At 70.1% G+C, this 48,081-nt stretch carries 44 protein-coding genes and 1 tRNA gene; 24 read left to right on the forward strand and 21 right to left on the reverse strand.

The features are described from left to right. Window positions 1-269 precede the first annotated feature (269 nt). Window positions 270-1,058, forward strand: coding sequence for an IclR family transcriptional regulator (locus tag AB0I53_RS03070; RefSeq protein WP_358595536.1), 789 nt, complete (start codon window positions 270-272; stop codon window positions 1,056-1,058). A 45-nt stretch (window positions 1,059-1,103) separates the two neighbouring features. Here AB0I53_RS03070 and AB0I53_RS03075 read toward each other — a convergent pair whose 3' ends face one another. Beyond that, complete coding sequence (locus AB0I53_RS03075) at window positions 1,104-1,886, reverse strand: class III extradiol ring-cleavage dioxygenase (protein WP_358595539.1); 783 nt, start codon at window positions 1,884-1,886, stop codon at window positions 1,104-1,106. Between the two features lie 80 nt (window positions 1,887-1,966). Here AB0I53_RS03075 and AB0I53_RS03080 point away from each other — a divergent pair, with 80 nt between their 5' ends. Together AB0I53_RS03080 and AB0I53_RS03085 are read left to right on the forward strand one after the other, a co-directional pair. Further along, window positions 1,967-2,434, forward strand: coding sequence for a MarR family transcriptional regulator (locus tag AB0I53_RS03080; RefSeq protein ID WP_358595542.1), 468 nt, complete (start codon window positions 1,967-1,969; stop codon window positions 2,432-2,434). Window positions 2,435-2,698: 264 nt separating this feature from the next. Further along, entirely contained in the window at window positions 2,699-3,562 is an 864-nt protein-coding gene (locus AB0I53_RS03085) for a fumarylacetoacetate hydrolase family protein (protein ID WP_358595545.1), read from the forward strand. A gap of 349 nt (window positions 3,563-3,911) precedes the next feature. Here the strand turns inward: AB0I53_RS03085 and AB0I53_RS03090 are convergent, their stop codons facing one another. Further along, window positions 3,912-4,499 (reverse strand): hypothetical protein, encoded by a 588-nt coding sequence (locus AB0I53_RS03090; protein ID WP_358595547.1) that lies wholly within the window; start codon window positions 4,497-4,499, stop codon window positions 3,912-3,914. Between the two features lie 544 nt (window positions 4,500-5,043). Between AB0I53_RS03090 and AB0I53_RS03095 the strand changes: the two genes are divergently transcribed. From AB0I53_RS03095 to AB0I53_RS03105, 3 genes are all read left to right on the forward strand, one after another. Beyond that, complete coding sequence (locus tag AB0I53_RS03095) at window positions 5,044-6,117, forward strand: LysR family transcriptional regulator (RefSeq protein WP_358595550.1); 1,074 nt, start codon at window positions 5,044-5,046, stop codon at window positions 6,115-6,117. Window positions 6,118-6,273: 156 nt separating this feature from the next. Further along, window positions 6,274-9,111 carry a penicillin acylase family protein gene (locus tag AB0I53_RS03100; protein WP_358595553.1) on the forward strand — a complete coding sequence of 946 codons (2,838 nt, stop codon included), beginning with the start codon at window positions 6,274-6,276 and terminating at the stop codon, window positions 9,109-9,111. A gap of 355 nt (window positions 9,112-9,466) precedes the next feature. Beyond that, the gene (locus AB0I53_RS03105; protein ID WP_358595556.1) at window positions 9,467-10,711 is read left to right on the forward strand and encodes a M20 family metallopeptidase; all 1,245 of its coding nucleotides are present in this window, start codon (window positions 9,467-9,469) and stop codon (window positions 10,709-10,711) included. Window positions 10,712-10,760: 49 nt separating this feature from the next. Here AB0I53_RS03105 and AB0I53_RS03110 read toward each other — a convergent pair whose 3' ends face one another. Both AB0I53_RS03110 and AB0I53_RS03115 read right to left on the reverse strand, forming a co-directional pair. Next, window positions 10,761-11,240 carry a DinB family protein gene (locus AB0I53_RS03110; RefSeq protein ID WP_358595688.1) on the reverse strand — a complete coding sequence of 160 codons (480 nt, stop codon included), beginning with the start codon at window positions 11,238-11,240 and terminating at the stop codon, window positions 10,761-10,763. Between the two features lie 185 nt (window positions 11,241-11,425). After that, window positions 11,426-12,007: a helix-turn-helix domain-containing protein gene (locus AB0I53_RS03115; protein WP_358595559.1), complete on the reverse strand. Its 582-nt coding sequence runs from the start codon at window positions 12,005-12,007 to the stop codon at window positions 11,426-11,428. Window positions 12,008-12,090: 83 nt separating this feature from the next. On the opposite strand from AB0I53_RS03115, the gene AB0I53_RS03120 reads away from it, so the two are divergent. Further along, entirely contained in the window at window positions 12,091-12,720 is a 630-nt protein-coding gene (locus AB0I53_RS03120; RefSeq protein WP_358595562.1) for an SDR family oxidoreductase, read from the forward strand. Between the two features lie 6 nt (window positions 12,721-12,726). Here AB0I53_RS03120 and AB0I53_RS03125 read toward each other — a convergent pair whose 3' ends face one another. Together AB0I53_RS03125 and AB0I53_RS03130 are read right to left on the reverse strand one after the other, a co-directional pair. Then, window positions 12,727-13,431 carry an SdrD B-like domain-containing protein gene (locus AB0I53_RS03125; RefSeq protein ID WP_358595565.1) on the reverse strand — a complete coding sequence of 235 codons (705 nt, stop codon included), beginning with the start codon at window positions 13,429-13,431 and terminating at the stop codon, window positions 12,727-12,729. 137 nt (window positions 13,432-13,568) lie between these two features. Then, a complete protein-coding gene (locus tag AB0I53_RS03130) occupies window positions 13,569-14,165 on the reverse strand; it encodes a dihydrofolate reductase family protein (protein ID WP_358595568.1) in 597 nt (198 codons plus the stop codon). A gap of 110 nt (window positions 14,166-14,275) precedes the next feature. On the opposite strand from AB0I53_RS03130, the gene AB0I53_RS03135 reads away from it, so the two are divergent. From AB0I53_RS03135 to AB0I53_RS03160, 6 genes are all read left to right on the forward strand, one after another. Beyond that, window positions 14,276-14,770: a helix-turn-helix domain-containing protein gene (locus AB0I53_RS03135; RefSeq protein ID WP_358595571.1), complete on the forward strand. Its 495-nt coding sequence runs from the start codon at window positions 14,276-14,278 to the stop codon at window positions 14,768-14,770. Window positions 14,771-15,027: 257 nt separating this feature from the next. Next, window positions 15,028-15,948 (forward strand): CoA-transferase, encoded by a 921-nt coding sequence (locus tag AB0I53_RS03140; protein WP_358595574.1) that lies wholly within the window; start codon window positions 15,028-15,030, stop codon window positions 15,946-15,948. Further along, window positions 15,945-16,712, forward strand: a complete 768-nt coding sequence (locus AB0I53_RS03145; RefSeq protein ID WP_358595577.1) for a CoA-transferase — start codon at window positions 15,945-15,947, stop codon at window positions 16,710-16,712. Before AB0I53_RS03140 ends, AB0I53_RS03145 begins: the two co-directional genes overlap by 4 nt. 103 nt (window positions 16,713-16,815) lie before the next feature. Then, window positions 16,816-17,703: a LysR family transcriptional regulator gene (locus AB0I53_RS03150; RefSeq protein WP_358595580.1), complete on the forward strand. Its 888-nt coding sequence runs from the start codon at window positions 16,816-16,818 to the stop codon at window positions 17,701-17,703. Between the two features lie 198 nt (window positions 17,704-17,901). Continuing rightward, window positions 17,902-19,254, forward strand: a complete 1,353-nt coding sequence (locus tag AB0I53_RS03155) for an MFS transporter (protein ID WP_358595691.1) — start codon at window positions 17,902-17,904, stop codon at window positions 19,252-19,254. Window positions 19,255-19,361: 107 nt separating this feature from the next. After that, on the forward strand, window positions 19,362-20,540 hold the full coding sequence (locus tag AB0I53_RS03160; protein WP_358595583.1) for a helix-turn-helix domain-containing protein: 1,179 nt from the start codon (window positions 19,362-19,364) through the stop codon (window positions 20,538-20,540). A gap of 7 nt (window positions 20,541-20,547) precedes the next feature. On the opposite strand, the gene AB0I53_RS03165 is transcribed toward AB0I53_RS03160, so the two are convergent. Continuing rightward, window positions 20,548-21,936: an FAD-dependent oxidoreductase gene (locus AB0I53_RS03165; RefSeq protein WP_358595586.1), complete on the reverse strand. Its 1,389-nt coding sequence runs from the start codon at window positions 21,934-21,936 to the stop codon at window positions 20,548-20,550. Window positions 21,937-22,112: 176 nt separating this feature from the next. Between AB0I53_RS03165 and AB0I53_RS03170 the strand changes: the two genes are divergently transcribed. Continuing rightward, window positions 22,113-23,267: an epoxide hydrolase family protein gene (locus AB0I53_RS03170; RefSeq protein ID WP_358595589.1), complete on the forward strand. Its 1,155-nt coding sequence runs from the start codon at window positions 22,113-22,115 to the stop codon at window positions 23,265-23,267. 11 nt (window positions 23,268-23,278) lie between these two features. Here AB0I53_RS03170 and AB0I53_RS03175 read toward each other — a convergent pair whose 3' ends face one another. Further along, window positions 23,279-24,100, reverse strand: a complete 822-nt coding sequence (locus AB0I53_RS03175; protein WP_358595591.1) for an endonuclease/exonuclease/phosphatase family protein — start codon at window positions 24,098-24,100, stop codon at window positions 23,279-23,281. Between the two features lie 114 nt (window positions 24,101-24,214). Between AB0I53_RS03175 and AB0I53_RS03180 the strand changes: the two genes are divergently transcribed. Continuing rightward, window positions 24,215-24,679 (forward strand): MarR family transcriptional regulator, encoded by a 465-nt coding sequence (locus AB0I53_RS03180; protein WP_358595593.1) that lies wholly within the window; start codon window positions 24,215-24,217, stop codon window positions 24,677-24,679. Between the two features lie 233 nt (window positions 24,680-24,912). Here the strand turns inward: AB0I53_RS03180 and AB0I53_RS03185 are convergent. Both AB0I53_RS03185 and AB0I53_RS03190 read right to left on the reverse strand, forming a co-directional pair. After that, window positions 24,913-24,986, reverse strand: a tRNA-Leu gene (locus tag AB0I53_RS03185). An 80-nt stretch (window positions 24,987-25,066) separates the two neighbouring features. Continuing rightward, a complete protein-coding gene (locus AB0I53_RS03190) occupies window positions 25,067-25,861 on the reverse strand; it encodes an FAD-dependent monooxygenase (RefSeq protein ID WP_358595596.1) in 795 nt (264 codons plus the stop codon). Window positions 25,862-26,214: 353 nt separating this feature from the next. On the opposite strand from AB0I53_RS03190, the gene AB0I53_RS03195 reads away from it, so the two are divergent. Next, window positions 26,215-27,177, forward strand: a complete 963-nt coding sequence (locus AB0I53_RS03195; protein WP_358595599.1) for a GntR family transcriptional regulator — start codon at window positions 26,215-26,217, stop codon at window positions 27,175-27,177. 31 nt (window positions 27,178-27,208) lie between these two features. Here AB0I53_RS03195 and AB0I53_RS03200 read toward each other — a convergent pair whose 3' ends face one another. After that, complete coding sequence (locus AB0I53_RS03200) at window positions 27,209-27,847, reverse strand: TetR family transcriptional regulator (RefSeq protein WP_358595602.1); 639 nt, start codon at window positions 27,845-27,847, stop codon at window positions 27,209-27,211. A 104-nt stretch (window positions 27,848-27,951) separates the two neighbouring features. Here AB0I53_RS03200 and AB0I53_RS03205 point away from each other — a divergent pair, with 104 nt between their 5' ends. The 4 genes from AB0I53_RS03205 (at window position 27,952) to AB0I53_RS03220 (ending at window position 32,437) form a co-directional block, all read left to right on the forward strand. After that, a complete protein-coding gene (locus AB0I53_RS03205) occupies window positions 27,952-29,214 on the forward strand; it encodes an FAD-dependent oxidoreductase (RefSeq protein WP_358595605.1) in 1,263 nt (420 codons plus the stop codon). After that, on the forward strand, window positions 29,211-30,737 hold the full coding sequence (locus AB0I53_RS03210; protein WP_358595608.1) for an FAD-dependent monooxygenase: 1,527 nt from the start codon (window positions 29,211-29,213) through the stop codon (window positions 30,735-30,737). The genes AB0I53_RS03205 and AB0I53_RS03210 overlap by 4 nt, the downstream gene beginning before the upstream one ends. Before the next feature lie 56 nt (window positions 30,738-30,793). Next, entirely contained in the window at window positions 30,794-31,996 is a 1,203-nt protein-coding gene (locus AB0I53_RS03215; RefSeq protein ID WP_358595611.1) for an FAD-dependent monooxygenase, read from the forward strand. A 219-nt stretch (window positions 31,997-32,215) separates the two neighbouring features. Then, a complete protein-coding gene (locus AB0I53_RS03220) occupies window positions 32,216-32,437 on the forward strand; it encodes a DUF3618 domain-containing protein (RefSeq protein WP_132482584.1) in 222 nt (73 codons plus the stop codon). Window positions 32,438-32,478: 41 nt separating this feature from the next. Here AB0I53_RS03220 and AB0I53_RS03225 read toward each other — a convergent pair whose 3' ends face one another. From AB0I53_RS03225 to AB0I53_RS03270, 10 genes are all read right to left on the reverse strand, one after another. Further along, window positions 32,479-33,183: an MOSC N-terminal beta barrel domain-containing protein gene (locus AB0I53_RS03225; RefSeq protein ID WP_358595614.1), complete on the reverse strand. Its 705-nt coding sequence runs from the start codon at window positions 33,181-33,183 to the stop codon at window positions 32,479-32,481. A gap of 87 nt (window positions 33,184-33,270) precedes the next feature. Further along, entirely contained in the window at window positions 33,271-33,936 is a 666-nt protein-coding gene (locus tag AB0I53_RS03230; protein ID WP_358595616.1) for a TetR/AcrR family transcriptional regulator, read from the reverse strand. A 56-nt stretch (window positions 33,937-33,992) separates the two neighbouring features. Then, a complete protein-coding gene (locus AB0I53_RS03235) occupies window positions 33,993-34,295 on the reverse strand; it encodes a hypothetical protein (RefSeq protein ID WP_358595618.1) in 303 nt (100 codons plus the stop codon). Between the two features lie 125 nt (window positions 34,296-34,420). Then, window positions 34,421-34,996 (reverse strand): nucleotidyltransferase family protein, encoded by a 576-nt coding sequence (locus AB0I53_RS03240; protein WP_358595621.1) that lies wholly within the window; start codon window positions 34,994-34,996, stop codon window positions 34,421-34,423. Between the two features lie 86 nt (window positions 34,997-35,082). Beyond that, window positions 35,083-36,528, reverse strand: a complete 1,446-nt coding sequence (locus tag AB0I53_RS03245; protein WP_358595623.1) for an NCS2 family permease — start codon at window positions 36,526-36,528, stop codon at window positions 35,083-35,085. A gap of 381 nt (window positions 36,529-36,909) precedes the next feature. Further along, window positions 36,910-37,398, reverse strand: coding sequence for a nucleoside deaminase (locus tag AB0I53_RS03250; RefSeq protein ID WP_358595626.1), 489 nt, complete (start codon window positions 37,396-37,398; stop codon window positions 36,910-36,912). 166 nt (window positions 37,399-37,564) lie between these two features. Continuing rightward, complete coding sequence (pucD, locus tag AB0I53_RS03255; protein ID WP_358595629.1) at window positions 37,565-39,868, reverse strand: xanthine dehydrogenase subunit D; 2,304 nt, start codon at window positions 39,866-39,868, stop codon at window positions 37,565-37,567. A 50-nt stretch (window positions 39,869-39,918) separates the two neighbouring features. Next, the gene (locus tag AB0I53_RS03260; protein WP_358595632.1) at window positions 39,919-41,280 is read right to left on the reverse strand and encodes an 8-oxoguanine deaminase; all 1,362 of its coding nucleotides are present in this window, start codon (window positions 41,278-41,280) and stop codon (window positions 39,919-39,921) included. Window positions 41,281-41,416: 136 nt separating this feature from the next. Then, complete coding sequence (locus AB0I53_RS03265; protein ID WP_358595634.1) at window positions 41,417-41,893, reverse strand: (2Fe-2S)-binding protein; 477 nt, start codon at window positions 41,891-41,893, stop codon at window positions 41,417-41,419. After that, window positions 41,884-42,753 carry a xanthine dehydrogenase family protein subunit M gene (locus AB0I53_RS03270; RefSeq protein ID WP_358595637.1) on the reverse strand — a complete coding sequence of 290 codons (870 nt, stop codon included), beginning with the start codon at window positions 42,751-42,753 and terminating at the stop codon, window positions 41,884-41,886. The genes AB0I53_RS03265 and AB0I53_RS03270 overlap by 10 nt, the downstream gene beginning before the upstream one ends. Window positions 42,754-42,994: 241 nt before the next feature. Here AB0I53_RS03270 and AB0I53_RS03275 point away from each other — a divergent pair, with 241 nt between their 5' ends. The 4 genes from AB0I53_RS03275 (at window position 42,995) to AB0I53_RS03290 (ending at window position 47,958) form a co-directional block, all read left to right on the forward strand. Next, window positions 42,995-44,500, forward strand: a complete 1,506-nt coding sequence (locus AB0I53_RS03275) for a PucR family transcriptional regulator ligand-binding domain-containing protein (protein ID WP_358595640.1) — start codon at window positions 42,995-42,997, stop codon at window positions 44,498-44,500. Window positions 44,501-44,891: 391 nt separating this feature from the next. Next, window positions 44,892-46,109: a type III PLP-dependent enzyme gene (locus tag AB0I53_RS03280; protein ID WP_358595643.1), complete on the forward strand. Its 1,218-nt coding sequence runs from the start codon at window positions 44,892-44,894 to the stop codon at window positions 46,107-46,109. A 345-nt stretch (window positions 46,110-46,454) separates the two neighbouring features. Continuing rightward, the gene (gene speD / locus AB0I53_RS03285) at window positions 46,455-46,850 is read left to right on the forward strand and encodes an adenosylmethionine decarboxylase (protein ID WP_358595645.1); all 396 of its coding nucleotides are present in this window, start codon (window positions 46,455-46,457) and stop codon (window positions 46,848-46,850) included. Window positions 46,851-47,085: 235 nt separating this feature from the next. Beyond that, complete coding sequence (locus AB0I53_RS03290; RefSeq protein WP_358595647.1) at window positions 47,086-47,958, forward strand: spermidine synthase; 873 nt, start codon at window positions 47,086-47,088, stop codon at window positions 47,956-47,958. Window positions 47,959-48,081 lie beyond the last annotated feature (123 nt).

Genomic DNA, 48,081 nt, shown 5'->3' on the forward strand with positions numbered 1-48,081 from the left:
CTTCCGCCGCAGTTCCGCTTCGTGTCCGGTGTCCTCGGCCGGCACCCAAAAGACTCACGGCCCCGTCGCTGCCAGAACGTTGCTCCGAAGCCGGCCGACGCCGATCGCCGGGCTGGGCTGTGGAACGCCGGGGCGCGAGGGCTGTGGGGGCGGGCGGAGCAGCGGTTTTGGGTCGCTTGGACGAGCTGCGCGGTCCCGGCTCGCCCGCTGTACTGTTCAGTAGGTCGTGCGGGGGTGCGCGGCGGCAACGGGGCAGGAGGAAACTCGGCGTGAAGGCGGAATCGGCCACCGCTGAACAGGCGGGCAGCGGGCAGAACGTGGTCAAATCCGCCGACCGCGCGCTGGTGATCCTGGAGCTGCTCTCCCGCGGCCGACACCGGCTCAGCGACATCTCCGAAATCCTCCGGCTGCCGCTGTCCAGCGTGCACGGCCTGCTCGGCACCCTGGTGCACCGCGGCTTCGCCGAGTTCGACCAGACCACCCGCACCTACGGGCTGGGGCTGAAGGCCTGGACCGTCGGCCAGGGTTACACCGGGCACCGCGACATCGTCGGCTTGGCGCTGCCGCTGATGGAGCAGCTCGCGCGCGAGACGGGCGAGACCGTGCAGCTGTCCCGGCTGGACGGCACGGAGAACGTCTACATCGCCATCGCCGAGTCGCCGCAGCCGATGAAGCTGGTGTCCGCGGTGGGCATGCGGCTGCCCGCGCACGCCGTCGGGCTGGGCAAGGCGCTGCTGGCCGGGCTGCCGGGCGACGAGCTGGCGCGCCGGTACCACGACGTGAAGCTGGAGCGCTTCACGGAGAACACCGTCACCGAGCCGTCCGAGCTGCTGGCCGAGGTGGAGCAGGCCCGCGTCCGCGGCTACGCCGTCGACGACGAGGAGTACATCATCGGCTGCCGCTGCGTCGCGATGCCGATCCACGACCACTCCGGTGCGGTCGTGGCGGCCCTGTCGGTCTCCGCGCCGACGCCGCGCTGCGGGCCGGACTGGACCGACGAGACCCGCGCCCCGCTGTCCACTGTGGTCTCCTCCGTCGAGCAACAGCTCCGCCGCTGATCAGGACTCGTGAGTGAAAAAGCCGGTAAGAACCGGTTTTTTCACTCACGAGCCGAACTGGACGGAGCGCTTGGCCAGGCCCCACCAGAAGCCGTCGACGGCGATCTTCTGCCGGTCGAGGTCCGAGCCGGCCGCGCCCAGCGTCACGAACAGCGGGGCGAAGTGCTCGGTGCGCGGATGCGCCAGGCGTCCCGCCGGGGCCTTGCGCTCGAAGTCGAGCAGCGCATCGACGTCGCGAGCCTCCAGCGCCTGCTTGCCCCAGTCGTCGAACTCCGCCGACCAGCTCGGGGTGGTTTCGGCGCGCAGCGCTGCGAGGTTGTGGGTGAAGAAGCCGCTGCCCACGATGAGCACGCCCTCGTCGCGCAGCGGTTCGAGCGCCTGGCCGATGCGCATCAGGCGCTCCGGCTCCAGCGTCGGCATGGAGATCTGCAGCACCGGCACGTCGGCGGCGGGGTACATCTCCTTCAGCGGCACGTAGGCGCCGTGGTCGAGCCCGCGTTCCGGGAAGTCCTGCACCGGGGTGTCCGGGCCGCGCAGCAGCGAGCGCACTCGCGCGGCGAGTTCCGGGGCGCCGGGCGCGGCGTAGCGGACCGAGTAGTAGTGCTCGGGGAAGCCCCAGAAGTCGTACACCAGCGGCACGGTCGTGGTGGCTCCGATCGCCAGCGGCGCCTCTTCCCAGTGCGCCGAGATGATCAGGATCGCCTTCGGCTTGGGCAGCTCCTGCGACCAGGCGGCGAGCTGGCCGGGCCACAGCGGGTCGTCGGCCAGCGGCGGGGCGCCGTGGCTGAGGTAGAGGGCGGGCATCCGGCCCGTCGCCGGAGCGGTCATGGCGAACCTCCTGGTTCGAATTTGAACTACAACCCGAAGGTACGCTGTCGTTCGAATTTGAACAAGATAGGCTGGGCGGCATGACGGAACCGCGCTGGCTGGACGCCGAGGAGATGGCCGCCTGGAACGCCTTCCTGGAGGCGAGCAACCTGGTCGCCCGGCGGGTCGAGCAGCAGCTGCGCGAGCAGGCCGGGCTGTCGCATCCGCAGTACGAGATCCTGGTCCGGCTCGCCGCCGAGCCCGACGGCGAGATGCGCATGACCGAGCTCGCCCAGCGCGTGGTGACCTCCAAGAGTGGCCTGACCTACCAGGTCACCCAGCTGGAGAAGGCGGGCCTGGTGTGCCGCCGGACCTGCGACACCGACGACCGCGGCGTCATCGCCGGGCTCACCGACGCCGGCCGGGAGAAGCTGCGCGAGGCCGCGCCCGGGCACGTCGAGCTGGTCCGCGCGAACCTCATCGACGTGCTCAGTCGTGACCAGCTGCGCGCCATCGCGGCGGGACTGGGCGAAGTGACCCGCACGCTCCGCGGGCGGCCTCGGCCTTGACGGCGTGCGCGAACTCCTGATCAAATTTCAGCTGATCGAAGCTCTTTCTGATATGTGAAAAACTCGCATTGGCCTGCCTGTGGGGTATTGCCTTCTGGACCGGTTCCGTGGAAAGTCTGAGGGCTGCCGTGCCGACTGGGCTCGGGGCGCACCGCGCCCCACCCGGCCGTCCAGTCGCCGCGGCAGGACCGAAGGAAGTTGCGTGGTCCGGGGCGGCGCAGCGCGAGCCCGACCGCACCGCCACGCGCATTTCGAAGGAGAGAAATGAAGTTTCTGAGGTTGGGTCCGGTGGGGGCCGAGCGTCCGCACGTGGCAGACGACCAGGGCCGGGTGTTCGAGCTGAGCCCGATCACCGACGACATCGACGGGGACTTCCTGGCCGGCGACGGCATCCAGCGGGCCCGCGCGGCGCTGGCCGCCGGCGAGCTCCCGGCGGTGGACGACGCCGGCGACGGCACCGGCCTGCGGGTCGGCGCGCCGATCGCGCGGCCGATGGCGGTGCTGTGCATCGGCCAGAACTACGCCGCGCACGCCGCCGAGTCCGGCTCGGCCCCGCCGGAGGTGCCGATCCTGTTCTTCAAGCACCCGAACACGGTCGTCGGGCCGTACGACGAGGTGCTGATCCCGCGTGGCGCCGAGCAGACCGACTGGGAAGTGGAGCTGGGCGTCGTGATCGGCCGCCGGGCCCGCTACCTCGACAGCGCGGAGGAGGCCCTCGCCAGCATCGCCGGGTTCGTGGTGTCCAACGACGTGTCCGAGCGGGCGTTCCAGAAGGACCACTCCGGCGGGCAGTGGTCCAAGGGCAAGTGCTGCGAGACGTTCAACCCGGTCGGCCCGTGGCTGGTCCCGGCCGACGAGATCGCCGATCCGCAGGCGCTGCGGCTGCGGACGTTCGTCAACGGCGAGGCGCGGCAGGACTCCAGCACGTCGGACATGATCTTCAACGTGGCGGAGATCATCAGGCACCTCTCGCAGTACCTGACGCTGGAGCCGGGCGACCTGGTCAACACCGGCACGCCAGAAGGCGTGGCGCTGTCCGGGAAGTTCCCGTACCTGGCGGCGGGCGACGTGATGGAGCTGGAGATCGAAGGCCTCGGCCGCCAACGCCAGCAACTCAAGTCGGCCTGAGGCTCAGCCTCCAGGCTCGTTCTGCGCGGCGGTGCTGGTGGCGGCCCCCCTGCGGGAATTACGGTCGCCTTCTCGCTGTGGGATCTCCGACATCATGAATGCCAAGTCGGGGCTGTCCTCGCCGAGAACCCCGGCGGGGTGGGCACAGCCTGAGAACCCGCGGCGGTGCGAGTCGCGTAGGTGGGCTAAGCGGCTGCGCCGCTTCAAAGACAAGACCAGAGCCGACTGCGCCAGCGGGTTCTGACGCAAGAAAGACGGCGGCCCGGCACCGAACCCCCTCGGTGCCGGGCCGCCGTCTGTGTGGAAATCCGCTGCGCCGACCCCCAGGCGCGACGCTGCCGATTCCAGATCAGGCGGCCAGCTTGCGGGCCTTCGCGTAGCGGTTGTTCGCCGGTAGCCAGCACAGCACGACCGCGATGACCGCGGTCGCCAGGCCGACGTAGCCCGTGACGTTCAGCAGCGCCGGGCCGACGTCGAACGCCGTCGCCAGGCCGCCGATCAGCGACAGGAGCGCGAAGATGGTGATCAGCACGCGCGACCAGGTCGAACCCTTGATGGCGAACAGGGTGAACAGCAGCAGCGGCGCGGCGAAGATGATCAGCAGGAACGCCTTGAAGATCAGCCCGGCGTGCGCGAGCGAGACCATGGTGTCCCATTCGTCAACGGACTTGGCGAGGTCGATGGCCTCCTGGGGGTTGTTGGTGCCCATGGTCTCCATGACCACGTCGAGGCCGACCAGCGAGGGGTTGTTGATCGCGAGGTCGGTCGCGTAGCCGTCCGCGACGTCGCGGCCGCCTGCGAACAGGTAGATCGCGCCGATCAGGCCGGATAACGCGGAGATCGCGGAGATGACCACGAGCGCCAGCAGCGTGGCGGGCTTCTTCAGCGCCGTCGCGGCAGGGCCGGCTGCCGAGGAAGCGGTCTGGGGGTAGGTCACGGCTGGTTTCTCCTTGCCAGGGTTCATGAACGGGGGGGGATCGGTCGGGGAATCCGCGGCGCGCGGTCACCTCGGCCGGCGGCTGCGGTGCCGCCGGGTGGTCGTGATCCGTTTCCGGGCGGTGCATCCGTCTGGGGAGCCGGTAGCCGTGTCGACCGCCGTGCGCCGCTCCCGTGGTCCGACGCGATGCCGCGCAGCGCGGGCCCAGGCGCTGCTGAAACGGGCCTCGTCCGACGCTGTGCCCACGCAGGGCGCAGCGGTAGTGATGCGCATCGTGCTTCGCGAATCCTCTCCATGCGGGTTTGCGGTGCTCACGCCACCGCAGGCCCGCGTCCGTGCGAATTGCCCCGAGTCGACCGGTCGGTGCGAACCGAACCGGGCGGTCGGCGATGGACCGCTGTTGGGGCGAGGCAGATCATTACACCGCACCGCAACGGTTTCCAGCACTTTTCGGAAAAATTCCGCAGATCATTAGTTCTGGCACATAGATCAGTTCGGCGCACTACACTCCGGCGCGGGAAAGGGATAGAGAGGGACGCATGCCGTGCCGTTAGCCGGAACCGCCAGCCTTCCAGCGACCGACCTGCGCAGCCGCCTGCTGCAATCACCGGCCGCATTGCTGGACACCACAATGGACCAGATGCGGACGTTGGTGCTGGTACACGAGTTGGGAACCGCGCTGGCCGCGGCGCGATCGCTCGGACGCGAGCAGTCCAGCGTGCAGAAGCAGTTGGACACCTTGAACCGGAACTTCAAACAGTTGTGCGGAGAACCGCTAGTCGTCAAGCAGGGGCGCGGAAAGCGGGTGCTGTTCACCGCTTCCGGAGACGCCTTCGTGGAGATCGCGCGGGACACGTTGGGCGATTGGCTCGACGGCGTGCGCGAATCGAGACGACTCCGAGGCGAAACGGTTACTGTCGGCACCACTCGCTTCACTCTCGGTTTCCTCGCCAATGCGGGCGAACACGTCGCCGAGGAATTCTCCGAACGTGGAATCGATTTGCGCGTCACGCACTTGCGGACCCGCGAGTTGCTGGATGCGTTGCGGACCAAGCAGGCGGACCTGGTCTGCGGCAGCGTGCTGATGTCCGAGGACGACGCCGTGCTGGCCGAATTCGACGTGATGGAGTGGCGGCGCAGCGGGCTGAGCCTGGTCACGAACTTTTCCGGCGAACAGTTGCCGAACCGCGCGTTGCGCGCGAGTGAACTCCACGCGGTGCCGCTGGTGGTTCCGGCGAGCGGACTGATCTCCGGATTCCTGCACGGCTGGTTCGGCACCGATTTCCGGGACAAGCTCGACATCGCCGCCGAGATCGACGACGTCCGCTACGGGTTCGACCTGCTGCGCTCGGAGCTGCTGCACGGCTGCATGATCGTCACGCAGGGCGTGGGCGAGGCGGCCGGCGACGGGCGGCTGCCGGAGGGGCAGGGCCTGCGCACCATCGAGCTGGTCAACGACGTCGGCCCGAAGATGCAGGTGCTGGTGGGTGCCTTCACGCGCCGCGGGGAGCGGCAGGGCTACTACGCCGAGCACCCGCTCAACCTGCTGTGGACGGCGCTGGAGCTGGAGAACGCCAAGTGGAAGCGCGGGGAGGCGTCCGCCGCCAAGGCGTCCTGACCGGCGCGGGTTTTCGGCCGGTCGTGCCGGTTGTCGTTGGTTGGCTTGAGGTTTCGCGTTGGGCCGTTCGGGTCAAGGCGAACATGAAAGCCTTTCGGTTTTACTTCCGGGTAGCTAGCGTCCGGATTCGGCGACGACCGACCGAGAGGACCTGGCATGTCGCGACGTTCGCGCACCCTTGCCGCGCTCAGCGCCGCGGCAGTCGTCGGTTCACTGGTGCTCGCACCGGCTTCGACCGCCGAACCGATCCCGGAACCCGCCCCGGACTACTGCCGAGAGCAGTGCCACCACATCCTGCCGCCCGGCCAGAACGGCAACGCGACCTTCGCCGAGCTCGTCGCGCACATGCTGCTGGGCACCCGGCCGCCGCACTCCGACGACCAGCTCGCCAAGTACGACAGCCTCGCCGGCGGCTACCGCGAGCTGACCACCGGAACCATCGACGACTTCTTCAACGACAACTCCTTCGGCGTCCGGCCCGACGACGTCGAGCGGACCTACCGGCCGCGCGAAGACGTCACCATCGTCCGGGACAAGACTGCCGGAATCCCGCACATCTACGGCACCACCCGGTCCGGCACCGCCTACGGCGCGGGCTACGCGACCGCCGAGGACAAGCTGTTCCTGATGGACGCGATGCGCCGCGCCGGCCGCGGCGAGGTGACCCCGTTCGCCGGCGGCGCGCCGGCCAACCGCCAGCTGGAACAGCAGTTCTTCGCCGTCTCGCCGTACACTGAGCAGGAGTTGCAGCAGCAGATCGACACCGTCGCGCGGTACGGGGAGCGCGGGCGCCAGGCGCTCGAAGACGCCAAGTCCTATGTGGACGGAATCAACCGGTACATCGAGAAGTCCTACAGCGGTCGCTACTTCCCCGGCGAGTACGTCGCCACCGGGCACGTCGACCCGATCACCAACGCGGGGCGGATCGAGCCGTTCAGGCTCACCGACCTGGTCGTGCTGGCGTCGCTGGTCGGCGCCCAGTTCGGCGGTGGCGGCGGCAACGAGGTGCAGAACGCCGTCGCGCGGATGTCGCTGCACGAGCGGTTCGGCCCGGAGCGCGGCGAGCAGATCTGGGCGGCCTTCCGCGCCGAGAACGATCCAGAAGCCATCAGCACCATCCACGATGGACAGTCGTTCCCGTACGGCGGCACGCCGGCGGATCCGCAGGGCGTCGTGCTGCCGGATCCCGGCTCGGTGACGGCGCAGCAGCTGATCTTCGACCCGACCGGTTCGGCCGCCGAAGCCGCCGAACCGGCCACCAGGGCGGAATCGAGCAACCCACCGCCGACCACCGACGACCCGGTGGAAAGCCTGCGCGGCATCTTCGACGACGGAGTGGTGCCCGGTGGCATGGGGCAGGCCCGCGGCATGTCCAACGCGCTCGTCGTCTCCGGCGCGCACACCGAGAGCGGCCACCCGGTGGCCGTCTTCGGGCCGCAGACCGGCTACTTCTCGCCGCAGCTGCTGACCCTGCAGGAACTCCAGGGGCCCGGGATCTCGTCGAAGGGCGCGTCCTTCGCCGGGCTGAGCTTCTACACACTGCTCGGCCGCGGCCAGGACTACGCCTGGAGCGCCACCACCGCCTCGCAGGACATGATCGACTCCTACACCGTCGAGCTGTGCGAACCCGACGGCCGCCCGGCCACGAAGGACTCGAATTTCTACCGTTTCCGCGGCGAATGCCTGCCGATGCAGACCGTCGAGCGCAAGAACGCCTGGCAGCCGAACCTCGGTGACGACACCCCGCAGGGCTCCTACCGGCTGGTGTCCTTCCGCACCCGCTACGGCCCGGTGACGCACCGGGCGACGGTCGACGGGCAGCCGGTGGCGTTCGCCCGGGCCCGCTCGACGTTCCTGCACGAGGTCGACTCGATCATCGGCTTCCAGAAGTTCAACGACCCGGGCGCCATCACGTCGGCGGCGGACTTCCAGCGCGCCGCCCACGACGTCAACTACACGTTCAACTGGTTCTACGCGGACGCCACCGACACGGCCTACTTCAACTCCGGGGCGAACGTGGTGCGCAAGCCGGACGTCGACCCGAGCATGCCGATCGCCGGCGACCCGGCGTTCGAGTGGCAGGACTGGAACCCGGCGGACAACACCGCGGCTTACGCCCCGTTCCGCGAACACCCGAACTCGATCAACCAGGACTACTACGTCAGCTGGAACAACAAGCAGGCGCCCGGCACCGCGGGCGACAAGGCGGAGAAGACCGCGGTGCAGCGCGGCGACCTGCTCGACCGCCGCGTCGCCGAGCACATCGCGTCGGGCGGCAAGTTCAACCGCGTCACGTTGACGCAGGCGATGGCCGACGCGGGCGTCACCGACCTGCGCGCCGAACGGGTGCTCCCGGACCTGCTGCGGCTCATCGACGGCCAGCCGATCACCGATCCGGAGGCGGCGGCGCTGGTCGACGAGCTGCGCGCGTGGCTCGCCGACGGCGGCAAGCGGGTGGAAACCTCGCCGGGCAGCAAGGAGTACGCCCACGCCGAGGCGATCGAGCTGCTGGACGCGTGGTGGCCGCTGCTGGTGCGCGGCGAGTTCGAGCCGACCGTGGGCGCCGACGCCTACCGGGCGATGACGGACATGATGCAGATCAACGAGTCGCCGTCGGGCTGGCAGAACGGCGAACCCGGCCTGCACGTCGGCCAGGGCCACCAGGGCTCGGCGTTCCAGTTCGGCTGGTTCGGGCAGGTGTCCAAGGACATCCGCGCGGTGCAGGGCGAGCCGGTGCCCGGCGGATTCGGCGAGCCGCTGTGCGGCGGCGGTGACGCCGGGGCGTGCCGGCAGATGCTGCTGGACACCCTGCGGCAGGCCGCGGCGACCCCGGCGACCGACACCTATCCCGGCGACGCGGACTGCGAGGCCGGCGACCAGTGGTGCGCGGACGCGATCCTGCAGACCAAGATCGGCGGCATCGGCCAGCAGAAGATCAACTGGCAGAACCGTCCGACGTACCAACAGGTCGTCGAGTTCCCCGCCCACAGATGAGGTTGTCCAGGCTCGTTTTGCGTTGCGGTGCGGGTGGCGGCCCCCTGCGGGAGTCACCGCGGTCTTCTCGCTGTGGGATCCCCGACATCATGAATGCCAATTCACTACGTCGGGGCTGTCCTCGCTGGGAGAACCCCGGAGGGGTGGGCATCGTGAACCCGCGGCGGTGCGGGTTGCGTGGGTGGGCTAAGCGGCTGCGCCGCTTCAAAGACAAAGCCCGTGTAACCAGAGCCCGCGTCGCCAATTCCGAGGTCGCCTCGAGGTGTCTGTTCAACGGTCGGGTGTGGTGCGCGCGGATGATCGCGCATACCGTGAGGTCCGACGAACGGAGGGCGTTGTGGGCGATCTTGGGGCCGTGTTGGGCCGACTCGACGACATCCGGGGTGATCTCACCGAGCTGTACAAGGACCTGCACGCGAACCCGGAGCTGTCCTTCGCCGAGCACCGGACCGCCGCCGAGGTCGCGCGCCGGCTGGAAAAGCTGGGCCTGGAGGTCACCACCGAGGTGGGGCGCACCGGCGTGGTCGGCGTGCTCCGCAACGGCGACGGGCCGACGGTGCTGCTGCGCGCGGACTTCGACGCGCTGCCCGTCCTGGAGCAGACCGGCCTCGACTACGCCAGCACCCGGCGCGGCACGGACCCGGACGGCCACGACGTCCCGGTGATGCACGCCTGCGGCCACGACATGCACGTCACCTGCCAGCTCGGCGCGCTGGACCTGTTGGTCGCGGCCCGCGACCGGTGGGCGGGCACGATCGTCGCGGTCTTCCAGCCCGCGGAGGAGATCGGGTCCGGCGCGCAGGCGATGATCGACGACGGTTTCCTCGACCGGTTCCCGAAGCCGGACGTGTGCCTTGGCCAGCACGTCTTCCCGTTCGAGTCCGGGACGGTCGGCATGATCAGCGGCCGCCCCAGCATGTCCGCCGCCGACGGCCTGAAGGTCACCATGTTCGGGCGCGGCGCGCACGGTTCCCAGCCGCAGAACGCCATTGACCCGGTCGTGATGGCCTCGGCGACCGTGATGCGCCTGCAGACCGTCGTGTCCCGCGAGGTCGCCCCGAGCGACACCGCGGTGGTTACCGTCGGCGCGATCAAGGCGGGCACGAAGGACAACATCATCCCCGACCAGGCCGAACTGCGGGTCAACATCCGCTCCTTCGACGAGCGGGTCCGGGAACACGTGATCGCGGCCGTGCAGCGCATCGTGCGCGCCGAGGCGATCGCCGCCGGAGCCGAGCGCGAGCCGGAGTTCGAGCGGCTCACCGATTTCCCGGTGCTGGTGAACGATCCCGAGGTCACCGGCCGGACGACGGCGGCCCTGCGCGGGCAGCTCGGCGACGGCCGGGTGCACGAGATGGCGCCGGTGGTCGGCAGCGAGGACGTCGGCCTCTTCGGCACCGCGGCGGGCGTGCCGACCTGCTACTGGTTCTTCGGCGGCACCGACCGGGAGAAGTTCCTGGCAGCGAAGGAGGCGGGCACCCTCAACCGGGACATCCCGTCTAACCACTCGCCGTTCTTCGCCCCGGTCGTCGAGCCGACCCTGACGACCGGCGTGACGGCGATGACCACGGCGGCCCTGGAGTGGCTGGCGAAGAGCTGACCGTTCGGCGCGGTTTCCGCGGCAACCGCGCCGAATTCGTCCACTGCGGTCACGTGCCGGTGTTGCCGTCGATGCGTTCGCGCAGCAGGTCGGCGTGGCCGTTGTGGCGGGCGTACTCGGCCAGCAGGTTGAACATGACCCAGCGCAGCGAGATCGGCTCGCCGGTGGAGCGGCGGATGCCGGTCTCGTCCAGCGAGGCGGCCGAGGCGACGATCTCGCGGGACCTCGCGCACTCCGCCCGCCAGGTCTCCAGCGCGGCCGCGAAATCGCCGCCCAGATCGTCGAAGTCCTGGTTCGGATCGTCGTCGGAGTAGTACAGCAGCGGCACGTCCTCCTGCGCGAACTGGATGCGGAACCACCACCGCTCGACCCCGGCGAGGTGCCGCACCAAGCCGTGCAGCGAAAGCCCGGACGGCTCGACGAGCCGGGCGGAAAGCTGCGCGGCCGGCACGTCGGCGCACTTGAGCGCCAAGGTCTCCCGATGCCAATCCAGAAAAGCGCTGAGCGTCTCGAGTTCGCTCCCGGTCAGCGGCGGCTCGGCTCGGGAGCCGCCGTTGCCCCAGCGAGGAGAAGTACTGATTCCGGATTCCGTCACAAGGCCCTCCGATCGAAGAACCCGAACCATCCCACCAACCTCCGACAGGCCGCGGAACAGCTCGATCGGCGTCGGGTCAGCTGTCGATTCGCGGGACGGGTCGCGCGGGGTTCGGCCGGCTACTGCTGCGCTGTCGCGTCGGTGAGGAGGGCCTTGACCAGGTCGGCCGGGGGAGGGCTGGGCTGGTCGGTGAAGTGGGCGAAGAACGCGGCCTGGAGGCAGGCTCCGAGGAGGAGCGCCGACATCGCTTCCGGGTTCGCTTCCTGGTTGATCGCTCCCGCTCGCTGCTCGGCCGCGAGGTAGGCCGCGAGCTTCTCGCGCACCACGTTGGGCCCCATGTTCCGCTGCTGCAGCGCGGTTCGGTGGGCCGCTAGCAGGGCGGGCTCGGAGAACAGGGACGCCGCGATCGGGAACGTGTCGGTGTAGAAGTCGATCGCTTCGGCCGCGACCTCCTCCAATGTTTCCCGCATGGTCCCGCTTCCCGCGCGCTCGTTCAGCGCGGCGAACAACTTGTGGATGTTGCTGGGCACGCGTTCCATCAGCACGCCGAGGAACAGATCGGTCTTGTCGCGGAAGTGCTTGTACAGCGCGGCTTCCGAGTAGCCGGCCTCCTTGGCGATCTCCTTGGTGGTGGCGCGGGCGAGGCCTCGGGTGCGCATCACGTGCGCTGCGGCGTCGAGCATCCGGTCGCGAGTTCCCACGGCGCACCTCTCGTTGACAAGTTGGTGAGTGTTCACTGACCATAATGGTTAGTGAACACTCACCAACCAGATGGGGCGGGAACATGCGGATCACGATCTTCGGCGCGACCGGCGGCACCGGGAAGCACCTGCTCGAACAGGCCTGCGCGGCCGGGCACCAGGTCACCGCGGTGGTGCGGGACCCGGCGCGGCTCACCTGCACCCACCCGGAGCTGACCGTGGTGACCGCCGACGTGCTGGATTCCGCCGCGATCGAGCCGCACGTGGCCGGCCGGGACGCGGTGATCTCGGCGATAGGCTCGCGCGACCTGAAGCCGACCACCATCCAGACCGACAGCACGACCAGCATCCTCAAGGCGATGACCGCCGCCGGTGCGCGCCGGTTCCTCGTGGTCAGCAACTGCGGCATGCTCGCCGACGGCGACGGGCCGGTGACCAAGCACGTGGTGAAGCCGATCCTGTGGCGCGTCCTCAGGAACCCGTGGACGGACATGGGCCGCATGGAGGAGGTCGTCCGGGCCAGCGGGCTGGACTGGACGATCATCCGGCCGCCGCAGCTCACCAACGGCCCGCGCACCGGCCGCTACCGGACGGCGGTCGACCGGAACGTGCGCGGCGCCAAGCGGATTTCGCGGGCGAACGTCGCCGACTGCCTGCTGCGCGAGCTCGCCGATCCGGGCTCGGTGGGCAAGGCGATCGCGGTCGCCAACTGAACCCGCCTACTTCGTGACCAGCCCGATGTCGAGGTTCGGGAGCTGGTTGATCCTGCCGTCGGTCAGCGCGACGACGGCGGTCGCCGTGCCTTCGGCCGGATCGGCGTCGGAGTCGGTCTCCGGCGCGCCGACGTGCTGCGGCGAGAACCCCATGCCCTCGGGCGGGACGAAGCGCAGGACGTAGGTGCTGGTTCCCTGGTTCGGCATCGCGTAGTGCCCGGTGCCGTCGGTGCCGCTGCCCCACCTGCCGATCCAGAACCGGATGTCGGGCAGCAGCGGCTCGTCCGCCTGGCGTTGCCCGTCGGCGTTCACGTCGTGCCAGGTGACACCCGTGATGTCGCTGCCGAGCTTGCCGAAGTCGGCGTGGCTGGTGCCGCCGGGGCTCACCTCGACGATGACCTCGTCGGGAGTGGTCAGCTGGTAGCTGATCGGGTTGATGCCGACCCGGTACCGGCCGGGCGGCACATCGGGAATCTCGTACGTGGCATCGGGATTCGTCCCGACCGTCGCCACCCAGCTGCCGTCCAGGTGGTACAGCCCGACCGCGCTGCCGCCGCCCGGTTCGCCGGGCTGCCAAGCGCCGTCGGCGTTGCGGTCGAAGTAGTGCAGCCCTTGCACGGTCCCGGTCGCCGGTTGGGCCGCCGCCGGCATCGCCGTTCCCAGCAGCGCCAACGCGCCCGCCGCCACGAAAACCGCGCATTTCCCAGTCATCACGTCTCCTGATCGCAGCCTAAACCCCTTCTGCGGCGTAGACGCTCGCTCGCGGGCCGAGGTTGCCCTGGCCCGCGGGTCGTGAGTGCTTTGGATCGCTATGGCAGACCAAAACGCTCACGACACGTGCTCCCGGTTCAGCGGCGGACCCGGTAGGTGATGTGCGTGACGAGGGAGGCGGGACGTGCCGAAACCAGTTCCAGGTCCAGCGAGGGAACGCCGTCGAACAGCCGCTCTCCGGCGCCGAGCGTGACCGGGGCGATGTGGGTGCGCAGCTCGTCGATGAGCCCGGCGCCGAGGTACTGGTTGACCGTGGCCACGCCGCCGGCGATCGCGACGTTGCGGTCGCCCGCAGCCTTCTTCGCCTGCTCGAGCGCGGATTCGATGCCGTCGGTGACGAAGGTGAAGGTGGTGCCGCCCGCCATGACCAGGGGCTCGCGAGGGTGGTGGGTGAGCACGAAGACCTGGGCGTGGTACGGGGGTTCGTCGCCCCACCAGCCCGTCCAGTCCAGGTCCCATTCGCCGCGGATCGGCCCGAACATGTTGCGCCCCATCACGTAGGCGCCGGGTTCGCCGATCGCGTCCAGCTCGGCCTTGTTCTCGTCCGCGGTCTTGAACATCCAGGCGTGCAGCCGGTCGACCGGGCCTTCGCCGAAGGGCTTGTCGTGGCTCTGGCCGGGCCCGGCGGCGTATCCGTCGGCCGAAACGGCGATGTCGCAAACAACCTTGGACATGGGTTCCCCCCGTGTTCGTCGTCGCATCCGATTGCGTTTTGCAACCGGCAATGGGACCATATGCGGAACCGGATGCAAAGTGCAAGCGGTTGTTGATCGATGGAGGGCCAGTGAAGGACGAGCGCCGTTCCGGATGCCCGATCAACCTCGCCGTCGAGGTGCTCGGGGACAAGTGGTCGCTGGTCGTCATCCGGGACATGATGTTCGGCAACCGCCGGCACTTCCGCGAGCTGCTGCACAACTCCGAGGAAGGCATCGCCTCGAACATCCTCGCGTCCCGGCTCCAGCGCCTCGCCGAGAACGAGCTGGTGTCGAAGGCCGCCGACCCGACCCACAAGCAGAAGGTGATCTACAGCCTCACCGAGCCCGCCATCCAGCTCGTCCCGGTCATGGCCCACCTCGGCGCCTGGGGGCGCCGTCACCTGCCGGTGACGCGCGAGCTGTCCATCCGCGCCGAACTGCTCGAACGCGGCGGCCCCGAGCTGTGGGACGAGTTCATGGACGAGCTGCGGGAGCAGCACCTGGGGATTCCGCGGCCGGAAGGCACCGAATCGGTCTTCGCCCGCCTGCAAGCCGCTTATGAGGCGGAACTCGCGCGGGAGTGAAGCAGCGGCGTGCACTTCGCGACGTCGGCGTCGGCCGGTGCGGCCGATGGCCGTGTGTACTTTGTGTCGCTATGGCAGCACAAAGTACGCACGGCCCGGGGTTCCTGGAACAGCCGCTTCCCTGGGCGTAGCGATGGGGCTCCGCCGCGTTGATGCCGGTTGCGCATCTATTCCCCACCAAATCGGTATTAGCCCGGTCGACCGCGAATGTGTAAGGCTCGCAACGTGATTCGGCCAGCTGCAACGGAGGGGCCAACGTGCCGACGGACAAGACTCTGAGCCTCGCGGAGGCGATAACCCGGTACGTCCGCGACGGGCAGACGGTGGCGCTGGAGGGATTCGGCCACCTGGTTCCGGCCGCCGCCGCGCACGAGATCATCCGGCAGGGCGTCACCGGCCTGACCCTGGCGCGGATGACCGGCGACACGCTCGTGGACCAGATGCTGGCGGCGGGCTGCGTGACGAAGCTGATCTCGTCCTTCGTCGGCAACAGCTCCGCCGGGTCGCTGCACGAGCTGCGCCGGCGCATCGAGCACCACGATCCGGAACCGCTGGAGTTCGAGGAGTACAGCCACGGCGGCATGGTCGCCCGCTACGCCGCCGGCGCGGCCAAGCTGCCGTTCGCGCCGATCCGCTCCTACACCGGCAGCGATCTGGTCGCGCTGAACCCGATGATCAAGAGCGTCACCGATCCGTACGGCGGCGGCGAGATCCACGTGGTGCCCGCGCTGAACCCGGACGTCTCGATCATCCACGCGCAGCGCGCCGACCGGGCCGGCAACGTCCAGGCCTGGGGCATGCTCGGCGTCCAGCAGGAGGTGGCGTTCGCCGGCGGGTCAGTGATCGTGACCGTCGAAGAGGTCGTCGACGACGACGTGGTCCGCTCCGACCCCAACCGCACCATCGTGCCGTCGCACGTGGTCGACGCCGTGGTGGTGTGCCCGCGCGGCGCGCATCCGGCGCCGGTGCAGGGCTACTACGACCGCGACGACCGGTTCCAGCGCGAGTGGTCGGAACGGGCCCGCGACGCGGCCGCGCTGCGGGCGTGGATCGACCGGCACATCCGAGCCACCGCGAACCACTCCGAGTTCATCGACAGCCTCGGCGAGGGCTACTGGGACCGGCTGGAGATCGACGAGCAGCTGTCCACGCCGGTCAACTACGGGAGGCGGCGATGACCGACATCACCAGCAGCGAACTCCTCGCGGTGACCGCGGCGCGCGAGCTGGCCCGCCGCCGCGTGGTCTTCGCCGGGCACGGCCTGCCGACCCTGGCGGTCTCGCTGGCCCAGCGCACGGTGTCGCCGGAGATCGAGATCGTCTACGAGTCGGGCGTGACCGGCGCGCACCCGGTGGACCTGCCGCAGAGCATCGCCGACTCGATGCTCGTCACCGGCGCCGAGTGCGTGCTGGGCATGCCGCAGCTGTTCAGCTACATCCTGCAGGGGCAGCGGATCGACGTCGGGTTCCTCGGCGCCGCGCAGGTCGACAGGTACGGCGGCCTCAACTCGTCGATCATCGGGGACTGGACGAAACCGCAGGCGCGGCTGCCCGGTTCGGGCGGCGCGATCGAGGTGATGGCCAACGCCGGCGAGATCTTCGTGGTGATGCGCCGGCACACCACGCGCACGTTCGTCGAGGAGCTGGACTTCTGCACCTCGCCGAGCCCGCGCCGGGCCCGCGAGGCCGGCGGTGGCGTGCAGCCGCACGGCAAGGGCGTCACGCGGGTGATCACCGAGCTGGGGATCATGGCGCGGGACGGCGTGGACGACGAGCTGAAGCTGGTCGCGGTGCACCCGGGCGTGACGGCCGAGCAGGCCCGCGCCGCCACCGGCTGGGACCTGAAGGTCGCCGACGACCTGGTGGAGATCGCGCCGCCGACCGGCGACGAGCTGCGGCTGCTGCGCGAGGAACTCGACCCGAACCGCATTTACCTGCGCTGACCAGCAGCGATGCTTGCGCCGGGCCTCGCGGTGAGGCCCGGCGCAAGCGCGTCGGTGCTACAACTACCGGTGCTCGATCCGCACTCGCACCAGGTAGGTACTCATGGATCTTCGGCACATCGAGGCGTTCATCGCGGTGGCCGAGGAGCTGCACTTCGGCCGGGCCGCCGAACGCCTGCACACCACGCAGCCGCCGCTGAGCCGCCAGATCCGCCAGCTGGAGCGGTCGCTGGGCGCGTCGTTGCTGGCCCGCACCACGCGCCGGGTCACGCTCACCCCGGTCGGCGAGGCGTTCCTGCCCGCGGCTTACAAGGTCGTGAAGTCCGTCGAGGAGGCGGCCGCGGTGGCGGCGTCGGCGGCGCACGGCGAGATCGGGACCGTGCGCATCGGCGTCGGCGGCGTCGGGCCGCTGGCGTGCCTGCCGGGCCTCGTGAAGCGGCTCAACGCGGAGAAGCCCGGGATCGAGCTCGTCGTCGTCGGCCAGGTGTACTCGCAGGCGGGGTTCGACATGGTCGCCGACGGCAGCCTCGACCTCGCCTTCGTCCGGCTGCCCGCGGTCCGCGAGGGCGTGTCGACGCGGGTGGTGTTCGACGAGCGGCTCATCCTCGCGGTGGCGCCCGACCACCCGTTGGCCGGGGCCGAGTCCGCGGCGCTGGCCGACCTGGCCGAGGAGCGGTTCATCGCCTACCCGCCCGGCGGCGTGTCCAGCCTCCGCGACCTGATGGTGCACGCCTGCGTGGACGCCGGTTTCACGCCCCGGATCGTCCAGTACGGACCGGAGACGAGCACCATCATGGCGATGGTGGCCGCCGGGCTCGGGGTGACGCTGACCGTCACCTCGGTGATCGACGTGATCAGCAACGTCGCCTTCGTGCCGCTGGCCGGTCGGTCGTACAAGACGCAGGAAGCCATCGCGTGGAGCCAGGAGCACCTCTCCCCGGCGGCAGCGGCGGTTCTGGCGATCGCCGAGGAGGTGCTCCCGACTCCGTGACCGGCCGGAATTGATGCCGGCGGCGTATCAGTCCGCGACAAATCTTGTATTGGACGAAACAAAGTTCCGCCTGCGAGGCTTCTCCTCCAGTGGCAGCAGTCACATCGGCTGCCGACCTGTCCTGAACCGCCTCCGGGCGGAGAACCCCTGTGACGAACGGGGATTCCTCAGCGTGGAGGAGCGCACCTCTTGAGCACCGTGATTCCCCCGGCCGCGCCCCGCGCGGACGGCGACGAGCTCGTCGTCCCACCGGCCGACCTGCGCCGCGCGGCAGTCTCCTCGTGGCTCGGTTCCGCCTTGGAGTACATGGATTTCACGCTGTACACCCTGGCGGCGGCGCTGGTGTTCGGCCCGCTGTTCTTCCCCGATCAGTCCCCGGCGGTGGCGCTGATCGCGAGCTTCGGCGTCTACGGCTCGGGCTTCCTGATCCGCCCGGTGGGCGGGCTGTTCTTCGGCCGGGTCGGTGACCGGCACGGCCGCAAGGTCGTGCTCATCGCCACGCTGGCGATGATGGGGCTGGCCACCGCGGGCATCGGCCTGCTGCCGACCTACGCGCAGATCGGTGTCTGGGCGCCGCTGCTGCTGACCGTGCTGCGCCTGGTCCAGGGCTTCGGCGCGGGCGCCGAGCTCGCCGGTGCGTCGCTGCTGATGGTCGAGTCAGCCCCGAAGCACCGGCGCGGTTTCTTCGGTTCGGTCGTCGCGATGGGCACCAACTCCGGCATCTTCCTGGCGACGGTGCTGTGGTTGTCGCTGTCGCAGATGCCCAAGGCGGAGTTCATGAGCTGGGGCTGGCGGGTGCCGTTCCTGCTGAGCCTGATCACCACGTTCGTCGCGCTGTACTTGCGGACGTCGGTGAAGGAGTCGCCGGTGTTCGAGGAACTGCGCCGTCGCCGCGAGGCGCAGAAGCACGAGGCCAAGCGCGGCGGGGTGTGGCGGGACGTCGCGAAGGCGAAGAAGCCGTTCCTGCTGTCGCTGGCCATCCGGGTCTCCGAGAACGGCGCGGTCTACCTGGTCAAGGGCTTCCTGGTCGGCTACACGGCCTCGACCCTCGGCCTGGCGGGCAGCGTCGCGACGACCGGCGTGATGATCGGCACGGTGATCGGTTTCGCGACGGTGCCGCTGGTCGGCAAGCTCAGCGACCGGTACGGCCGCCGGCCGGTCTTCCTGGTGTTCGCGGTGTTCCAGCTGCTGTTCGCGGTGCCGGCGCTGCTGCTGATCCACACGGAGAACCCGGTGATCATCGCGATCGTGTTCGCGGTCTTCGTGGGCGGGCCGCTGCCGAACCTCTACGGCGTGGAATCCCCTTGGCTGGTCGAGATGTTCGGTGCCAAGCACCGCTACACGTTCATGTCGACGGTCAAGGAGATCGGCGCGGTCCTGTCGGGCGGCCTGGCGCCGATCCTCACGGCGGGAGTGATGGCGGCGACGGCACCGGCCTGGTGGCCGATCGCGGTGATCATGCTCGCCTACGCGGCGATCGGCGTCCTCGGAGCCTGGCTGGCCCCGGAGACGAAGGACCGCGACCTGGCCGCGGAAACCGACGCCTGCTGACCAGAACCCCACCAGACCGCTAAGAACCTCATCAGCCGTGAGCCGGTCGGGACGCGCGTCACAGCGCAGCCCGGCCGGCTCGTCCGCGTGAGCGGGATAATCGCCGGGTGGAAGTCGGGACGACACGGCTGGAAGAGTCGTTGGGCGAGTTCGCCGACCGCCTCGGCGAGGTGGTCGGCGAACTCGTCGACGAGATCATGCGGGCGGCTTACGAGCACATCCCTACGCTGGACGAGCCGTCCCGGCTACAACTGGATGAGTCGATGCGCCGCAGCGCCTCCGGCAACGTCCGCGCGGCGCTGGACGCACTCCGACACCGCAGGCACGGGCCGGTCGAGGCGCCCACCGATGCCCTCGACGAGGCGCGGGCCGCCGCGAGGATGGGTTTCCGGCTGCCGGATCTGCTTGCCATGTACCGGCTCGGCCAGCAGGTGTGCTTCGACAGGTGCCTGCAGATCGCGCCATCGATCTGCGCCGACCCCGCGCAGCGCACGGAGGCGTTGCGCATCGCGTCGCGGTTCATGTTCGCCCATACCGAAGGCGTCATCACCGACGTGGCGGCGGTATTCGAGCGCGAGCGGGAGCAGTACCTGCGCAGCCGCACGCAACGCAAGGTCCAGATGATCCGCGACGTTCTCGGCGGCAGCCACTTCGACGCGGGCGAGCTGGGCTATGACCTGCTCCGCACCCATGTCGGTGTGGTCGCCTCGGGGACAGGGGCGAATTCGGTGCTGCAGCGGCTGATCCGGCAGCTCGGAGTCCGCTCGCTGTCCGTGGCCGCCAGCGGCGACCTGCTGTGGGCCTGGTTGGCGACGGACGAGGTGTCCGTGCCGCCCGAACTCGATGTCCCCGGTGACGAGGTGCGAATCGGTATCGGGGACGCGCAGGCGGGCGCCGAGGGTTTCCGGGCCACGCATCGCCAGGCGCTCGCCGCGGCCAACGTCGCCTCCCGCTTCGGTTCCTTCGCGTGCCACTACGACGACGTCAGCGTCGAGGCCGTGGCGCTCGGCGACGAGCAGGCGGCGCGCCGGTTCGTCGAACGCGAACTCGGCTCGCTGGCCCGGGAGGGCGTCCGCAACAACACCTTGCGGGCGACCATCTACGCCTACCTGCGAAGCGCGCACAACGCGTCCTCGGCCGCGATTCGGCTCGGCATCAGCGACCGGACGGTCGCCTACCGGCTGAACACCTGCGAGGAACAGCTCGGCCGCCCGGTGAGCATCCGCGCGGCCGAACTCGAGACGGCCCTGCGTTGGGGCCGTGTCCTCGGCATGTTCGACCGGTAGCGCCGTTCTAGCGACTCAGCGCGGCCGCTACTTCCCCGGCCGCGCGTTCCCCCGCCTCGATCGCCCCGGAAATCCAACCCGCCCAGCGCGTCGCGGTTTCGCTGCCTGCCCAATGGATCGGCCCGACCGCGGGGCGCAGTGCCGCGCCGTGAGCGGACAGCAACCCGGGTGGTGTTGTCGCGATGGCACCGGAGATGTACGGCTCCACGGCCCAGTTTCGGGTGAGGAACTCGATCGGCTCCCCGGCACGCTCGCCGAAGTAGGCGGTCAGCGCGTTGAGCACGGCCGCGCGCAGGCGCTGCGGGTCGTCGAGCAGTTCGGGCTCGTTGCCGCCGAGCAACCGGGGTCCGTGCACGCCGAGCAGGCCGACCAGCACCCCGGCGGAACCGTCATCGGGCGAATCGTCGAGCACGATCGGGGCCGGTGGCAGGTCGGAGAGCACCGCGCCGCTGAGCCCTTCGTCGCGCCAAAATGGACGGTCGTAGATCGCGTGGAACTTCACGGCGGCGAACTGCTGCCAGTTGCGCTGCAACAGCTGGCGAGAGGTCGGCAGGTGCGGGCGGAACTCGATGTGCCGAGCGTCGGCCGGGCTCATCGCCACCACGACACGCGCGGCCGTGATCTCGTCGCCGTTCAGGCCGATCACCCGCACCCCGTCGCCGGAGTGCTCGATGGTCCGCACCGGCCAATCGCACCGGACGCGGTCACCGAGTCCGGCGGCGAGCGCATGCGCTATCGAGCCCGCACCGCCGCTGATGCGCTCGGCTTCGGACGACGCCATCGCCTCGAACCCGCCCACGCCGTTGAGGAACCACGCGGCGTACAGCAGCGACATCTGCGCGGGCGGCGCACCCAGGTTCAAGGTGAAGGTCTGCGTCAGCAGGTAGCGAACGTCCTCGTCGGCGACGTGCTCGCTCAGCCAGTGCTCCAGCGTGGTCGAATCGAGCTCCACGGCCCGTGCCGAGTCCCACGGGTTGCCGACTTCTACGTCGGCCGCGACGTCTTGGAGCGCACCGATGGCAGTCAGCAGTTCGATCGTCGCGTTCTCCGAGAGCGGCGGCAGGTCTCCCTCGTAGGTGTTCCGGCTGCCGTCGCGGTGCCAGATGTTGCCCGCGCCGGGATCACGCAGCGACGGGTTGGAATTCGTGCCGATGCCGAGTTCGGCCAGGAGTTCCCGCAGCGGGCCCATGTTCGTCCCCAACCATTGCCCGCCCTGATCGACGGTCACCTCTGCCGCGCGCGTCAGGAGCGTGCGGCCACCCACCTGCGGGCGCGCTTCGAGAACGGCGACCTCCGCTCCTGCCGCGACGAGCCGCCGTGCCACGACCAGGCCGGAAACTCCGCCGCCGATGACGACGGCGTCCACTGTGCTCATTCCGGTCCGCGTTGCGTTCATTCACCCTCCTGAAACCGATGTGTGCCAACGGAAACGCTAGGTGCGCGGCCGTCTCGGCCGCTTCGACGAATCCCGCAAGTTTCCGGGCGCGGATCATCGAAGTTCGTCAATGACGCCTCGCGGCCGGATGCGCCTTAGGGCCGGATGTGTCCTAAGGCGCTCGTAGCGTCCGGAGCATGACGAACGAACAGCACGACGTGCGCCCCTTCCGCATCGACATCCCGCAGGAGCAGCTCGACGATCTGCGGGCGAGGCTGGCCAACACCCGGTGGCCGGACGAGCTGCCCGGAGTCGGCTGGAGCCGCGGTGTTCCGGTCGGCTACCTCGAAGAACTCGTCGAGCACTGGCGCACCGAGTACGACTGGCGCGCCCACGAGGCGGAAATCAACGCGCACCCGCAGTTCGTCACCACCATCGACGGGCAGAACATCCACTTCCTGCACGTGCGCTCGCCGGAACCGGACGCCACGCCGCTGGTCCTGCTGCATGGCTGGCCGGGCGGTGTCGTGGACTTCCTCGACGTCATCGCGCCGCTGTCGGATCCCCGTTCGCACGGCGGGAATCCGGCCGACGCCTTCCACCTGGTGATCCCGTCGCTGCCCGGATTCGGGTTCTCCACGCCGCTGGCCGGGCCCGGGATGAGCGCGGCGAGGATGGCCGGGCTGCTGGTGCGGCTGATGTCCCGGCTCGGGTACGGCGGCTACGGCGTGCAGGGCTACGACACGGGCGCGTGGGTCGGCCCCGAGATGGGCAAGCAGGACCCGGAGCGCGTCGTCGGTGTCCACCTCAACGCCCTGCTCGCGTTGCCGGCCGGCATCGAGGGCGAGATGGACGGACTGACCGAGCTGGAGCAGCGGCGCTGGCAGGCGATGCAGGACTTCAACGACGGCTACCTGCAGTGCAATTCCAAGCGGCCGCAGACGGTCGGTTACGGCCTGCACGATTCGCCGGTCGGCCAGTTGGCCTGGATCGTGGAGAAGTTCAAGGAGCTCACCGACCCGCCGGAAGGACTGCCGGAGGACGGCATCGACCGCGACCGGATGCTCACCGACGTCTCGCTGTACTGGCTGACGGGAACGGCGGCATCGGCGGCGCAGGTCTACTACGAGGAAATCTCGGCCGCCGACTGGAGCGCGGAGCCGGCAGGCAGGGGAACGGTGCCGACGGGTGTGCTGGTCTCGAACCACGACGTGACGATCCGGCGCTGGGCGGAGCGCGATCACAACATCGTGCACTGGACGGAACTGGGGAAGGGCGGGCACTTCCTCGCGATGGAAGCGCCGGAAGCCCTGGTCGAAGACGTCCGAACGTTCTTCCGGAAGCTCCGCTGAATCCGGGACGTTCAGTCGGCGCCGATCTCGAGGTCGGCGACGACGCCGTAGTGATCGCTCGCCCAAACCTCCTCAACGGGCTCGTCGAAGGCGAGCTCGACGGAGCGCACGTGGCAGTGGGCGTTCGGATGCTGATGCCACGAGCCGATGAACACGTAGTCGATCCGCCGGCGGTGGTGGGGCTGGCGCACGGCCAGATCGATGACGGCGCGAGCGTTCGGGTTGTCGACCGTCCACGTGTGCCCTGGCGAGGTGCCGGCGACGGCCCAGGCGTCGTGGTAGTGGACGCTTCGTCCGCCGAGTGACTGCAGGCCGCTGAGGTAGCGGATGCTGGCGGCTTCGGGCGCGGCGTTGAAGTCGCCGGCGATGATCGTCGGGAGGGCGCAGCGGTGCCGGGCGTCGAGATCGGTGAGGGCGATCGCCTGCTGTTCGCGGACCTGCTCGGCGTCGAGACGCCATGCGGCGGTGGTGCCGATGAAGAGGAGCTCTCCCTCCGCGGGAGTGGGCACCGTGACGGCCAAGGTGCACCACGGCACGTCGGCCGCCCCGGCCAGCCGCATGTCGAGGACCTCGCGCACGGCGTGCGGCCAGCGGGTGGCGACGGCGCTCCCGCCGTAGCGGTCGATCCACGGCGGTTCGTACGACATGACATCGCTCTGGTGGGTGCCGTGCAGGCCCGTACCGGCGAGGAGCTCGTCGAGTTGCTTGCGCTCGGGCGTCTGCACGACCTCCTGGAACGCGACGAGGTCCGGGTCGAGGCGTCGCAGCTCGCGGTTGATCTGCTCGGTTCGTCGCGGGTCGCCCTGGATGTTCTGGACGTTGATGGTGAGCACCCGGAGCTCCATGCGTCGCGCTCGCTTCCCGGTCGGTAGTAGTCAACAGGTTGACGATTGGCAATGCTGGTCGACGGCTCCCGATTTTGTCAACGAGTTGACTACACTCGGCTCGTGTCGTCCTCCGAGTTGTCGTTGGCCGGAGCCCTCTCCCGGGCGTTCGCGGTCGTGTACGGCCTGGTAGCCGAGGGCCTGCGCGAGGACGGCTTCAGCGACCACTCGCCGGCGCAAGGTGTCAACGTCCTGCGCAACCTGGGCGAGGAGCCCCGGTCGGTCGGCCAGCTGGCCCGCATGACCGGCGTCTCGAAGCAGGCGATCAGCCGCCAGATCGCCGGACTGGAGCGCACCGGCTACGTCCGCACCGAACCCGATCCCGCCGACGGCCGCGGCCGCCTGGTCCACCTGACCGGCCGGGGGAGAGAAGAGCGAGAGGTGGCCCAGAAGAGGGTCGCTTTGCTTCGGGAGCGCCTGGAACAAGAGTTGGGTCCGGACGAGACCGAGACATTCCTCCGCGGCCTCGAAGTGATCATCGGCTGGGGCGACCGCGAAAAGACATCCAAGCCCGGTGGCCACTCCTGATGCGTCGCGAAGCACTGGCCATAGTGGACGGAAAGGTTTCTGTTCCAGACGTGCGCCAGTGCTGGGCCGTGCGTCTGATTGTTGAACCATTGCCGCCGCGGTGCTCGCTGCGGCATTCGTCCCGACGGGCGTAGCGCCGCGACACCCTCTGCGAGCAGCGGCGCGCCAGGTCGTCCGTCGGGCAATGAGCCGACGGACGCTTGACCTCGCTGAGTTCGCGCGCCGCCGGATCGTGGGGCCGGAGGGACTCGAACCCTCACTGGCTAGGACCTAAACCTAGTGCCTCTGCCAATTGGGCTACGGCCCCGCTCGGCACAGCCTATCGCGTTGGGTGATCTTGGCGGGCGGGGCGTTCCCGACCAGGGCTCCGGCGCCGAGGAGGTGTGCTCACGCGTCGGCGTCCAGCGAGATGCCGTTCTTGGCGCGGTTCAGCGACTCCTCGGGCGCGGGGCCGTCGGGGTTCTCGGTCGCCAGGGCCTGGTTGAGCGCGACGAACGGGCGCACCCGCCGCTCGTAGGCGGCGAAGGCGGCGGTGTGGTCGATGCCGGTCCGGCCCAGCTCCTCGGCGAGCACGTATGCGCCGACCAGGGCCAGGCTGGTGCCCTGCCCGGACAGCACCGAGGCGCAGTGGCCGGCGTCGCCGACCAGCGCTACCCGGCCGGTCGTCCACCGGTCCATGTGGATCTGGGACATCGCGTCGAAGTAGAAGTCCGGCGCCTCCGCCATCCCCGACAGCAGCTTCGGGACCTCCCAGCCGAGGCCGGCCAGCCGTTCGGCCATGAGCCGCTTCTGCTGTTCGGTGTCCCGGTAGTCGTAGGTCACCGGCTCGGACATGAAGCCGAGGGTGACCCGCAGCTCGGTGTTGTCGCGCACCGGATAGACGCCGCCACCGGCACCCGAAGCCTCGTCCCGGAACCACACCTGCCAGTTGTCCAGGCCCAGGAAGTTGGCCATCGGGAAGATCGCCAGGTACTGGCCGAGATGCGAGCTGAACTGCTGCTCCGGCCCGAAGGCGAGCCGGCGCACGGCGGAGTGCAGGCCGTCCGCGCCGATGACGACGTCGAAGGTGCGGAAGCCGCCGCGCTCGAACTCGACCTGGACGCCGCGCTCGTCCTGCCGCAGGGCGGTGATCGAGTCGCCGAAGACGTACTCGACCTTGTCTTTCGTTGCCTCGTGCAGCATCGCGGTGAGGTCCTCGCGCAGCAGTTCAACGTCCTCGTTGTCCAGTCGGCCGCTGCTGATCGTGTGCTCCTCGGACCGGAACAGCCGCGGACGTCGATCGCCTGGCCGCCCTTGCGCGGGCCGGGGTTTCGCTCCACCACCGTCACCGAGAAGCCCTTGCGCTGCAGCCAGTAGGCCAGGGCCGGGCCGGCGATGCTGGCTCCGGAGATCAGGACGTTCCGCATGGCTGCTCCACTGCTGAGACGATGTACGCGTTCGCGATTGCGTTGCAGAAGGTGTCAGTTATTCCGCAGAAGCGCCAAAACTGGCGTAGTACAGTCGGATATCTGTACTAGCACAGATGAGAGGTGTGCATGCCGACGGAACCGCGGTACCTGACCATCGCCGCCGAGCTCCGGCGCAGGATCGCGGAAGGCGAGCTGGTCCCCGGGGCCAAGGTGCCCTCCACCCGCAGGATCGCCGCCGAGTGGGGCGTTGCGGCGGCCACCGCGGCCAAGGCGCTGGACACCTTGAGTCGGGAGGGGCTGATCCGTGCTGAGCCCCGCTCGGGCAACGTGGTCGAGGGCTCCTCCGATCGCCCGGCGGCGACCAAGCCCGCCCGCCGGCCCGTGCCGCGCAGCCGACCAGAGGACCTCGCCCGCGGCCGGATCGTGCGAGCCGCCATCGAGATCGCCGACAACGAGGGACTGTCCGTTCTGTCGATGCGCGGCGTCGCGGCCCGGCTCGGGGTCGCGCCGATGTCGCCGTATCGCCACGTGGCCGGCAAGGAGCAGCTGGTCATGCTGATGGCGGACGCCGCGTTCGGCGAGCGCGGCTACCCGGCCCAACCGCCGGCCGGCTGGCGCGCTCGCCTGGAGCTCGGCGCGCGCACCCTGTGGGCGCTGCACCGGCGGCATCCGTGGCTGGCCCAGCTGGCCCCGATCACCCGGCCGCTGCCGCTGCCCAACCTGATGGTGCACGCGGAGTGGGTGCTCGCCGCACTGGACGGCCTCAGCCTCGGCGCGGCCGCCATGTGCGACCTGCACGTGCTGCTGTTCAGCCACGTGCACGGCATCGCGGTCCACCTGGAACGCGAACAGCAGGCGCTCGGCGCGTCCGGGTTGTCCGAGGACGAGTGGATGGACAATCAGATGCCGAGCATGGAGGCGATCATCGGCACGGGTCGCTACCCGACATTCGCCAAGGTGTTCACCACGCTGTCCACCGAGGGCTATGACCTGATCCTGGACGACCTGTTCGAGCTGGGCCTGCGCTCGCTGCTCGACGGCCTGGCCCTGCGGATCCGCAATTCGGACGCCGCGGGCGAACTCGGTTGAGCCGCCGCTCTGGAGACGCGCCGCACGGTGATCACTGCGCCGCGCCGCCCGGTGATGGGCCGGTGAGCAGGCGCTGAACGATTTCGCCCAGCCAGGCGACCAGCGTGTCGTGGTCGGCGGAGGCCAGCGGTTCCTGCCGTATCGAGTACCTGGCCAACGCCAGCCCGAGCAGCTGGGCGCCCACCAGGTCGCCCCGCAGCGCCGCATCCGGCGCGTCCAGCGCCGCGACCAGCTGCGCGGTGAACTCCTGGTCGATGTATTCCCGCAGCATGGCGGCCGAGGTGTCGGCGCCGTCCGCGGAACGCGCCGTGATCAGCAGTGGTTCGACGCGCTCCGTCGCGTCCCACACTTCGAGGAACCGCCGGACCAGCCGGGCGCCTAGCCCGTCCAGCCCCTCGGCGAGCAGCTCGGCGATCGGATCGCGCGGGCTGTCGGCCATGGTCATGGTCGCGGCGAAAAGCTGGTCCTTGCGCCCGAAGAAGTAGTGGATCATCGAGGGGTCCACGTCGGCGTCCGCGGCGATGGACCGGACGGTCGCGCGCTGGTAGCCGTTGGCGGCGAAGCTCGCCCTGGCGGCGGCCAGGATCCTGCGCTTGCTCTCCTGCCCGGTCCGCCATCGACCCTGGCGGTTCGGCCTCGCCCCGGGATCGGGGCCGTCCACGATGCTCATCACGACTCAGCTTAGTCGTGCCGGATTTTTCTCCAACGACTGTTGAAGTATTCGGCGGCGCCCTGCTACGTTTTCTTCATCAGTGTTGAAGAAAAGGGGCGCGAATGTTGGAGACCAAGAGTCGTTCCACCACCGCGTGCGTCGTCGGAGGCGGCCCGGCCGGCGCCGTGCTGGCGCTGTTGCTGGCCCGCGCCGGGGTCGAGGTGACCCTGCTGGAGCGGCATGGCGACTTCCTGCGCGACTTCCGCGGTGACACCGTCCACCCGGCGACGCTCGACGTGCTGGATCAGTTGGCGCTGGCCGAGAAACTGCACGCCCGGCCGCATCGCAAGATCGGCTCGATGGGCATGATCCGGGCCGGCAAGCGCCGGGAACTGGCCGACTTTCGGCGGCTGAACGTCAAGTTCCCGCACATCACGATGATCGGCCAGTGGGACTTCCTCGACTTCATCACCGGTGAAGCGGCGCGGTACCCCAACTTCCGGCTGCTGATGAACGCGTCATTCCGCGACGTCGTGCGGGTGGACGGCCGGGTGTGCGGCATCCGCTACCGCGAAGGAGACGAGGAGCACGAGATCCGGGCCGACCTGGTGATCGGCGCCGATGGGCGGCGGTCGACCACCCGCGTCGCGGTCGGTCTGCGTCCGCGTGCCATGGGCGTTCCCATCGACGTCGTGCTGTTCCGCCTCTCCCGGCGCGACGACGATCCGCCGGAGGGCATCACCCTCCGGCTCGACGGCGGTGACATCCTCGGACTGATCGACCGCGGTTCCTATTGGCAGTCGTTCGTGGAGATCCCGAAGGGCGACGGCATCCGGGCGTTGCGCGCGGCGGGTATCGAGGCGTTCCGGAACAAGGTCGCGCGGCTCGCCCCGTTCGTCGCCGACCGGGTCGGTGAGATCGAGTCCATCGACGCGCTCGGCTTCCTCGACGTGCGGGTAGACCGGCTGCGCCGTTGGCACGTGCCGGGCATGCTGATCATCGGCGATGCCGCGCACTGCATGTCGCCCGTCGGCGGTGTTGGGGTGAACCTCGCCGTGCAGGACGCTGTCGCCGCGGCCAACACCCTCGTCGAGCCGTTGCTCCGCTGCCAACGCGCGGGGATCCCGGTGCCCCGGTCGTCCCTTGCGGCGGTCCAGCGGCGCAGAACGATGCCGACGGCCACGATGCAGCTGCTGCAACGCGCCGCGCTGCGGGTCGACCTCAACGGCGCGACGGCCGGGACCGGCAGCGCCGAAGATGGCGCCGGGGCCGGCGCCGGGTTGATCGGCAAGCTCATGGGTCGGGTGATCGCCTACGGCATCCGGCCTGAACGCGTGCGAAACGAACGAATCCTGGCTGCGGCCGGCGGCGGGGGAGCCAGGTGAAGCGGGCGCACGCCGACATCCCGGTGCTCATCGTGGGCGCCACCGTCGCGGGACTGTCCGCGGCCGCGTTCCTCGGGCGGCACGGCGTACCCGCCCTCGTGATCGACCCGCTACCCAGGCGGCCGCCCGGGCCTCGAAACCACCGGCTCACCACCCGCACCATGGAGGCGTTGCACGGCGCCGGATTGGCCGGGCCGGTGCTCGCCATCGCGCAGGACGAGTCGGCGCCCCGCGCCATGGTCGCGGTGGAAACCCTTGCCGGTCCGGTGCTGTCCGTGCTGTCGCCGCCGTGGCCGACCGTGCCGGAATCGGTCAGCCCGATTCGGCCGTGCTACTGCAACGACGGTGAGTTGTCCGGCGTGCTGCGTTCGGCCGCCGAAAAGCTCGGTGCCGAGATCCGGATGAGCACGACCTTCGTCCGGCACTCCAAAGACGCCGAAGGGATCACCGCGGTGCTGCGCGATTCGGCGGGCGCCGAACGCGCCGTGCGAAGCGACTTCCTGCTGCTCGCGAATGGATCGCCGGACGAGTCCAGCGCCAACACCGGCGTCGGGGCGCACGGCCCCGGCGTGCTCGGCCACCGGACGAGCATCGCGTTTCGCGCCGACCTCGACGCGGTGTCGCCGTCAGCGGGCGGCTACCTGGTCCGCGCGGTGGGCGGCATGGTGTTGCCGGAGCCAGGGCGGCATCGCTGGGCGCTCGTCCTCTCCCACGAGCCGGAACGGCTTGCCGATCTGACCGACGAGCGCTGCGTCGAGCTGGTTCACGCCGCGATCGGACGATCCGATGTGGACGTCACGATCAGTGGCCGCACTTCGTTCGACATCACCGCGCGCACCGCCGATCGGTTCAACGACGGCCGGTTGGCCTTGCTCGGCGACGCCGCTTGTGCCGCGCCACCGATGCCGGGCATGAATGGCAACACGCACATCCAAGAAGCGCACAATGTCTCCTGGAAGATCGCCGCGATCCTGCGGGGCGCGGCCGGCCTCGGCCTGCTGGACAGCTACGACGCGGAGCGGCGGCCGCGCGCTGAAGCGTCGATCGACGACGCGATGTCGCTGATGTCGGCACCGGCCGACTCCGAGGTTCCCGACCGGCTGACCCGCGAGTTGGGATTCCGGTACCACTCGACGGCCGTGCTCGCCGAATCCGACGGCAGCGCGCTGTTCGAGGATCCGCTGGCGCCAACCGGCCGGCCGGGCACCCGTGCCGCGCACGTGCGACTCGCCACCGGCGAGTCCACATTGGACCTGTTCGGCCACGGGTTCGTCATGCTGGCCGGGCCGAGCGCCGTGCCATCGCTGCCTCCCACCCCGCCGAGCGTCGGTGGCCGCCCCATCGAAATCCGGGAGCTGCCGGGCGAATCTCTTCGCCGGTACGGAATCTCGGCTAACGGGTTGGTGCTGGTCCGGCCGGATGGGGTCGTCGCATGGCGGGCCGAACGGGCCGGCCGCGAGTCCTGGCAACTCTTGCCGGGCGTGCTGGACCGGTTGCACGGCCGCCATCGGGACGTGCGCTGACGACCTGCCTGGCAAGGCCTGAACGACAGAACAATTCGACGACAGGAGTGGACGTCATGCGAGTACTCGTCGCGGGAGCCGGCCTGGGCGGACTGTGCCTGGCACAAGGATTGCGGCAAGCGGGAATCGACGTCGCCGTGTTCGAGAAGGACGCGTCGCCCCGTTCCCGGACGCAGGGGCATCGCATCCACATCGACCACCGCGGTGATGACGCGCTGCGCACGTGCCTTCCGGCGCCGCTGTACCGGCTCTACCTGGACACGCGTGGGCAGCCGAACGAGCGGTTCCAGGTGCTGTCCGCCGCCGAGCACCGGCTGCGCGAGGTGCCGATACCGGGACCGGCCGCACCGGCGATCATCAACCCCGGTTCGGCCGTCAGCAGGCTGACGCTGCGCGAGATCCTCCTCGCTGGCATGGACGAGGTCGTCCACTTCGGCAGGGCGGTCGATCGGTTCGAAAGCGGTGACCGGGTGCGGGTGCATTTCCGCGACGGCGGCAGCGACACCGGCGACCTGCTGGTCGGCGCGGACGGCATCGGCTCGGCCGTGCGCCGCCAGTACCTGCCCGATGCCGAACCGCGAGACACCGGCGTTCGGTGGATCGGCGGGAAGTCTCCGATCACATCGGAGAGCAGCGCGACGCTGCCACCCGGGCTCGGCGGCTCGTTCGCTGCGGTCACGGGCAGCGATCCGGCGATGGCGATCGGGTACCTGCGGTTCGCGAACGATCCGCAGGAGAGCGCCGACCGGCTGTGGCCGGGGTTGCGCCTGACCGACCGGGCGGACTTCCTGATGTGGGCGATCACCATCGCCGCCGCCCAGCTGCCGGACGGCGACGCCACGCTGTCCGCCACGGATCCGGCAACGTTGCACCAGCGCGCGGTCGAGCTGACCAGGCGCTCGCATCCCGGCCTGCGCGCGATCGTCGAACAAGGATGGCCGGAGCACACCTTTTTCCTCCGCATGGCCACATCGGTTCCGCTCGCCGCGTGGCGGCCGAGCAACGTGACCCTGCTCGGCGACGCGATTCACGCCATGCCACCGGCCAAGGGGTCCGGCGCCAACACCGCGCTGGCAGACGCAGGCACGTTGACCCGGTGCCTGCTCTCGGCGCGGAACCAGGGGACACCGCTGGTGACGGCCGTCGGCGATTACGAGAAGGAGATGACCGACCGGGGTTTCGACGCTGTCCGGGCTTCGACGGAGGTGCTGGAGTCGTTCGGGCGAGAGCTCATCAACGGCGTGCCGGAACCCCGGTAGAACACCCTGCCTGACCTGCGACCGCCGGGTGAGGCGGTTTTGCGACGCTCGCACCGCGGACGTCCGCAACGTGGTCGCCATCCGCTCGGCCCGGGGGTGATCTTGGCGGGATGGGCGTTCCCGACCGGGGCTGCGGGCGCGACACGCGAACCGCTGGTGCGTGGCCGGTTCGGCGGTGCTCTACGGTGTCAAGCAGCCAGGTGAACGTGAGGAGGACACGTGGCCCGTGATCCAGACGCCATCGAGCGCGACATCGAGCAGGCGCGTGAAGCGCTGGCCAGCACGCTGGACCAACTGAGCGTCAAGGCGAACCCGAAGCGCTTCGTCGAGTACGGCAAGTCCAGCCTGCAGGAGAAGCTCAGCGATCCGAGGGTGCGCTACGTGCTGATCGGCGTCGGTGCTCTCGTCACCGTTGCGGTTGTGCGCAAGCTGTTCCGCTGAGACCCGTGAGTCTTTTGGGCTGCCATGGCAGCCCAAAAGACTCACGGCTTTTGTCGTACCGCGTCGCCTAGGTGGACTTCGCCGGGTTCGGTGACGCGCATGATCACGCCGAACTTGTTGTCGTGGCGGTCGATCAGGTGGGTTTGCAGCTCCCGCCAGCGTTCGCGGCCGTCGGGGTCCCAGCTGGGAACCGCGCAGCGGATGCACGGCCCGGCGTGATCCCCGGTGACCGCCAGCACCACGTCGCCCACTGCGAGCGCCGTGCCGGGCTCCCAGGTTTCCTCGGCGAAGGCCGGCAGGTCGGCGGTCACGTGGATGTTCGTGCGGAACCGGCGGAGATCGACGTCGGCGCCCAGTTCGTCGGAGAGTCCCGCGCGGGAGGCTTCGAAGGTCACGAGCACGGTGGGCCCGCGGTCCTGCTGCCCGTCGGCGGCGCGCAGGCTGAGCGGGATGTTCAGCGAGCCGGCGAGAGCGTCGGAGAGCTTTGGATCCGTCCAGGACCAGTCCGCGCCGTCGGGACCGCGCAGGGTCGGCGGTTCGGTCGGGTCGGCGGTGTCGCCGTAGCTCGCCGACCAGCTGAGCATGACCGCGTTCTGCCGGACCGTCAGCACCTTGCCGGACCGCTTGTCGCGCTCGTCGAGCAGCGCGTAGGCGCGATCACCGGCCATGCCGCGGTCGTCGAATCGGGCCGCCTCGACGCGCTCACCGCGCAGCGACTTCACCGGCCAGCGATTGAGCTCCGTCACCGATCCCCGCGCCACGCAGACCTCCATTCACCGCGTGAACCCACCCTAGCGCGTGGCTTTCGCGCTCGGGCTCACGTGAACCGAGGATCACCGCCGCGGCGCGGAGCTGTGGAGCAGCGGTAGCAGGGCTTCGTGCAGGAGCCGGTCGACGAAACCGGTGTCGAGCGGCTCATCGGTGAGCATCAGGCGGTAGATCAGGCCGGCGCCGGCGAGTTCGACGACCGTGTCGATCGGCGAGTCGGCGCGGATCTCGCCGCGCTGCACGCCGCGCTCGATGATGCGGCGCAGCATGTCGCGCTGCGGCAGCAGGAAGGACTCGCGGAACGCCGCGGCCAGTTCGGGCTCGTGCGGGAGCTCGCCGACCAACGCCTGCGCCGCCTTGCCGACCGGGCCGGTCAGGAACGACGCGAAGTTGCGGAGGAACTCGCCGAGGTCGGCCTCGGTGGTGCCCTGGTCGGGTTCCGGGATGCTGCGCCGCACCAGCTGGGTGCAGGTGTCGATGACCAGGTCGAGCTTGGAGTCCCAGCGGCGGTAGATGGTGGCCTTGCCGGCCCGCGCGTGCGCGGCGACGGCGTCCATGGTCAACGCCCGGTAGCCGACGTCGGCCAGCACCTCCATCGCGGCTTGGCGTAGCGCGGCGTCGCGGGTGGCGTCGCGCGGGCGCCCCCGGCCGCTGGCCGACCGGTTCGTTTCGACGCTGGCCAACGCTGCTTCCTCCTCGCGTGCACTGCTCGCCGCCTTCACACCGGACATCCTAAGGTCCGCGCCGCTTTCGTCCACTGTGCACGCAATCGGGAAGTCGTGCGCGGTCATCGGGCACCGCGCGCGTGGCCCGTCGCGGCGGCCACGGCGCTGCGGGTCGCCTCGTCGGACAGGCCATGCCTGGCCTGCAGGTATGCGCTGGTGAAGGCGAAGCCGTCGCCGTCGAGCAGGTGGATCACGACGCGACCCGCTCTGCTGGGCGCGAGCTGCTCGATGAACTGGTCGGCCTGATCTCGGGCCGCGATCAGGCCCGGTGCGCGGGCCGTGCGGCGGCCGGTGCCGGCCGTGACGGTGACCAGCCAGTCGTCGCCGTCCGGCACGTAGTCGGCGGTGATGTGTCCGCTTGCCATGAATGCCTCCGCCTCCGGCGTGCTCGGGCGTTCGTCTGACGTCGCGGACCGGCGAGGGCTGCGTCGATCGGTGTCGGTCGGCGCTGGGCAGCCGCTTGCAGGCCGGTCGCGCGTGGCCGTCGACTTTACGGGTTGCCCCGGCCGAGGTCTTCAGGACGGTCGATGTCGAAGCCTTCCGACACGTCGTCGCAGGACACCAGCGCGACTTCGCGGCCCTTGAGGTAGCCGCGGGCGCCGGCGTCGCCGGTGGCGGCGGCACGGGCTCCGGCCCAGTGGTCGCGGCCGAACAGCACGGGGTGGGTGCGCGCGCCGTCGTGCGCGGCGGCGGCCAGGGCGCTCGGGCTCGCGAGTGCCGAGACGCGCCGCACGGCTTCCGGGCTGATGCCAGGCATGTCGACCGGCAGCACGAGGGCGGCGTCGGCATCGGTCGGGGCGAGCGCGTCGAGCGCGGTGCGCAGCGACGAGCCCATGCCGGTGGCCCAGTCCGGGTTGAACACGACCGTCGCGCCGGTCAGCGCGGCTCGCTCGCGGACCTGGTCCGCGGCGGCGCCGAGGACGACGACGACCGGCGCGCAGCCGCCCGCGGCGAGGACTCGCACGGCCCGGTCGACCAGCAGCGTTCCGCGGTACTCCACCAGCGCCTTCGGCATTCCGAAGCGGCGACCGGCGCCGGCGGCCAACACGACTCCCGCAACTCCCACGCCCGCACCGTACCCATCCCGATGAGAGCGGTGGAGGGAGCCTTTCGCGAAAGGCTCCCTCCACCTGTTTCCTGGTCGGGTGGCAGCTACTCGACCAGGGCTTCGATGCCCTCCACGCCGAAGTAGAGGGCGAAGACGATCGCCAGGACGCCGACGAGCCAGCCGATCTCGCGCGCCTTGCCGCGGGCGATCTTGATGACCGCGAACGCGACCAGGCCCGCGCCGATGCCGTTGGTGATCATGTAGGTGAACGGGATCACCGCGATGGTCAGGAACGCCGGGATCACGTAGTCCGGGTCGTCCCAGGGGACGTGGCGGACCTGGGCCATCATCAGCGCGCCGACGATCACCAGCGCGGGCGCGGCGGCCTGCGCGGGCACCACCGCGGCCAGCGGCGTGAACAGCAGCGCCCCGCAGAACAGCAGGCCGGTCACCACGCTGGCCAGGCCGGTGCGCGCGCCTTCGGCGACGCCCGTGGCCGACTCCAGGAACACCGTGTTCGGCGACGATCCGGTCAGCCCGCCCGCCGCGGCGGCGATGCCGTCCACGGCCAGGATCCGGCCCATGCCCTCGACCTTGCCGTCCTTCACCAGCCCGGCCTCCGAGGAGACGCTGGTGATGGTGCCCATCGCGTCGAAGAACCCGGACAGCACGAGGGTGAACAGGAAGACGGTGGCCGCGATGCCGCCGGCCGCGGCGAACCCGCCGAAGAGGTCGACGTCGCCGAACAGGCTGAAGTCGGGGCTGCCGACGACGTGGTCGGGCAGTTCGGGCACGATCGTGCCCCACTGCTTCGGGTCGATGCCGAAGGCCGCGTTCGCCGCGATCGCCAGCACCGTGCTGACCGCGATGCCGATGAGGATCGCGCCGGGCACCCGCCGCGCCAGCAGCACCAGCATGATCAGCAGGCTCACGCAGAAGATCGCGATCGGCACGCCGATCAGGTGCCCCTCGGTGCCCTGGCCCATCTGGACCGGCACCGTGGTGCTGGCCGCGTCCGGCTTGCGGGTCACGAATCCGGCGCTGACCAGGCCGATCAACGCGATGTAGAGGCCGATGCCGACGGTGAGCGCGGTCTTCAGCGGGGCCGGGATGGAGTTGATGATCTTCTCCCGGACGCCGCTGACGGCCAGGACGACGATCACGATGCCCTCGAGCACCACCAGCCCGAAGGCCTGCGCCCAGGTCATGGAGGGCGCGATGGTGAAGGCGACGACGGCGTTGACGCCGAGCCCGGAGGCCAGGGCCAGCGGCGCGTTGCCGACCAAGCCCATCACGATGGTCATCACGCCCGCGGTGGCCGCGGTGGCCGTCGTCAGCTGCTCGGGCGTGAGCATTGCGCCGGTCGCGTCCGCGGACGAGCCGAGGATCAGCGGGTTGAGCATCACGATGTAGGCCATCGCGACGAAGGTGGTCAGGCCGCCGCGCAGCTCGCGGGAGATGGTGGAACCGCGGGTGGTGATGCGGAAGAAGCGGTCTAAGCCGGAGACGCCGGAGTCGGCGGATCTTTCCGGTTGCACTTGCTGGGTCATGAGTCCTCCCATGCCGGTGGGCGCCCCCGCGCGGCACCTGGATTCGGTGCCGCCCGGACTTCTTTCCGGCGTTTCCGGGCAGGGGAGGGCCCGGCGGGAATCCGCCGAAATCGGTGTGGGGCGTTTGATCGATTGGTCTTCGCTGTCCCGCAATGGTTATCGGGGACGGCGGGCGGGCCCAGTTCCGGCGCAACAGCGGGGAACTGTCGGTGCGGCCCGTCCACAGGCATCGGGCGACCCGGTCGTCGCGGCCGTTGCCTCTTCTCAGGGCGGTTACTGTCGGGATCTTCTTGCGCGGCACGGAACTTCGGCTGCCGGATCAGCGCAGCTCAGGCCCCGTGCGTACTTCTTGCTGCTATAGCGACACAAAGTGCACACGGGTCAGTAGTCGACGCGGTCGGCCTTGCCGCGCCAAGCGTCGAAGGCGGCGTTGCGGTCGGCCATCTCCACCTGGACCACGGGCGTCGGGCATTTCGTCTCCGGATCCTTGAACGCGTCGTAGAAGGCGCGGTCGTCGAAGCCCGCGTCGGCGGCGTCGTCCCGGTCGGCGGCGAACAGCACCCGGTCGACGCGCGCCCACAGCGCCGAGGCCAGGCACATCGGGCACGGTTCGCACGAGGTCACCAGCACGCAGCCGTCCAGCTTGAAGGTGCCCAGCGCCCGGCAGGCGTTGCGGATCGCGGTCACTTCCGCGTGCGCGGTCGGGTCGAGGTCGACGGTCACCTTGTTGGTGCCCGTCGCGATGATCTCGCCGTCCCGGACGATCAACGCGCCGAAGGGGCCACCACCACTGTTCACATTGGTCGTGGCGAGTTCGATGGCACGGGCCATCCAGTCCTGCTCGGCGCCCGTTGCGACGTCCACGGACATTGCTTCCTCCTATGATCTGTTCAATAAGCGGCGGTAGCCGCTTGCAGTGTGGGACTCAGCTCGCACCGCTGCGCAAACCACTTTTGAAACCCTCTCCAGGGATTCGCGGATGTTGGGGGGTGCTGGGGCGGCGGCCCGGCGCCGCCGCCCCAGCTGGTCTCGCCTGTCACACGATGTGTTCGGGGGCTACCGGGGTGTGCAGGAGTTCTTTGCCGGTGGCGGCGCGGATGGCGGCCACCACGGCCGGTGTGGTGGAGATCGTCGGCGGCTCGCCGACCCCGCGCACCCCGTAGGGCGCGTTCGGGTCGCCGCGTTCGATCACGTCGATCTCCATCGGCGGCGTGTCCAGGATCGTCGGGATCAGGTAGTCGGTGAACGAGGGATTGCGGATGTGCCCGTCGGCGACCTTGATCTCCTCCATCACCGCCAGCCCCATGCCCTGCGTGGAGCCGCCCTGGATCTGCCCGATCACGGCGTCCGGGTTGATCGCCCGGCCGACGTCCTGAGCGCAGGCCAGCTGCACGACCTTGACCAGGCCGAGGTCCAGGTCCACGTCGACCACCGCGCGGTGCGCCGAGAACGCGTGCTGCACCTGCACCCGCTCGCTCTGGCCGGTGCCGTCCATCGCGAAGGTCTCCCGGTGGTGGAACTCGCGGGTCTCCTCGATCACGTCGTCGCCGAGCACCTCGACGAGGTCGGCCAGCACACCGCCGACGATCGAGACGACCTTGCCGCCCTGCAGCGAGAGCTGCGCCGGGTCGGTGTCGTAGCGCTCCGCGACCCGTTGGAACAGCACTTCCCGCACGGCCTCGCAGGCGGCCTTGACCGCGCCGCCGGTGACGTAGGTCTGGCGGGACGCGGAGCTCGATCCGGCCGGGCCGACGCTGGTGTCGTTCGGGTGGATGGTCACCCGCTCGACGCTGAGCTCGGACCGCGCGATCTGCTGCTGCACCGTCACCAGGCCCTGCCCGACCTCGGCCGCCGCGGTGTGCACCATGGCCGCCGGCTCGCCGCCGATGGCCTGCAGCCGCACCCGCGCGGTGGAGAAGTCGTCGGCGCCTTCGGCGTAGCAGATGTTCTTGATCGTCACGCCGTAGCCGATGCCGCGCACCACGCCTTCGCCGTGCGTGGTGTTGGACGCGCCGCCGGGCAGTTCCCGGATGTCCAGCGGCCCGGTGCGCTCGCCCGGCAGCGGCAGCGCGCGCACCCGCTCCAGCAGCTCGGCGACCGGCGCCGGGTAGTCCAGCACCTGGCCGGTCGGGATCGAGTCGCCCTGCTCGATGGCGTTGCGGATGCGCAGGTCGATCGGGTCCATGTTGAGCGCGGTGGCGAGTTTGTCCATTTGGGACTCGTACGCGAAAGTCGGCTGCACGGCGCCGAGTCCGCGCATCGCGCCGCACGGCGGGTTGTTGGTGTAGAGGCCCCAGCCCTCGATGTCGACGTTCTCCACCTTGTACGGCCCGGCGCCGAGCGTGGTGCCGTTGCCGACGACCACCGGCGTCTTCGAGGCGTACGCGCCGCCGTCGAAGTACTGCCGCGCCTTGACGTACACGAGCTTGCCGTCGCGGGTCGCGCCGTGCTCGTAGTACATCTTCGCCGGGTGCCGGTGCACGTGGCCGTAGAACGACTCCTCGCGGTTGTAGACCATCTTGACCGGCTTGCCCAGGTGCAGCGCCAGCATGCACACGTGGATCTGGATGGACAGGTCCTCGCGGCCGCCGAACGCGCCGCCGACGCCGGACATGGTCATCCGCACCTTCTCCGGCGGCAGCCCGAGCGCCCGCGCGGTCTGCCTGAGGTCGGAGTGCAGGTCCTGGGTCGCCAGGTACAGGTCGACGCCGCCGTCCTCGGCGGGGATGGCCAGCCCGGACTCCGGGCCCAGGAAGGCCTGGTCCTGCATGCCGACCGTGTACACGCCGGACACCACGACCTCGGCTGTCGCGTTCGGGTCGCCCTTGAGGATCTTCTGGTGGCGCACCACGTTGCCGTCCGGGTGCAGCTTCGGCAGCGTGTCGTCGTGCGCGGCACGCTCCGGGTCGACGACAGGATCCAGCACCTCGTAGTCGACGACGATGCGCTCCAGCGCGCGCCGCGCGGTCTCCGGGTGGTCGGCGGCGACCAGCGCGACCGCCTCGCCCTTGTAGCGCACCACATCGGCGGCCAGCACCGGCTGGTCGGCGTACTTCAGGCCGAAGCAGTTGTCGCCGGGCACGTCCTCGGCGGTGAGCACGGTCTGCACGCCGGCCATCGCCATCGCCGGCCCGATGTCGATCGACCGGATCCGGGCGTACGGGTGCGGGCTGCGCAGCGTCGCGCCCCACAGCATGTCCTCGGCCCACAGGTCCGAGGAATAGGCGAACTCGCCGCGCACCTTGATCGCGCCGTCCGGGCGCAGCGGGGATTCGCCGATGCCGCCGCCGATGGCGTCGTCGAGCTCCTGCGGACTGTGAGCAGGCGCATGGCTGCGCATGCGGACACCTCCGGTGTTCCGCGCCTGAACGAGGGGATGGGGATTTCCGCTCATGACGCCTCCAGCGTGCGGATCCGGGCGCTCGCCCGGTGGAGTTCGTGGGTGAGTTCGGTTTCCGACACCGGCATCAGCCGGCCGTCGTCGACCACGACGCTGCCGCCGCGCAGCAGCCGCTCCAGCTTCGGCAGCCGGCCGAGCACCAGGGCGGCGACCGGGTCGGCGATGCCCGCGTGGTCGAGGCCGCCGAGCCGCCAGACCGCGATGTCGGCGAGCTTGCCGCTCTCCAGCGAACCCAGCTCGTCGTCGCGGCCGAGGCAGCGCGCACCGCCGCGGGTGGCGAGCCGCAGCGCGTCGCGGACCGACAGCGCCTCCGGCCCGTAGCGGGCGCGGGCGGTCAGCAGCGCCTGGTGCATCTCCTCGCCGAGCCCGCCGGCCTCGTTGGAGGCGACCCCGTCGACCCCCAGTCCGACGGGGGCACCGGCATCCAGCAGCGGCCGCACCGGCGCGATCCCGGCGCCGAGCCTGCCGTTGGAGCTGGGGCAGTGCGCCGCGCCGGTGCCGGTCTCGCCGAGCCGGGCGATGCCCTTCTCGGACAGGTGGATCGTGTGCGCCAGCCACACGTCCGGCCCGAGCCAGCCCAGGTCGTCGGCGTATTCGACCGGGGTGCGGCCGAACTCGGCCCGGCACTGCTCCTCCTCGTCGGTGGTCTCGGCGAGGTGGGTGTGCAGCCGGACTCCGTTGCGGCGCGCCAACTCCGCGGCCTGGCGCATCAGTTCGGTGCTGACCGAGAACGGCGAGCAAGGCCCGACCGCGACGCGCACCTGCGCGCCCGGGTTCGGGTCGTGGAACCGGTCGATCGCCTCCTGGGTGCCGGCCAGCGCGGCGTCGAGTTCCTCGACGACCGAGTCCGGCGGCAGGCCACCTTGCGAGCGGCCCCGGTCCATCGAGCCGCGCACCGCGTGCAGCCGCACGCCGATCCGCTCGGCCGCGGCGACCACGGCGCCGAACACGTCGCCGCCGCCGCGCGGGAAGACGTAGTGGTGGTCGGCGGCGGTGGTGCAGCCGGACAGCGCCATCCGGGCCAGGCCCGCCGACGCCGCAGCGTGCGTGATCTCCTCGTCTATGCCCGCCCATACCAGGTACAGCTCGGTCAGCCAGCCGAACAGCGTCGCGTCCGCCGCGTAGCCGCGGGTGGCCCACTGGTACAGGTGGTGGTGGGTGTTGATCAGGCCGGGAGTGACCAGGCAGCCGGACGCATCGATGCGCCGCACCGGGCCCTGCTGGGCCGGCGCGGAACCGGGGCCGACCGCCACGATGCGGTCACCCTCGACGACGACGTGGCCCTCGGCGAACTCGGTGCCCGAGTCGTCGACGGTGACCACGGCGCCGCCCTCGATGATCGTCCGGCTCATGTCATTCCGCCTCTCCGCGATTCACAGTGGTGGTTGCGTCCGGGACCGATCTCGCGTTTCGCGGTTTCTTGTGGTCGGGTTGCGTCACGGTCCCCTGAGGTGCGGTTGCGCAGAACTCGGGTTGACACAGGGCTGTTCATGCCCGCGCCTCCGCTTTCCGCTGGGCGGCGAGCCGGACGGCGTCCATGATCTTCTCGTAGCCGGTGCAGCGGCACAGGTTCCCGGCCAGCGACTCGCGGATCTCCGCGTCGGACGGGTTCGGCCGCCGGTTCAGCAGGTCGTGCGTCTGCACCAGCAGGCCCGGCGTGCAGAAACCGCACTGCACGGCACCGGCCTCGACGAACGCCTCCTGCACCTCGTCCAGCTTGTCGCCGTCGGCGAGGCCTTCCACGGTGCGCACCTCGCGGCCCTCGGCCTGCCCGGCGGCGACCAGGCACGAACAGGCGGGCACGCCGTCGAGGTAGACCGTGCAGGAACCGCATTCGCCCTGCTCGCAAGCGTTCTTCGAGCCCGGGAGGCCCAGCCGCTCGCGCAGCACGTACAGCAGGCTCTCGCCCTCCCACACGTCGTCGGCCTCGTGCGGTTGTCCGTTGACGGTGAACTTCAGGCGCATTCCTGCCTCCCGGAACAGTGGTCTTGCCAAACCCAGGACAGGGTCCGGCGGGCCATCACGGCCAGCGCGTGGCGGCGGTAGTCGGCGGTGCCGCGCACGTCGTCGATCGGCGACGCGGCCTGCGCGACCAGCTCGCCGAAGCGGCGAGCCACCGACTCCTCCAACGGCCGCCGCTGCTCCCAGTCGAGCTCGGCGCTCAGGAACTCCTCGGCCGCGAGCGCGCGCAGCGGCGTCGGGGCGGCCGAGCCGATCCCGGTGCCGACCTGCTTGCGGTCGGGGTGCAGCGCGATCGCGAAGGTGCACACCGCGATGACCATCGCGTTGCGGGTGCCGACCTTGGAGAACTGCTGCGGGCCGGTCGCCGGGGCGATGTGCACGGCGGCGATCAGCTCGTCCTCGGCCAGCGCGTTGCGCTTGACGCCGGTGAAGAACTCCGTCGCCGGGATCAAGCGCCTGCCGCGCACCGACTCGACCTCGATGCGCGCGTCGGAGGCCAGCAGTGGCGGGTGGCCGTCGCCGGCGGGGGAAGCGGAGCCGAGGTTGCCGCCGAGGGTGCCGCGGTTGCGGATCTGCGGCGAGCCGACGGTGCGGCTGGCGATCGCCAGGCCCGGCACCCGGTCGCCGAGCTCGTTGATCAGGTTGGCGTAGGGCAGGCCCGCACCGATGCGCAGCTCACCGTCCGCTTCCGACCAGCCGGTCAGCTCCGGGACACCGGTGAGGTCGAGCAGCGTGCTGGGGCGGCGGTGATCGAAGTTGATCTCGACCATCACGTCGGTGCCGCCGGCGATCGGCGTCGCATCCGGATGCGCGGCCTTGGCTTCGAGCGCCTCCCGCCACGAGGCGGGGCGGAGGAATTCCACGGTTGTACTCCTTGTCACGGCCGGTGAAAAGGTGTGAGTCAGTACACAGCCGATGAGCAGTCGGTGACTAGCGGTGGAAGGCCCGAAAAAGCCTTTCGGTGGCCGGGCGGGAGTTGTATGTTTCTCCAAACGCGGGGAGCCGCGGTGCACCGTTCGGGTCACCCGGTGCGAAACATCGCGGAGCTCCGCACCGCCGAAACAGGTGCCTGCCTCGCGCTGGCAGCGGATCTGAGGTGCGCAGGTGCAGCTGAGCGATCTTCTCGCCGATCCGGAACTCGGACTGGTGCTGCTCAACGGCGCGGACCAGATGGACCGGCCGGTCCGCGGCGTCTACATCACCGACCTGCTGGATCCCCGGCGCTACCTGCACGGCGGCGAGCTGGTGCTCAGCGGGCTGATGTGGCGCAACGAGCCGGCCGACTCGGAGGAGTTCGTCGCCGCGCTGGTCGACGCCGGGGTCGCGGGCCTCGCCGCGGGCACCGCGCGGCTCGGCCACGCCCCGCCGGATCTGGTCGAAGCGTGCCGGCGACACGGCCTGCCGGCCTTCGAGGTGCCGCTGACGGTCAGCTTCAACACCCTCGCCGATCGCATCCAGCGCCGCTCCGCGCCGCGCCGGGAGCTGGTCTCCGCGGTCGCCGGCGGCGCCGACCTCGACCGGGTGCTCCGGATGGCGGCCGACGAGCTCGGCACCGACTGCTGGGTGCTGTCCGCGGTCGGCTGGACCGTCGGCGGCACCGCCGAGCTGCCGGAGGAAACCCGCTGCGCGGCGCTGCGCGAGTTCGCGACCGGCCGCCTCCCGCGCACCGTGCGGCCGGGCGCCCCGCACGTGCTGTGGCCGGTGGAATCCGGCATCGAGCCGTCTGCCGCCGGCTGGTTCGTGCTGGCGCGCGGCGACGTCGCCGACTGGGACGAAGAACAAGAGGCCATCGCCACCGATCTGGGCACGGTCGTGGCGCTGCTGCGGGCGCGGGTGGACGAGGCCCGCCGGATCGCGGGTCGCTCGGTGGAAGCGGCGTTGCGGCGGCTGCTCGATGGCACCTCCACGCAGGCAGAGGTCGCGGCGCGGCTGGAGACGGCGGGACTGCCGACCGACGAGCCGCTGCGGGCGGTCGCGCTCAGCGTCGGAGACCCGGCCGAGTCGACGACGCTGCTCCGCGAGATCGCCGCGGCGACGGGCATGGCGTCGGTCACCGCGCCGCTCGGCGACGGTGCGACGGCGCTGTTCGTCGACGACGAAAACCACCTGGCGGAGCTGGACGCGGTGCTGCGCCGCATCGTCGCCGAGGCGGAGCCGGGCCTGGGCCAGCGGCGGCTGGCGGTCGGCGTCAGCGACGTCAGCCCGGCGACGACGCTGCGCGGAGCGCTGGAGGAGGCGGGTTACGCGCGGCGGCTCGCGCAGCAGCGCCGGGGGCGCGCGGAGGTCGTCGCGGCGGCGGAGCTCGCGTCGCACGAAGTGCTGCTCGCGTCGGCGCCCGACGAATTGCGCCGCTCCTACCGCCAGCGGCTGCTGGCGGATCTGATCGCGTATGACTCGGCGCACAACTCGGACCTGGTGCGCACCCTGCGGATTTTCCTCGGCCACTCGGGATCGTGGTCGCGCTGCGCCAAGCAGCTCCACGTGCACGTGAACACACTGCGCTACCGGATCCAGCGGATCGAGGAGATCACTGGTCGAGACCTCACCGAGTTCCCGTCCCGAGTGGACTTCTACCTCGCCCTCGAACTCGACCGCGAACCCGCCGACTAGCGCACGTTCCGCTCTGGACGGACGTTTCGCCAGGTGGGTACCCGTGAGTACTTTGTGCTGCTATAGCAACCCAAAGTACTCACGGGCCCTGACCAGGCAAAACATTCACCTGTGCCCGCAGGTTCCCCGGTTCCGGGCTCGCTCCCGGTCGGCTCGGCGGCGCGATCACGGGAAGTCGGAGTTCGACCACGCAAAGCGACGAAGTCGGCGCGGTCCCGTGGGAGTGCTCACACTCGGTTCCACTGTCCGGGGGAAGAGGTGGGCGCGGTTCGAAATCTGTGCGTGAGCGCGGTACCGTGCTTGGTCGCAGTTGCGCTCCGAGGACGCGCGCCCCTGGCGGGTAGAACCCAGGGAAAACCCAACCCCACCAGCCGAGACGGAGGTACCGGGATTGACCGATCTGTCCGCCACCACCGGTGTGACGGACCGCCCGAGCGGCACCGCGCAGCAGACCGAATCCGCCGCGCCGGACCCGATTCTGCAGTTCCTCGACCGGCAACGCCCCGAAACCCCCTGCCTGGTCATGGATCTGGCGCAGGTGCGCGACCGCTACCGGCAGTTGCGAACCGCCCTGCCGGACGCCCGGATCTGCTACGCGGTCAAGGCCAATCCCACCCCCGAAGTGGTCGGTGAACTGGTCGGCCTGGGGGCCTCCTTCGACGTCGCCAGCCCCGGCGAGATCGACCTGTGCCTGGCCAAGGGCGCGGCGCCGGAGTCCATCTCCTACGGCAACACCATCAAGAAGCGCCGCGACGTCGCCCGCGCCTACGAGCAGGGCGTCCGCCTGTTCGTCACCGACAGCGCCGCGGACTTGGCAAACATCGCCGAGGTCGCGCCGGGCTCGCGGGTGTTCTGCCGGGTCCTGGTGGACAACAAGGGATCCCGCACCCCGTTCGGCCGCAAGTTCGGCTGCCCGCCGGAGACCGCCGCGCAGCTGTTGCGGCGCGCGCGGGAACTCGGCCTGGACGCCTACGGCGTGTCATTCCACATTGGATCCCAGCAGTTGGAACCCGCCGCGTGGGAGCACGGGATCGCCGCCGCCCGGCAGGTGTTCGAGGACTGCGCCGCGCACGGCGTGCGACTGCGGATGGTGAATCTCGGCGGCGGTTTGCCCGCCGGCTACACCGAATCCGCCCCGCCGCTGGCCGACTACGTGCGCCGCATCGAGGAATCGCTGGACCGGAACTTCGGCGCCCAGCGGCCGGAACTGCTCATCGAGCCGGGACGCTTCATCGTCGGCGACGCGGGCGTGCTGCGCAGCGAGGTCGTACTCGTCAGCGATGCCAGCGACGGCGACCGCCGCTGGGTCTACCTGGACATCGGCCGCTACAACGGGCTCGCTGAAACGGAAGGTGAGGCTATCACCTACCGGCTTCGCACCTCCCGCGACGGCGACCGGCGCGGCCCGGTGGTGCTGGCGGGGCCGACCTGCGACGGCGACGACGTGCTCTACCAGCGCACCCGGTACGAACTGCCGCGAACGCTGCGCGGCGGAGACTGGGTCGACCTGCTCAGCGCGGGCGCGTACACCGCGAGCTATTCATCGGTGGGTTTCAACGGATTCACCCCGCTGCCCACGTATTGCGTCGACGGCGACGAACAGCCGTGATCGCCTCGGCAACTCCGAGAAGCCGACACCAACAGTGCCGACTGGGAGAACGTGCGGTCTTGGAGGCCCAGTGCGCTCAACGCAAGCCTGCCGTCGGGCAAGCTGCGCGAGCCGCTTTCGGCCACGTTCGCAACTTGCACCGCCGCGGGTTCGCGGTGCCCACCCCTCCGGGGTTCTTTCTCGCGAGGACGGCCCCGACGCGTCGTATTGGACATACGTGTGTCGGGGATCCCGCAGCGAGAAGGCGACGGCAATTCCCGCAGGGGGGCCGCCACCCGCACCGCCAAGCAAACCGACTCGCTCAACATCTGAGCGCTGATCTGCGAAATGATGGGAGGTCGATAGATGTCCGTTGACACCGGGACGCCGCCGGTTGGGTTGTTCACCGGCCAACATGTCCTCGCCGAGCTGGAGGGCGTTGATCCGGAACTGCTCGACGACGAGCAGTTCTTGCGGGAGACCCTGCACAACGCGCTCAGCCAGTCGCACGCCACCGTGTGCCAGATGATCGCCAAGCGGTTCGAGCCGCAAGGTGTCACCGTGTTGGCGTTGCTGTCGGAGTCCCACGCTTCGCTGCACACGTATCCGGAGGACGGCTCGATCTTCATCGATGTCTTCACCTGCGGGCACACCGCTCAGCCGGAGCGCGCGGTCGAACTGCTCGCCGAGGCGCTGAAGCCGGCCTCGCAGAACGTCCAGACCATTCAGCGAGGCCACGACTACGCGGAACTGGCCTCGTGAATTCGCCAACGACTGTCGGGAGCTCATTTGCGAAGGTGGTCACCTAGCGGAACCTCGGACGCCGCCTCGGCTGTGGGATCCCCGACTTGTGCATGTCCAATGCGCGGCATCGGGGCTGTCCTCGCGAGGCGACGCCTGAGAACCCGCGGGTGGTCATCTTGCGTGCGTGGGCTAAGCGGCTGCGCCGCTTAAAAGATTTGCCTTACCTGGCAACGGGAATCAAGGAGGAGCACCGTTGATCGAACTCGACGGGCACCGGTGGATCAAGGAGCCGATGGGCGAGGACCTGCAGCGCCTGTGGCGGGTCGACGAGGTGCTGTGGGAGGGCGACACCGACTACCAGCACGTGGTCATCGGCCGCACCGGGCAGGGCGTCTCGCTGTTCTGCGACGACGACCGGCAGAGCACGGAGTTCTCCCAGCTGGTCTACCACGAGGCGATGATGGTGCCGGCGTTCCTGCTCGCCGCGCAGGTCGAGCGGGTGCTGATCATCGGTTCCAGCGAGGGCGTGGCCAGCCAGCTGGCGGTCGCGGCCGGTGCCAGCCGGGTCGACCACGTCGACATCGACGAGCAGTGCGTGCGCGTCTGCGCCGAGCACCTGCCGTACGGCTACAGCACCGAGGAGCTCGCCCGCGTCGAGCAGGGTGACGGGCCGATCAAGCTGCACTACGCCGACGGCTGGGGCTTCCTCGACCAGGCGCCGCCGGAGGGCTACGACATCGTGGTCGTCGACCTGCCCGACGAGCGGGCCGACGACGCCGACGGCCAGCACAACCGGTTGTACGGCCTGGAGTTCATCCAGCGCTGCCAGGCGGTGCTAGCGGCCGGTGGCGTCGTCGCGTTCCAGGCCGGCTGCCCGACGGTGTGGCGCAACGAGACGCTGATCCGCGCCTACAACCGGTTCCGGTCGCTGTTCGACACCGTCGCCTACTTCGGCTCCGACGAGCACGAGTGGGCGTTCCTGTTCGGCCGGGTCGAGCAGATCGACGACCCGACGAACGTGATGCTGGAGACGTTCTCGAAGTCCGCCTACCAGCCGGAGACGATCGACGAGGCCAGCCTCATCGGCTGCACCGTCCCGCCGTACTCCGTCCGCAACCAGGCCTGAGAAGAAGCGTTTCCGCTGGTAAACGGGGCCGTGAGTCTTTTGGGCTCCCCGGGCATCGGACAGGAAGACCTCGTTGAAGTGCGCCTCCCCCGTCATCTGCCGCAGCGGCCGCACCGTCACGCC

This window comes from Saccharopolyspora sp. NPDC050389, assembly GCF_040655595.1.
Classification (GTDB): Bacteria; Actinomycetota; Actinomycetes; order Mycobacteriales; family Pseudonocardiaceae; genus Saccharopolyspora.

Coding starts and splice junctions, on each gene's coding strand:
- AB0I53_RS03075 (WP_358595539.1), bottom strand. CDS start 1,886: ATGACCGCTCCGGCGACGGGCCGGATGCCCGCCCTCTACCTCAGCCAC.
- AB0I53_RS03080 (WP_358595542.1), top strand. CDS start 1,967: ATGACGGAACCGCGCTGGCTGGACGCCGAGGAGATGGCCGCCTGGAAC.
- AB0I53_RS03085 (WP_358595545.1), top strand. CDS start 2,699: ATGAAGTTTCTGAGGTTGGGTCCGGTGGGGGCCGAGCGTCCGCACGTG.
- AB0I53_RS03100 (WP_358595553.1), top strand. CDS start 6,274: ATGTCGCGACGTTCGCGCACCCTTGCCGCGCTCAGCGCCGCGGCAGTC.
- AB0I53_RS03120 (WP_358595562.1), top strand. CDS start 12,091: ATGCGGATCACGATCTTCGGCGCGACCGGCGGCACCGGGAAGCACCTG.
- AB0I53_RS03125 (WP_358595565.1), bottom strand. CDS start 13,431: ATGACTGGGAAATGCGCGGTTTTCGTGGCGGCGGGCGCGTTGGCGCTG.
- AB0I53_RS03130 (WP_358595568.1), bottom strand. CDS start 14,165: ATGTCCAAGGTTGTTTGCGACATCGCCGTTTCGGCCGACGGATACGCC.
- AB0I53_RS03145 (WP_358595577.1), top strand. CDS start 15,945: ATGACCGACATCACCAGCAGCGAACTCCTCGCGGTGACCGCGGCGCGC.
- AB0I53_RS03150 (WP_358595580.1), top strand. CDS start 16,816: ATGGATCTTCGGCACATCGAGGCGTTCATCGCGGTGGCCGAGGAGCTG.
- AB0I53_RS03165 (WP_358595586.1), bottom strand. CDS start 21,936: ATGAACGCAACGCGGACCGGAATGAGCACAGTGGACGCCGTCGTCATC.
- AB0I53_RS03170 (WP_358595589.1), top strand. CDS start 22,113: ATGACGAACGAACAGCACGACGTGCGCCCCTTCCGCATCGACATCCCG.
- AB0I53_RS03190 (WP_358595596.1), bottom strand. CDS start 25,861: ATGCTGCACGAGGCAACGAAAGACAAGGTCGAGTACGTCTTCGGCGAC.
- AB0I53_RS03195 (WP_358595599.1), top strand. CDS start 26,215: ATGCCGACGGAACCGCGGTACCTGACCATCGCCGCCGAGCTCCGGCGC.
- AB0I53_RS03200 (WP_358595602.1), bottom strand. CDS start 27,847: ATGAGCATCGTGGACGGCCCCGATCCCGGGGCGAGGCCGAACCGCCAG.
- AB0I53_RS03205 (WP_358595605.1), top strand. CDS start 27,952: ATGTTGGAGACCAAGAGTCGTTCCACCACCGCGTGCGTCGTCGGAGGC.
- AB0I53_RS03215 (WP_358595611.1), top strand. CDS start 30,794: ATGCGAGTACTCGTCGCGGGAGCCGGCCTGGGCGGACTGTGCCTGGCA.
- AB0I53_RS03230 (WP_358595616.1), bottom strand. CDS start 33,936: ATGTCCGGTGTGAAGGCGGCGAGCAGTGCACGCGAGGAGGAAGCAGCG.
- AB0I53_RS03235 (WP_358595618.1), bottom strand. CDS start 34,295: ATGGCAAGCGGACACATCACCGCCGACTACGTGCCGGACGGCGACGAC.
- AB0I53_RS03245 (WP_358595623.1), bottom strand. CDS start 36,528: ATGACCCAGCAAGTGCAACCGGAAAGATCCGCCGACTCCGGCGTCTCC.
- AB0I53_RS03250 (WP_358595626.1), bottom strand. CDS start 37,398: ATGTCCGTGGACGTCGCAACGGGCGCCGAGCAGGACTGGATGGCCCGT.
- pucD (WP_358595629.1), bottom strand. CDS start 39,868: ATGCGCAGCCATGCGCCTGCTCACAGTCCGCAGGAGCTCGACGACGCC.
- AB0I53_RS03260 (WP_358595632.1), bottom strand. CDS start 41,280: ATGAGCCGGACGATCATCGAGGGCGGCGCCGTGGTCACCGTCGACGAC.
- AB0I53_RS03265 (WP_358595634.1), bottom strand. CDS start 41,893: ATGCGCCTGAAGTTCACCGTCAACGGACAACCGCACGAGGCCGACGAC.
- speD (WP_358595645.1), top strand. CDS start 46,455: ATGTCCGTTGACACCGGGACGCCGCCGGTTGGGTTGTTCACCGGCCAA.